General features: G+C 53.7%; 55 protein-coding genes and 1 tRNA gene (2 of these 56 only partly in view). 33 read left to right on the top strand and 23 right to left on the bottom strand.

The features are described from left to right. The 8 genes from M0D42_RS04510 to M0D42_RS04545 form a co-directional block, all read left to right on the top strand. A protein-coding gene (locus tag M0D42_RS04510; RefSeq protein WP_265020413.1) for an NADH-quinone oxidoreductase subunit J crosses the window boundary here: on the top strand, positions 1–145 show its final stretch. The gene continues 464 nt to the left of window position 1, outside the view; the window shows 145 of its 609 coding nt (coding positions 465–609); the start codon falls outside the window, past its left edge; its stop codon occupies positions 143–145. 37 nt (positions 146–182) lie between these two features. Further along, positions 183–488, top strand: a complete 306-nt coding sequence (gene nuoK / locus M0D42_RS04515; protein WP_072794219.1) for an NADH-quinone oxidoreductase subunit NuoK — start codon at positions 183–185, stop codon at positions 486–488. A gap of 6 nt (positions 489–494) precedes the next feature. Next, complete coding sequence (gene nuoL / locus M0D42_RS04520) at positions 495–2,567, top strand: NADH-quinone oxidoreductase subunit L (RefSeq protein WP_265020414.1); 2,073 nt, start codon at positions 495–497, stop codon at positions 2,565–2,567. After that, positions 2,567–4,114: an NADH-quinone oxidoreductase subunit M gene (locus tag M0D42_RS04525; protein ID WP_265020415.1), complete on the top strand. Its 1,548-nt coding sequence runs from the start codon at positions 2,567–2,569 to the stop codon at positions 4,112–4,114. Before nuoL ends, M0D42_RS04525 begins: the two co-directional genes overlap by 1 nt. Before the next feature lie 14 nt (positions 4,115–4,128). Next, complete coding sequence (gene nuoN, locus M0D42_RS04530; protein WP_265020416.1) at positions 4,129–5,577, top strand: NADH-quinone oxidoreductase subunit NuoN; 1,449 nt, start codon at positions 4,129–4,131, stop codon at positions 5,575–5,577. A 100-nt stretch (positions 5,578–5,677) separates the two neighbouring features. Beyond that, entirely contained in the window at positions 5,678–6,430 is a 753-nt protein-coding gene (locus M0D42_RS04535) for a biotin--[acetyl-CoA-carboxylase] ligase (RefSeq protein ID WP_265020417.1), read from the top strand. An 11-nt stretch (positions 6,431–6,441) separates the two neighbouring features. Beyond that, positions 6,442–7,212, top strand: coding sequence for a type III pantothenate kinase (locus M0D42_RS04540; RefSeq protein WP_265020418.1), 771 nt, complete (start codon positions 6,442–6,444; stop codon positions 7,210–7,212). 6 nt (positions 7,213–7,218) lie between these two features. Continuing rightward, complete coding sequence (locus tag M0D42_RS04545; protein WP_265020419.1) at positions 7,219–8,886, top strand: ribonuclease J; 1,668 nt, start codon at positions 7,219–7,221, stop codon at positions 8,884–8,886. Positions 8,887–8,915: 29 nt separating this feature from the next. Here the strand turns inward: M0D42_RS04545 and M0D42_RS04550 are convergent, their stop codons facing one another. The 6 genes from M0D42_RS04550 to M0D42_RS04575 form a co-directional block, all read right to left on the bottom strand. Then, on the bottom strand, positions 8,916–9,368 hold the full coding sequence (locus M0D42_RS04550; RefSeq protein WP_265020420.1) for a hypothetical protein: 453 nt from the start codon (positions 9,366–9,368) through the stop codon (positions 8,916–8,918). Positions 9,369–9,497: 129 nt separating this feature from the next. Then, positions 9,498–10,850, bottom strand: a complete 1,353-nt coding sequence (locus M0D42_RS04555; RefSeq protein WP_265020421.1) for a DEAD/DEAH box helicase — start codon at positions 10,848–10,850, stop codon at positions 9,498–9,500. Positions 10,851–11,034: 184 nt separating this feature from the next. Next, positions 11,035–11,994 carry a glycosyltransferase family 2 protein gene (locus M0D42_RS04560; protein ID WP_265020422.1) on the bottom strand — a complete coding sequence of 320 codons (960 nt, stop codon included), beginning with the start codon at positions 11,992–11,994 and terminating at the stop codon, positions 11,035–11,037. Beyond that, positions 11,991–13,685 carry a glycosyltransferase family 2 protein gene (locus M0D42_RS04565; protein WP_265020423.1) on the bottom strand — a complete coding sequence of 565 codons (1,695 nt, stop codon included), beginning with the start codon at positions 13,683–13,685 and terminating at the stop codon, positions 11,991–11,993. The genes M0D42_RS04560 and M0D42_RS04565 overlap by 4 nt, the downstream gene beginning before the upstream one ends. Before the next feature lie 54 nt (positions 13,686–13,739). Then, positions 13,740–15,347 carry a peptide chain release factor 3 gene (locus tag M0D42_RS04570; protein ID WP_265020424.1) on the bottom strand — a complete coding sequence of 536 codons (1,608 nt, stop codon included), beginning with the start codon at positions 15,345–15,347 and terminating at the stop codon, positions 13,740–13,742. Positions 15,348–15,395: 48 nt separating this feature from the next. Further along, positions 15,396–16,418 (bottom strand): Hint domain-containing protein, encoded by a 1,023-nt coding sequence (locus M0D42_RS04575; protein WP_265020425.1) that lies wholly within the window; start codon positions 16,416–16,418, stop codon positions 15,396–15,398. 143 nt (positions 16,419–16,561) lie between these two features. Here M0D42_RS04575 and M0D42_RS04580 point away from each other — a divergent pair, with 143 nt between their 5' ends. The 4 genes from M0D42_RS04580 (at position 16,562) to M0D42_RS04595 (ending at position 21,168) form a co-directional block, all read left to right on the top strand. Further along, the gene (locus M0D42_RS04580) at positions 16,562–17,341 is read left to right on the top strand and encodes an SDR family oxidoreductase (RefSeq protein ID WP_265020426.1); all 780 of its coding nucleotides are present in this window, start codon (positions 16,562–16,564) and stop codon (positions 17,339–17,341) included. 17 nt (positions 17,342–17,358) lie between these two features. After that, the gene (locus M0D42_RS04585) at positions 17,359–18,483 is read left to right on the top strand and encodes a DNA alkylation repair protein (protein ID WP_265020427.1); all 1,125 of its coding nucleotides are present in this window, start codon (positions 17,359–17,361) and stop codon (positions 18,481–18,483) included. A 144-nt stretch (positions 18,484–18,627) separates the two neighbouring features. Further along, positions 18,628–20,004: a sodium:proline symporter gene (locus M0D42_RS04590; protein WP_265020428.1), complete on the top strand. Its 1,377-nt coding sequence runs from the start codon at positions 18,628–18,630 to the stop codon at positions 20,002–20,004. Positions 20,005–20,064: 60 nt separating this feature from the next. Next, positions 20,065–21,168 (top strand): ABC transporter ATP-binding protein, encoded by a 1,104-nt coding sequence (locus M0D42_RS04595; RefSeq protein ID WP_419195959.1) that lies wholly within the window; start codon positions 20,065–20,067, stop codon positions 21,166–21,168. A gap of 10 nt (positions 21,169–21,178) precedes the next feature. Here the strand turns inward: M0D42_RS04595 and M0D42_RS04600 are convergent, their stop codons facing one another. From M0D42_RS04600 to M0D42_RS04610, 3 genes are read right to left on the bottom strand one after another with little or no spacing between them, the layout of a single operon-like run. Beyond that, positions 21,179–21,682: a flavin reductase family protein gene (locus M0D42_RS04600; protein ID WP_265020430.1), complete on the bottom strand. Its 504-nt coding sequence runs from the start codon at positions 21,680–21,682 to the stop codon at positions 21,179–21,181. Next, on the bottom strand, positions 21,682–22,572 hold the full coding sequence (locus tag M0D42_RS04605) for an aldo/keto reductase (RefSeq protein ID WP_265020431.1): 891 nt from the start codon (positions 22,570–22,572) through the stop codon (positions 21,682–21,684). Before M0D42_RS04605 ends, M0D42_RS04600 begins: the two co-directional genes overlap by 1 nt. After that, a complete protein-coding gene (locus M0D42_RS04610; RefSeq protein ID WP_265020432.1) occupies positions 22,572–23,729 on the bottom strand; it encodes an LLM class flavin-dependent oxidoreductase in 1,158 nt (385 codons plus the stop codon). The genes M0D42_RS04605 and M0D42_RS04610 overlap by 1 nt, the downstream gene beginning before the upstream one ends. Before the next feature lie 112 nt (positions 23,730–23,841). Here M0D42_RS04610 and M0D42_RS04615 point away from each other — a divergent pair, with 112 nt between their 5' ends. Together M0D42_RS04615 and M0D42_RS04620 are read left to right on the top strand one after the other, a co-directional pair. Beyond that, on the top strand, positions 23,842–24,552 hold the full coding sequence (locus M0D42_RS04615) for a GntR family transcriptional regulator (protein WP_265021098.1): 711 nt from the start codon (positions 23,842–23,844) through the stop codon (positions 24,550–24,552). Between the two features lie 11 nt (positions 24,553–24,563). Beyond that, on the top strand, positions 24,564–25,655 hold the full coding sequence (locus tag M0D42_RS04620) for a Gfo/Idh/MocA family protein (RefSeq protein ID WP_265020433.1): 1,092 nt from the start codon (positions 24,564–24,566) through the stop codon (positions 25,653–25,655). Between the two features lie 65 nt (positions 25,656–25,720). Here M0D42_RS04620 and M0D42_RS04625 read toward each other — a convergent pair whose 3' ends face one another. Continuing rightward, entirely contained in the window at positions 25,721–26,938 is a 1,218-nt protein-coding gene (locus M0D42_RS04625) for an MFS transporter (protein WP_265020434.1), read from the bottom strand. Positions 26,939–27,087: 149 nt separating this feature from the next. Here M0D42_RS04625 and M0D42_RS04630 point away from each other — a divergent pair, with 149 nt between their 5' ends. From M0D42_RS04630 to M0D42_RS04650, 5 genes are all read left to right on the top strand, one after another. Further along, positions 27,088–27,717, top strand: coding sequence for a DNA-3-methyladenine glycosylase family protein (locus M0D42_RS04630; RefSeq protein WP_265020435.1), 630 nt, complete (start codon positions 27,088–27,090; stop codon positions 27,715–27,717). Next, positions 27,714–28,379: an alpha/beta hydrolase gene (locus tag M0D42_RS04635; protein ID WP_265020436.1), complete on the top strand. Its 666-nt coding sequence runs from the start codon at positions 27,714–27,716 to the stop codon at positions 28,377–28,379. Before M0D42_RS04630 ends, M0D42_RS04635 begins: the two co-directional genes overlap by 4 nt. 550 nt (positions 28,380–28,929) lie before the next feature. Continuing rightward, on the top strand, positions 28,930–29,151 hold the full coding sequence (locus M0D42_RS04640) for a hypothetical protein (RefSeq protein WP_265020437.1): 222 nt from the start codon (positions 28,930–28,932) through the stop codon (positions 29,149–29,151). A gap of 253 nt (positions 29,152–29,404) precedes the next feature. Further along, positions 29,405–29,653 (top strand): peptidase, encoded by a 249-nt coding sequence (locus tag M0D42_RS04645; protein WP_265020438.1) that lies wholly within the window; start codon positions 29,405–29,407, stop codon positions 29,651–29,653. A 186-nt stretch (positions 29,654–29,839) separates the two neighbouring features. Further along, positions 29,840–30,424 (top strand): HNH endonuclease, encoded by a 585-nt coding sequence (locus M0D42_RS04650; RefSeq protein WP_265021099.1) that lies wholly within the window; start codon positions 29,840–29,842, stop codon positions 30,422–30,424. On the opposite strand, the gene M0D42_RS04655 is transcribed toward M0D42_RS04650, so the two are convergent. The 3 genes from M0D42_RS04655 to rocF are packed head-to-tail and all read right to left on the bottom strand — an operon-like array spanning position 30,421 to position 33,328. Then, on the bottom strand, positions 30,421–31,473 hold the full coding sequence (locus tag M0D42_RS04655; protein WP_265020439.1) for an ornithine cyclodeaminase: 1,053 nt from the start codon (positions 31,471–31,473) through the stop codon (positions 30,421–30,423). The two genes, M0D42_RS04650 and M0D42_RS04655, sit on opposite strands and share 4 nt — an antisense overlap. Before the next feature lie 11 nt (positions 31,474–31,484). Then, entirely contained in the window at positions 31,485–32,405 is a 921-nt protein-coding gene (gene ctlX, locus M0D42_RS04660; protein WP_265020440.1) for a citrulline utilization hydrolase CtlX, read from the bottom strand. Then, positions 32,402–33,328: an arginase gene (rocF, locus tag M0D42_RS04665; protein ID WP_265020441.1), complete on the bottom strand. Its 927-nt coding sequence runs from the start codon at positions 33,326–33,328 to the stop codon at positions 32,402–32,404. Before rocF ends, ctlX begins: the two co-directional genes overlap by 4 nt. A 123-nt stretch (positions 33,329–33,451) precedes the next feature. On the opposite strand from rocF, the gene M0D42_RS04670 reads away from it, so the two are divergent. Continuing rightward, positions 33,452–33,877, top strand: coding sequence for an Lrp/AsnC family transcriptional regulator (locus M0D42_RS04670; protein WP_265020442.1), 426 nt, complete (start codon positions 33,452–33,454; stop codon positions 33,875–33,877). Here the strand turns inward: M0D42_RS04670 and M0D42_RS04675 are convergent. Beyond that, positions 33,874–34,335: a disulfide bond formation protein B gene (locus M0D42_RS04675; RefSeq protein WP_265020443.1), complete on the bottom strand. Its 462-nt coding sequence runs from the start codon at positions 34,333–34,335 to the stop codon at positions 33,874–33,876. The two genes, M0D42_RS04670 and M0D42_RS04675, sit on opposite strands and share 4 nt — an antisense overlap. Then, the gene (locus M0D42_RS04680; protein ID WP_265020444.1) at positions 34,335–34,913 is read right to left on the bottom strand and encodes a YqaA family protein; all 579 of its coding nucleotides are present in this window, start codon (positions 34,911–34,913) and stop codon (positions 34,335–34,337) included. Before M0D42_RS04680 ends, M0D42_RS04675 begins: the two co-directional genes overlap by 1 nt. A 471-nt stretch (positions 34,914–35,384) precedes the next feature. Between M0D42_RS04680 and M0D42_RS04685 the strand changes: the two genes are divergently transcribed. Both M0D42_RS04685 and M0D42_RS04690 read left to right on the top strand, forming a co-directional pair. After that, a tRNA-Leu gene (locus M0D42_RS04685) sits at positions 35,385–35,468 on the top strand. A 385-nt stretch (positions 35,469–35,853) separates the two neighbouring features. Next, complete coding sequence (locus M0D42_RS04690; protein ID WP_265020445.1) at positions 35,854–38,133, top strand: KAP family P-loop NTPase fold protein; 2,280 nt, start codon at positions 35,854–35,856, stop codon at positions 38,131–38,133. 193 nt (positions 38,134–38,326) lie between these two features. Here M0D42_RS04690 and M0D42_RS04695 read toward each other — a convergent pair whose 3' ends face one another. After that, positions 38,327–40,858 carry a Hint domain-containing protein gene (locus M0D42_RS04695; RefSeq protein WP_265020446.1) on the bottom strand — a complete coding sequence of 844 codons (2,532 nt, stop codon included), beginning with the start codon at positions 40,856–40,858 and terminating at the stop codon, positions 38,327–38,329. A 267-nt stretch (positions 40,859–41,125) separates the two neighbouring features. Between M0D42_RS04695 and M0D42_RS04700 the strand changes: the two genes are divergently transcribed. Continuing rightward, positions 41,126–41,908 (top strand): Hint domain-containing protein, encoded by a 783-nt coding sequence (locus tag M0D42_RS04700; RefSeq protein WP_265020447.1) that lies wholly within the window; start codon positions 41,126–41,128, stop codon positions 41,906–41,908. Here the strand turns inward: M0D42_RS04700 and M0D42_RS04705 are convergent, their stop codons facing one another. Further along, positions 41,909–43,231: an HlyC/CorC family transporter gene (locus M0D42_RS04705; protein ID WP_265020448.1), complete on the bottom strand. Its 1,323-nt coding sequence runs from the start codon at positions 43,229–43,231 to the stop codon at positions 41,909–41,911. Positions 43,232–43,299: 68 nt separating this feature from the next. Between M0D42_RS04705 and M0D42_RS04710 the strand changes: the two genes are divergently transcribed. Then, positions 43,300–44,112 (top strand): metallophosphoesterase family protein, encoded by an 813-nt coding sequence (locus M0D42_RS04710; RefSeq protein WP_265020449.1) that lies wholly within the window; start codon positions 43,300–43,302, stop codon positions 44,110–44,112. Here the strand turns inward: M0D42_RS04710 and M0D42_RS04715 are convergent. After that, on the bottom strand, positions 44,109–45,035 hold the full coding sequence (locus M0D42_RS04715) for a site-specific tyrosine recombinase XerD (RefSeq protein ID WP_265020450.1): 927 nt from the start codon (positions 45,033–45,035) through the stop codon (positions 44,109–44,111). The two genes, M0D42_RS04710 and M0D42_RS04715, sit on opposite strands and share 4 nt — an antisense overlap. Continuing rightward, positions 45,035–46,546, bottom strand: coding sequence for a hypothetical protein (locus M0D42_RS04720; protein ID WP_265020451.1), 1,512 nt, complete (start codon positions 46,544–46,546; stop codon positions 45,035–45,037). Before M0D42_RS04720 ends, M0D42_RS04715 begins: the two co-directional genes overlap by 1 nt. A 273-nt stretch (positions 46,547–46,819) precedes the next feature. Here M0D42_RS04720 and M0D42_RS04725 point away from each other — a divergent pair, with 273 nt between their 5' ends. From M0D42_RS04725 to M0D42_RS04735, 3 genes are all read left to right on the top strand, one after another. Continuing rightward, complete coding sequence (locus tag M0D42_RS04725; RefSeq protein ID WP_265020452.1) at positions 46,820–47,356, top strand: shikimate kinase; 537 nt, start codon at positions 46,820–46,822, stop codon at positions 47,354–47,356. A 3-nt stretch (positions 47,357–47,359) separates the two neighbouring features. Then, positions 47,360–48,466, top strand: coding sequence for a 3-dehydroquinate synthase (gene aroB, locus M0D42_RS04730; RefSeq protein WP_265020453.1), 1,107 nt, complete (start codon positions 47,360–47,362; stop codon positions 48,464–48,466). Positions 48,467–48,566: 100 nt separating this feature from the next. Then, positions 48,567–49,484, top strand: a complete 918-nt coding sequence (locus M0D42_RS04735) for a DMT family transporter (RefSeq protein WP_265020454.1) — start codon at positions 48,567–48,569, stop codon at positions 49,482–49,484. Positions 49,485–49,508: 24 nt separating this feature from the next. On the opposite strand, the gene M0D42_RS04740 is transcribed toward M0D42_RS04735, so the two are convergent. Beyond that, positions 49,509–50,027, bottom strand: a complete 519-nt coding sequence (locus tag M0D42_RS04740; protein ID WP_265020455.1) for an AAA family ATPase — start codon at positions 50,025–50,027, stop codon at positions 49,509–49,511. 65 nt (positions 50,028–50,092) lie between these two features. After that, on the bottom strand, positions 50,093–50,614 hold the full coding sequence (locus M0D42_RS04745; RefSeq protein WP_265020456.1) for a single-stranded DNA-binding protein: 522 nt from the start codon (positions 50,612–50,614) through the stop codon (positions 50,093–50,095). Positions 50,615–50,780: 166 nt separating this feature from the next. Between M0D42_RS04745 and M0D42_RS04750 the strand changes: the two genes are divergently transcribed. Beyond that, a complete protein-coding gene (locus tag M0D42_RS04750) occupies positions 50,781–51,368 on the top strand; it encodes a lytic transglycosylase domain-containing protein (RefSeq protein ID WP_265020457.1) in 588 nt (195 codons plus the stop codon). Here the strand turns inward: M0D42_RS04750 and M0D42_RS04755 are convergent. Continuing rightward, on the bottom strand, positions 51,352–52,164 hold the full coding sequence (locus M0D42_RS04755; protein ID WP_265020458.1) for a helix-turn-helix transcriptional regulator: 813 nt from the start codon (positions 52,162–52,164) through the stop codon (positions 51,352–51,354). The two genes, M0D42_RS04750 and M0D42_RS04755, sit on opposite strands and share 17 nt — an antisense overlap. Before the next feature lie 99 nt (positions 52,165–52,263). Beyond that, positions 52,264–53,148, bottom strand: coding sequence for a tRNA (adenosine(37)-N6)-dimethylallyltransferase MiaA (miaA, locus tag M0D42_RS04760; protein ID WP_265020459.1), 885 nt, complete (start codon positions 53,146–53,148; stop codon positions 52,264–52,266). A 120-nt stretch (positions 53,149–53,268) separates the two neighbouring features. Here miaA and pyrH point away from each other — a divergent pair, with 120 nt between their 5' ends. The 5 genes from pyrH to rseP form a co-directional block, all read left to right on the top strand. Next, positions 53,269–54,003, top strand: coding sequence for a UMP kinase (pyrH, locus tag M0D42_RS04765; protein WP_265020460.1), 735 nt, complete (start codon positions 53,269–53,271; stop codon positions 54,001–54,003). Between the two features lie 60 nt (positions 54,004–54,063). Beyond that, positions 54,064–54,627, top strand: coding sequence for a ribosome recycling factor (gene frr / locus M0D42_RS04770; protein WP_265020461.1), 564 nt, complete (start codon positions 54,064–54,066; stop codon positions 54,625–54,627). A 16-nt stretch (positions 54,628–54,643) separates the two neighbouring features. Beyond that, positions 54,644–55,366, top strand: coding sequence for an isoprenyl transferase (locus tag M0D42_RS04775; protein WP_265020462.1), 723 nt, complete (start codon positions 54,644–54,646; stop codon positions 55,364–55,366). Beyond that, complete coding sequence (locus M0D42_RS04780; RefSeq protein ID WP_265020463.1) at positions 55,363–56,130, top strand: phosphatidate cytidylyltransferase; 768 nt, start codon at positions 55,363–55,365, stop codon at positions 56,128–56,130. The genes M0D42_RS04775 and M0D42_RS04780 overlap by 4 nt, the downstream gene beginning before the upstream one ends. Positions 56,131–56,322: 192 nt before the next feature. After that, positions 56,323–56,912, top strand: the beginning of a protein-coding gene (rseP, locus tag M0D42_RS04785; RefSeq protein ID WP_265020464.1) for an RIP metalloprotease RseP. It continues 757 nt past the right edge of the window; 590 of the gene's 1,347 nt are visible here — the first part of the coding sequence; it begins with the start codon at positions 56,323–56,325; its stop codon lies off the right edge, out of view.

Genomic DNA, 56,912 nt, shown 5'->3' on the forward strand with positions numbered 1-56,912 from the left:
CCTGCTGGTCGCGATGATCGGTGCGATTGTCCTAACCATCCGTCACCGCCGCGACGTGAAGCGCCAGAACGTGCTGGAGCAGATGTGGCGTGATCCAGCGGATGCGATGGAACTGAAAGACATTAAACCGGGGCAGGGCCTGTAAGGGCCTCACGGAAGAAGAAAGACCGAGGGACATACTAATGATCGGACTTGAACATTACCTGACGGTGGCGGCGACGCTTTTCGTCATCGGCATTTTCGGGCTTTTCCTGAACCGGAAGAACGTCATCATCCTTTTGATGTCGATCGAACTGATGCTGCTGGCGGTGAACATCAACCTTGTGGCCTTCTCAAGCTTCCTTGGGGATCTGGTGGGGCAGGTTTTCACACTCTTCGTTCTGACCGTGGCCGCCGCTGAGGCCGCCATTGGCCTAGCGATCCTTGTCAGCTTCTTCCGCAACCGTGGCACTATCGCGGTTGAAGACGTCAACGTGATGAAAGGCTAATCGAGCATGGAAACGATCATCCTCTTTGCGCCTCTCGTCGGGGCCATCATTGCAGGCTTCGGGTGGCGCTATATCGGCGAAGCCGCAGCGCAATATGTGACGACGGGGCTTCTGTTCCTTGCTGCACTGCTGTCTTGGATTGTGTTCTTCACACATGGGTCTGAAACGCAGCAGATACATATTCTGGATTTCATCCAATCCGGCACGCTGGACACCAGCTGGTCGATCCGTCTGGATCGCCTGACCTCGACCATGCTGATCGTTGTGACGACTGTGTCTGCACTCGTACACCTCTACAGCTTCGGCTACATGGCGCACGACGAGAATTTCTCGGAAGATCAGCACTATAAGGCGCGTTTCTTCGCCTACTTGAGCTTCTTTACCTTCGCCATGCTGATGCTGGTGACCGCAGATAACCTCGTTCAGATGTTCTTTGGATGGGAAGGCGTGGGCGTCGCGTCCTACTTGCTGATTGGCTTCTACTGGAAGAAACAAAGCGCTGGTGCCGCAGCGATCAAAGCCTTTGTGGTGAACCGGGTTGGTGACTTCGGCTTTGCGCTGGGTATCTTCGGTCTCTTCATGCTGACGGATAGCATTGACTTTGATGTGATCTTTGCCTCCGCGCCGGAACTCGCTGAAACAACCATCCGCTTCCTCTGGACAGACTGGAACGCCGCAAACTTGCTGGCCTTCCTGCTGTTTGTCGGCGCGATGGGGAAATCGGCGCAGCTGATCCTGCACACATGGTTGCCGGACGCGATGGAAGGCCCGACACCGGTGTCGGCCCTGATCCACGCCGCGACAATGGTGACCGCAGGTGTCTTCCTTGTGTGCCGCATGTCTCCACTGATGGAGTTCGCGCCGGAAGCTACCGCTTTCATCACTTTCCTCGGTGCGACCACCGCTTTCTTCGCGGCAACCGTTGGCCTCGTGCAGAACGACATCAAACGCGTGATTGCCTATTCGACCTGTTCTCAACTGGGGTACATGTTCGTAGCAGCTGGCGTCGGTGTTTACTCGGTCGCGATGTTCCACCTTTTCACGCACGCCTTCTTTAAAGCCATGCTCTTCTTGGGCGCTGGTTCCGTGATCCACGGCATGCACCACGAGCAGGACATGCGGAACTACGGCGGGTTGCGTAAGAAACTGCCGTATACTTTCTGGGCCATGATGATCGGTACTTTCGCGATCACCGGCGTGGGTATTCCGCTGTCTGGCTGGATCGGTTTTGCAGGCTTTGCCTCCAAAGATGCGGTGATTGAATCCGCTTTCGCAGCGACCAATGGCGGCTATGCCTTCTGGATGCTTGTAATCGCGGCGCTCTTCACCAGCTTCTACAGCTGGCGCCTGATTTTCCTGACCTTCTACGGTAAACCACGTGGTGACAAACACACCCACGATCATGCGCATGAAAGCCCACGCGTTATGCTGATCCCGCTGGGCGCTTTGGCAGTCGGTGCGGTCTTTGCCGGCGCAATCTGGTATTCAAGCTTCTTTGGCAAAACCAATGAGGTCGTGAAATTCTTCGGCGGCCACTATGAAGAGCCAGCAAAGGAACTGGCAGCATCCGTCGCTGAGGCTAATCCGAAAGCCTCCAAGCTGAAATACGTCATGGCGGGTGAACCGGGTGAGGCGGCGATTTATATGGCGCCAGAAAACACCATCCTGCACGAAGCGCACTATGTGCCAACGTGGGTGAAGCTCTCACCGTTTATCTCGATGCTGCTTGGGTTTGTGGTTGCCCTCTGGTTCTACATCTGGAACCCAGCGATGCCGCGGATTATGGCGGACAACATGCGTCCGCTTTATATGTTCTTGCTGAACAAATGGTACTTTGACGAGATCTACGATTTCCTTTTCGTCCGTCCTGCCAATGCACTCGGCCGTTTCCTGTGGAAACGTGGCGATGGCAATGTGATTGACGGGTCTCTGAACGGGATCGCCATGGGCATCGTGCCTTTCTTCACTAGGCTCGCCGGCCGGGCGCAGTCTGGCTATATCTTCACCTATGCCTTTGCGATGGTGATCGGGATTGTGGTTCTGATCACTTGGATGACGCTCGCGGGAGGAGCGCACTGATGGATAACCTTCTTTCCATTGTCACGTTTATCCCCGCGATTGCGGCGGCGATCCTGCTGATCTTTTTACCGGGCGGAGAAAGCGAAACCTCTGCGCGCAACGCCAAATGGGTGGCGTTGATTGCGACAGTCATCACATTCCTGGTGTCGCTGTTTATCCTAGCGGAATTTGATCCCAACGACACAGGCATGCAGTTCGTTGAAGAGCGCGACTGGCTGCTGGGTCTGAAATACAAACTGGGTGTCGACGGTATTTCGGTACTCTTCGTGATGCTGACAACCTTCATGATGCCGCTGACGATTGCAGCATCCTGGGACGTCAAGGTCCGCGTCAAAGAATATCTGATCGCCTTCCTACTGCTGGAAACGCTGATGCTCGGCGTCTTCATGGCGCTGGATCTGGTGCTGTTTTATTTGTTCTTCGAAGCAGGCCTCATTCCGATGTTCCTGATCATCGGTATCTGGGGGGGCGCAAACCGCATCTATGCGAGCTTTAAGTTCTTCCTCTACACCTTCCTTGGCTCTGTCCTGATGCTGGTGGCGATGGTCGCGATGTTTGCGGATGCGGGCACAACCGATATCCCGACGCTGATGAACCACACCTTCAGCTTTGAGAGCTTTGATATTCTGGGCATTCACATCGTGGGCGGTTTACAGACATTGCTGTTCCTTGCGTTCTTCGCAAGCTTCGCCGTGAAGATGCCGATGTGGCCGGTGCACACATGGTTGCCAGACGCGCACGTTCAGGCGCCAACTGCGGGCTCCGTGGTTCTGGCGGCAATCTTGCTGAAAATGGGCGGCTACGGCTTCCTGCGCTTCAGCCTGCCGATGTTCCCGGTGGGCGCAGAAGTGCTGACTGATCTGGTCCTCTGGATGTCCGCGATTGCGATTGTCTACACATCGCTGGTGGCGCTGGTACAGGAAGACATGAAGAAGCTCATTGCTTATTCCTCGGTCGCACACATGGGTTACGTGACCATGGGTATCTTTGCAGCGAACCAACAGGGCATCGACGGTGCGATCTTCCAGATGCTGAGCCACGGCTTCATCTCTGGCGCGCTCTTCCTGTGTGTGGGCGTGATTTACGACCGGATGCACACGCGTGAGATCGACGCCTACGGTGGTCTTGTGAATCGCATGCCAGCTTATGCGCTGATCTTCATGTTCTTCACCATGGCGAACGTCGGCCTGCCGGGCACCTCTGGGTTTGTCGGTGAATTCCTGACCCTGATGGGGGCATTTAAAGCCAACACATGGGTGGCGGCGATTGCTACATCCGGCGTGATCTTGTCAGCGGCTTATGCGCTGTGGCTCTATCGTCGCGTCGTGATGGGCGACCTCATCAAAGAGAGCCTGAAGACCATCAAAGACATGACCGCGCGCGAGAAGTGGATCTTTGCACCGCTTGTCGCCATGACACTCTTGCTGGGTGTCTACCCGGCGCTGGTCACGGACATCATTGGCCCTTCGGTTGAAGCGCTGATCAACAATTACGAAACCGCCTTGGCGCAGTCCCCGACTGCGACCCAAGTTGCAGCGGCACACTGAGGGAGCGTTCCACGATGATCTCTGCTGATCTGAATATCATCCTGCCGGAAATCCTTTTGGCTGTGTATGCGATGATCGCTCTTGTCGGGGCGGTCTACACCGGCAAGGACGCGCTTGCGCCTTTACTGACATGGGTAACCGCTGCGTTTCTTGCGGCCATCGGCGTCTGGATTGGCCTGAATGGAGAGGGTACAAACATCGCCTTCAACGGCATGTTCCAGGACGACGGTTTTGCACGGTTTGCCAAGGTGACGATCCTGCTCTCCGCAGCCGCTGTGCTGGTCATGAGTCAGGAGTATATGCAGCGCCGTGGCCTGTTGCGTTTTGAGTACCCTTTGCTTGTCGTGCTGGCGGTTGTCGGCATGATGATGATGGTCTCCGCAGGCGACCTGATGGCGCTTTACATGGGTCTTGAGCTGCAATCGCTGTCGCTTTACGTGATTGCCTCTTTGCGTCGGGATTCAGTGAAATCCACTGAGGCCGGCATGAAGTACTTTGTGCTTGGCGCGCTGTCCTCGGGTCTGCTGCTCTACGGTTCCTCGCTGGTTTACGGCTTTGCAGGCACCACAAATTTCGCAGGCATTATTCAGGCAGCGGGTGAGGGACATACCTCTTTGGGGCTTCTGTTTGGTCTCACGTTCATCGTGTCTGGTCTGGCGTTCAAAGTCTCTGCGGTTCCATTCCACATGTGGACTCCTGATGTTTACGAAGGTGCGCCAACACCGATCACAGCATTCTTTGCGACGGCACCTAAGATGGCGGCGATGGCGCTCTTTGCACGGGTTGTCCATGATGCCTTTGGCGGCGTTGTCGGCGACTGGCAGCAGATCGTAGCGGCGCTTTCTGTGCTCTCCATGTTCCTTGGTGCCGTGGCCGCGATTGGCCAGAAAGACATCAAACGTCTGATGGCTTATTCGTCCATTGCGCATATGGGCTACGCGTTGATGGGCCTCGCGGCTGGCACAGCCTTTGGCGTGCAGGCGATGCTGATCTACATGGCGATCTACGTCACCATGAATGTCGGCACCTTTGCCTTCATCCTTTCCATGTCACGTGACGGTCAGCCTGTCACAAATATTGACGCGCTGAATATGTATTCCAGACGCGAGCCAGGCAAAGCGCTGGCAGTTCTGGTGCTGATGTTCTCGTTGGCAGGGGTTCCGCCACTGGTGGGTTTCTTTGGCAAATTCTACGCGTTGCGTGCCGCCTATGATGCGGGTCTCGCCTGGCTGGCCATTGCCGGTGTGATTGCGTCTGTGATCGGCGCCTTCTACTACCTGCGCATCGTCTTCTACATGTATTTTGGCGATGAAGGTGAAGCTTTGGACAAGGACCGTAGCCCAGTGCTTTATGCCATGCTTATGGGCTCTGCTGCGGTGATTGGTTTGGCTTGGCTGCCGGGCTTAAATCTTCTGGGTGTCGAAAGCATTGCAGAGACAGCCGCAGCGGCGCTTTTGAACTAAGCCTGCAGAATTGGACGAATTGGCGCGCCTTTTAGGCGCGTCTTTTTGTTAAGATGCCTTCGGCAAGAGTATTTATAGCAAAGAAGAAGCAGGGAAATTGATGACAGACTGGCCAGTGGGATATGGGCGTCGGGTTTTGGCGGAAGTGGATAGCACCAATGCTGAAGCCGCACGGATTGCGCCGACTTTGGCCGGGCCTGAATGGATTTTGGGGCTGCGTCAGACCTCTGGCCGGGGGCGCCGGGGCCGCGATTGGCGTTCCCAAGATGGGAATTTCGCCGCAACCTTGGTGATGCAGCCAAAAGAGGCACCTGACGTAATTGCGCTGCGCAGTTTCGTTGCTTCTCTGGCGCTCTTCGATGCGTTTGTGGCGGTGACAGCTCGGCCAGAGGCCTTTTCATTGAAATGGCCCAATGATGTCCTGCTGAATGGGGGGAAGGTTGCGGGCATTCTGCTTGAGAGCGCTGGCTTTGCCGGCGGTATGCCCAGCCATATCGCGATTGGGATTGGAGTGAACCTGGCACACGCCCCTGATGCATCTCAACTTGAAGCCACGGCCACGCGGCCTGTGTCACTGCTCTCTGAATGTGGTGCGCCAGTGTCTCCGGAGGAGTTTCTGGAGGTGCTCGCGCCTGCCTATGCGCATTGGGAACATCAATTTGTGACCTATGGATTTGAACCCATTCGCACGGCTTGGATTGCCCGTGCGGCGCGTATTGGCGAGGTGATCACCGCGCGCACCATGCGAGAGGAGTTTGTGGGTACCTTTGACACAGTGGACAAATCCGGCAATCTGGTGTTGAAGACCGCCCAAGGCCCCGTGTCGATCCCGGCGGCAGATATCTTTTTCTAAGGCAGGTGCCCATGCTTCTGGCGATTGACTGCGGTAACACCAATACGGTTTTTTCGATCTGGGACGGGGAGAAATTTCTCTGCACCCTGCGCACATCTACGCATCATGCGCGCACAGCGGATGCCTATTTCACCTGGTTCTCGACGCTGATCAATCACTACGGGATCAAGCTTGATATTCAGGATGTGATTATCTCCTCGACTGTGCCGCGGGTGGTGTTTAATCTGCGAGTCTTTGCGGATCGCTTTTTTGGCTGCCGTCCGCTGGTTGTGGGCAAGCCTGATTGTTTGCTGCCTGTGGATGTCCGCGTCGATGAGGGCACGCAGGTTGGGCCAGACCGCCTGGTGAATACGGTTGCTGGTTTTGATCGCCATGGCGGCGATTTGATCCTTGTTGATTTCGGGACAGCCACCACATTTGACGTTGTGGCCAAAGACGGGGCTTACATTGGCGGCGTGATTGCGCCCGGTGTGAACCTTAGCCTTGAGGCGTTGCACCAAGCCGCGGCGGCCTTGCCGCATATCGATATTGCCAAGCCGCAAAAGGTCATTGGCACCAATACCGTTGAATGTATGCAATCAGGCGTTTTCTGGGGCTATGTGGGCCTTGTGCGCGAGATTTGCGACCGGATCAAAGCCGAACGTGACCGGCCAATGAAAGTGATTTCTACGGGGGGGCTCGCCCCGTTGTTCCAACAGAGCTACGCGTTGTTTGACGCGTTTGAAGATGACTTAACGATGCACGGTCTGACCGTGATTCATCAACATAATAAGGACAACTGACGTAAAATGAGCAGTGACCGTTTGATCTACCTGCCTCTTGGAGGGGCGGGTGAAATTGGTATGAACGCCTATGTCTATGGCTTTGGGCCGCAGGGCGAAGAACGCCTGATCCTGGTTGATCTGGGTGTGACGTTTTCTGATATGGAGACGACTCCTGGCGTAGACCTGATTTTCCCAGACATGACCTGGCTGATTGAGAACAAAGAGCGCCTTGAAGCGATATATATTACTCACGGCCATGAAGACCACATCGGAGCCATAGGACAGTTCTGGGAAAAGCTTGGCGCCCCTGTCTATGCGCGTGCCTTCACAGCCAACCTTGCGCGCCACAAAATGCGCGATCAGGGCCAACCTGAAGAGGCCATTCGCACCGTATCGGCTTGGCCGGAAACCACAGATGCAGGTCCGTTCAAAGTGGGTTTCCTGCCGATTTCGCATTCCATCCCGGAAAGCGCGGCTTTGGTGATCGATAGCCCAGACGGGCGTGTCATTCACACAGGTGATTTCAAGCTGGACGAAACACCGATTGTTGGCGAGCCATTTGATCCGGAGCTTTGGTCTTCTGTCGCAAAACAAGGCGTGAAGGCGCTGGTATGTGATTCAACCAATGTGTTCTCACGCCATGCCGGGCGCTCTGAAGCAGACGTTGGACCAGAGATCGAAAAGCTCGTCGCCGCGGCTCCGCAGATGGTTGTCGCCACAACCTTCGCCTCTAACGTCGCACGCGTCAAAACTTTGGCAGAAGCTGGCGAACGGGCAGGGCGCTCCATTTGCCTTATGGGTCGTGCGATGCGCCGCATGGTGGAAGCCGCCATTGAAACCGGTGTGTTGAGCGATTTCCCCAAAGTGGTCAGCCCGGAAGATGCGAACAACATTCCGCGCGAAAACCTGATGTTGCTTGCGACTGGCTCTCAAGGCGAACGCCGCGCTGCGTCGGCGCAACTCGCACGCGGCAAACATAATGGGATCACGCTGAAAGAAGGCGATCTGTTCCTCTTCAGTTCAAAAACCATTCCGGGTAACGAAAAAGGTGTAATCCGCATCATCAACCAATTCTCCGAACGCGGTGTGGATGTTGTGGATGACAGTTCTGGTCTTTATCACGTCTCTGGCCACGCAAACCGCCCAGATCTGGAGCGTATGCATGACATTGTGAACCCGCAAATGGTGATCCCAATGCATGGTGAACACCGCCATTTGCGCGAACATGCGAAGCTTGCCGAAAGCAAAGGTCGCCAGAGCGCTGTGGCTGTGAATGGCACCATGCTCGATCTGTCAGGCAATGAGCCGAAAGTGACCGAGTTTGTGGAAACAGGGCGCACCTATCTGGATGGTTCTGTGAAAATCGGCGCGCTGGATGGGGTTGTTCGCGATCGCATCCGTATGGCGCTGAATGGCCATGTGATTGTGAATGTCATTCTTGATGAAGATGACGAGCCACTGGGAGAGCCATGGGTCGAACTGATGGGCCTGCCTGAGCAGGGCAGCAGCTTTGCGCCGCTGGTCGATGTGCTGGAGGAAGACCTGAGCCAGTTCCTTGGTCGCGCGGGTCAAAAGACGCTGGCCGATGACGACAAGCTGGAAGAAGGTTTGCGGCGTGTTGCTCGTAATTCTGCACGTGATGAGATCGGCAAAAAGCCGGAAGCGACGGTGATTATTAGTCGGTTGAGTTGATTGCAGGGCGGGGTTTCACCCATCCAATATCACTTAACCACTCGCGCATCTGTCAGCCGAAAAAGCTGCGATGTGTATTTGTCGCCAACGTATTCCAATTGCCCCTCAACCGTGATCTGCGCGAACTCCCCGGTTTCGGGGATTTTGCGTTTCAGGATTACCTCTAAGACAGGCCCATAGCCCTCACCATTGCCGCAAAACGGACAGTCTTGAGGATCGTTCACTAATAGGAATGTATCGAAATAGGCCTGTGCCTGAGTAGGGACAACAAATCCCCTTACCGTCAGGGGCATGCCATCTTCGAGTGATGCAGGATATGTCTTTTTCCAAGTAAAATCAGACTGTTCCAGAGACATGGCCTGAGAGAACTCGTTCCAGATCATCTCTGGGGACTCGGCGTGGCCATGCGTTGACACGCCAAGGATAAGCGCGAAAAAACCGACAAAGATTTGCCAATTTAAATCTCGTTTGACCGACTGCACCAGATCCTATTCCTCTCAGAGCTTTGGTGTGATTTTCTCAGATGTACCGTTACATGCAAGTGCGCATGCAAAAACGCGCCGGAATGGCCGGCGCGTTGCGTTGTGTTGAAAAGGTCGAAACCGCTGCGCTTAGCTCGCGCGACGCTCTTCAAAGCTAAGGGCAATAAAGCTCGGCAGGTGATCACCCATGCCAATCACTGGCGCGTCATTGTCGCGACCACGTCCACCCCGTCCGCGAGAGCGGCTACGGTTGGATTTAGTGTCAGATTTCTCCGGCGTCGGCGCTGCTTCAGGCTTGTCTTCAACCTTGCTGCGGGCTTTGCGCTCCGCGGGCTTTACTGGGTTTTCGATCCGCGGGATTTCTTTCTGGATCAGTGATTCCACCGCGGCAAATTGCTTTTCATCACGCGGGGAGCAGATCATTACGGCCTTGCCGCTGCGCCCTGCGCGGCCCGTCCGGCCAATGCGGTGAACGTAGTCTTCGGCATGGCCCGGCACGTCGAAGTTGAAGACATGCGTCACATCAGGGATATCCAGACCACGCGCCGCAACATCGGAGGCGACAAGGAATTGCAGCTCACCATTGCGGAAGGCATCGAGGGTCTTCATGCGCTGGGACTGATCGAGATCGCCGTGAATTGGCGCTGCGTTCAGACCATATTTCTTCATCGACTTCGCACAGATATCGACATCGGTCTTACGGTTACAGAAGATGATCGCGTTGGTGCAGGCATCGCCTTCCAGTTTGATCAGCTCGCGCAGAACCTTGCGCTTTTCGCTGCCTTCGCGGTCACGGCGGGAGGCTTTGAACATGACAACACCTTGCTCGATGTTCTCAGAAGCTGTTGCTTGACGCGCAACTTCCACCCGAACAGGGGCGGAGAGGAAGGTGTTTGTGATGCGCTCAATCTCTGGCGCCATTGTGGCCGAGAAGAAAAGCGTTTGGCGTGTGAAAGGTGTGAGGCCGAAAATGCGTTCAATATCAGGGATAAAGCCCATATCGAGCATACGGTCGGCTTCATCGACAACCATGACTTTCACGTCAGACAGGATCAGTTTGCCACGCTCAAAATGGTCCAGAAGGCGACCCGGAGTGGCTATTAAGACGTCAACACCCTTGTCGATGATGGCTTCCTGTTCCTTGAAACTGACGCCGCCGATCAATAGCGCTTTGGTCAGTTTCAGGTGTTTGGTGTAAGCGTCGAAGTTTTCTGCCACCTGGGCTGCCAATTCACGCGTTGGGCACAAAACCAAGCTGCGCGGCATCCGGGCGCGGGCGCGGCCGCGGGCCAAAAGCGATATCATTGGTAGAGTGAAGCTAGCGGTTTTACCGGTGCCAGTTTGTGCGATCCCCAAAACGTCTTTGCCTTCTAGGGCCGGGGGGATTGCGCCTGCTTGAATGGGTGTTGGGCTTTCATAGCCCGCTTCTTCAACGGCTTTGAGAACTTTTTTGTTCAGATTCAGGTCTGCGAACTTTGTCATGTGTGTCCGTGGTTTACGGACAATTCGCGCCCGTAGCATCTGGGTGGATCGAGCCCGTATGGCCCCGCGTTACAACGCTGTTTTGATCCTTGGATGCCCCCATAAAGCATTCAGTATGATGCGTCAACGAAAGGTGATTTCAACTCGCGCGATGGGAGAAATTGTTCACAAATTAGAAACAAATTCAGGAAAAGTCAGGAAAGTGTTTTTCACATTTCGCTGTAAGATCAAGCTGATACTCGCGCAGATAGCCATGATCTGCCAGCACTTCGCGCAATCGAGGCGTTGCCCAACAGACTTCTTCATAGAAGGCACGCAGGTTTTCATTGCCTCCTTCGGTCAAGGCTGTGAACAACTGGTGGCGCTGCACGCGGCCAGAAGCTGGGTTCAAAGACTGTTCCAATTCAGCTCTGTAAGAGCCTCTCGACAATCGAAACTCCATGATCTTCAGCCATTTCTCCCAGCTCTGGATATGGGTGTGGCATAGTTCGATCGCCTCACTGGTCACATCCTCGACCTGCTGTTCTTTGTTTTCAAAGATGCGGTGAATGCCGAACTTAGCCTCCTGCATTCCAGTCCGGGCAAAGATTTTCCCAACGACGTGGCTGACAAAACCGCTTTTCAGAACGCCGCCAAACTGCGGATAGAACAGATGTTCCAGCTGTTTGCCCTTTGGCCCACCCGGCAGTTTGGCTTTGCAGTAGGTGACAGAAGGATCAAGGTCGTCCCGATCATCAGTGCCCAGCGATTCACAAGGCAACATGCGCAGCACTCGGGTGTCTGGGGCTGCATCGGCTAAAATGTCCGAGATCGATTCTTTCGCGCAGATGAATTCATCCACATCGATATGCGCCACCCAGTCCAGATGTTGAGCGCGGCGGTAGTAATAAGAGGCGTTGCGCACCTGACGTACCTGATGTTTGACCGGTCGACGCCCAATGGTTTTCTCCCAGTGGGCTTGGTCTGTCAGGATGCATTTGATTTTGGGATGCTTAGACAACACTTCAGCGGTCGCTTCGTTACAATCATCCAGAAAGATGGTGATGTCATCAGCGCCGAGATCGAGGTGATAGGCCGCAAACTCCAATACATCTTTTGTCGGCGCTTTGATGGTTGCGACAATCCCCCAGGTTGGACGGCTCACTTTGCGATCTCCTGAATAAGATCTTCAATCTTTTCATCTAGCTTTAAATCGATGCGTCGCAAATCGCCGGCGTCTTCCAGAGCGGCCAGAACTTCCGGTCGTGCTTTTGCGATCTCATTGAAGAAATCTTCGAGTTCCGTGCTTTCCCCATCCATATCAAGGGTTTCAAGGGTCGCACGGATATCAACATTGCCATCGGAACGTCGCGCATACCCCTGATCAAGGCGGCGTGGCATCTGGTTCAGGAAACTTGAAAGACTGTCCGCGTGGTCATGCGCCACAACAAGATCTTCGGGCGTAAAGCCGTTGGTGGCGGCGCGTTTTTCGTATTTGATCCCGAAATTTACGACGCGGACATTTGGAATTTTCGCGCGAATGAACAATCTGGGATCAGCTGGGCCGAGCATCAGGTTTGCCACGTAAGGGCTGTAGACTGGATAGAGGCGGTTTTTCTCTGCTTTTGAAAGGGTCCATTCCTTTGCCGGTGGGCGAAAGGCGTCCATACTGCCAGCAAATTTTTCAACCACAGACAGATTCAGAAACGCCGCATCCGCCGGTATTTCAGCGAGGATTTCTGGAATAGGGCGATCTGGGACCAAAAACTCATCTGTGTCGAGCATCGCGAGCCAATCCAGAGAGACTTTCCTGCGAGCGCGATTGAAATAGAATGCCTTTCGGGCATTGCGTCCGGGCAGGCGTTCCTTTTGGTCCTGGGAGATCACGCTTTCATCAGCTACAATTACCAAAATCTTAGGATGGTGGGAAAGTTCAATCGGCAGTGCCTCTGCATCCTCTCCGAAAAGCACAACCTGATCCGCCCCAAGATCGATGTGATGAGCTGCAAAGGCCACAGCTTTATCTAAGTCTTCATTGACGGTCGCGACCACACCCCAAGTGATTTTGCTCGGGTCACGTTTGACATTCCCGGGCGGTACGGGAATGGGGTGCTGGTTCTTGTTTTCAAGGGTCTGGATGCGCTCACCTGACATGATGCGCAGGCGTCGAAAGAGCGTGCCTGGGTCCGTGTTGATTGCGTCCAAGAGATGCTTGGCCAGAGGTTCAATCACCGGGTCTTCGCCGCTTTCTTTCCAGATGCGACTGAGAATGGCAGCATCCAGGCCACCGCCTTTGAGCGAGTAAGCTGGAATTCCCAACGGCAAGTCAGCGCCATATTTGTGCTCGGTTGAGTAGGCTTCCTGAGGTGGTTTGCCAGAATAAAGCCTCTCGAATTCATAGAGTTTCATCATGGAAAACAGGAGAGATAGCGAACGCCCTGTCTGTCGTTGGGCTTCATTTGCGCCGTGATCGCCAAACGTCATAACTGCAGAGACAAGCCAGCGGAGGGGAAGTCGCCTTAAGAAGAAGTCGCCATGTTCGGCCCAGAGTTTTTGGAAGAGCGCAGGCGTGTGATCGGGAAAGCCATCTTTACGCAAGTTGGCGATGACCAGACCATGAAGGGCGAGAAGCTCAGGCTGGCCCTCAAACTCGCTTTGCAGGCGCCAGCGTTTGACCGCATAGGTGCTGCCATTGTCGGGCTTATCAGGAATTGTGACCTGCGTGCGCAGCGGCGTCAGATCTTCGTCCAGAGAAGGCAGTGCCTCTCCTGCAGCGAATTCCAGGGGCGCGGTACGTCCTTGAATGCGCTTTAGAAGCGCATCGTAACCGCCTTGATATGTTTCACTTTTTACCATCTGCTCGCGTGGGCTGCTGTTATGCCAGCCCACGTTGCACTGCGGTGGGACTGGTTAGACCATCATCTCCTTTGTAGCGGTCAATTTGACGTCTGGGTAGTTCCTACCAACACGGTCAATATCCCACTGCAAACGGGTCAGATAAACGATGTCACCATCATGGTCATAAGAGATGTGCTGCTTGTTGGCGTCAGCAAACTTTTCCACTGCCGCCTTGTCACCGCTGACCCAGCGGGCAGAGGTGAACTGGCTGGCTTCAAAGCGCACTGGCAGGCCGTATTCCAGTTCAATCCGGCTGGCGAGCACTTCAAACTGAAGCGCACCAACAACGCCCACGATGAAACCAGAACCGATCGACGGTTTGAAGACCTTCGCAGCCCCTTCTTCAGCGAACTGCATCAGCGCCTTTTCAAGGTGCTTTGCTTTCATCGGGTCGCCTGCGCGCACGCCTTGCAAGAGTTCCGGCGCGAAGGACGGAATACCTGTGACGCGGATCGCTTCGCCCTCGGTCAACGTATCGCCGATACGCAGCTGGCCGTGGTTTGGAATACCAATGATATCGCCTGCCCAGGCCTCTTCGGCGAGTTCCCGGTCAGAGGCCAGGAAGAGCACTGGATTGGAGATTGCCATTGGCTTTTTGGTGCGGACATGTGTGAGCTTCATACCGCGTTTGAAGTGGCCCGACGCCATGCGCACAAAAGCCACACGGTCGCGGTGTTTCGGGTCCATATTCGCTTGAACCTTAAAGACAAAGCCCGCGACCTTCTTTTCTTCCGGTGAAATTTTACGCGGAGAAGCGGTTTGGACTTGCGGTTCAGGACCGTAGTTCGCGATGCCGTGCATCAGCTCCTGCACACCAAATGAATTGATCGCAGAGCCGAACCAAATCGGCGTCATGTGACCTTCAAGAACTGATTGCGGATCAAGCTGCGGCAGCAGTTCTTTCGCCATCTCTACTTCTTCGAGGAACTTCTCAAGTAGATCAGCTGGCACGTGCTCGGCCAATTTCGGATCATCGAGCCCGGAAATTTCGACCGTTTCCGCAACCTTGTTTCGATCTGCGCGGTCCATCAGTTCCAGCCGGTCGCGCAAAAGGTCGTAACAGCCGATGAAATCACGGCCCACACCGATGGGCCAAGAAGCAGGGGTTACGTCAATCGCGAGGTTTTCCTGAATCTCATCAATGATGTCAAAAGTATCGCGGCTTTCACGGTCCATCTTGTTACAGAAGGTCAGGATTGGCAGATCACGTAGACGGCAGACTTCAAAGAGTTTCTGCGTCTGGCTTTCAACACCTTTCGCACCGTCAATTACCATGACCGCCGCGTCCACTGCTGTCAGCGTTCGATAGGTGTCTTCCGAGAAGTCAGAGTGACCCGGTGTATCCACCAGATTGAAGCGGAAGTTGTTGAAATCAAAGGACATCGCGGAGGCAGAAACCGAAATCCCGCGGTCCTGTTCCATTTTCATAAAGTCCGACCGCGTCCGGCGGGCTTCACCTTTCGCGCGCACCTGACCCGCCATCTGAATCGCGCCACCATAAAGGAGGAACTTTTCAGTCAGAGTGGTTTTACCAGCGTCCGGGTGCGAGATGATCGCAAAGGTGCGACGGCGCGCAATTTCGGGCGGCAATTCTGGGCGGTTTGATGCGGTATTCGACATGAGCGCGCATATAGCGCTCAGGTGCTATTGGCGCAATGGGGGATGGTGTTACCGAGATGAAGCGCGGCGCAGAAGATTGGCGGCGTTCTTATTCAGCAACAGGCGTTCGTTGAGCTCAACTGCCAGAGATTCCGGGTTTGAAAGGCCCGGTTGGCTGTTCCTGAACTTTTCACCCAAGGCCTTTGGCAAAACGGATTCTGTCTTGTCATCGACCAGCATGGTTTCTGCTGCGATACCCTCGGCAAAAATGATGTGATGATCATCAAACAACAGCTGAAAATACTCTACAAAGCCACCGTTTTGCACGTAAACGCTATCGCCATTCAGCAGATAGCGCGCCTTGATCATCACCTCGGCGCGTCCAGCGTTCAGCTTGTCCTCGCGTTGGTACACAAAGAGGCGGTGGTCGGGGTTTACCAACAGGTCGTTGAGATTGTTCAAGGCGCCTGCCTTGATCACAATCGGAGCAAATGGGCCCATAGCGCGCACTGTGGAACGCCCAATCCAGCGCACTTCCTGCGCGCCAGCATCACGTGTCAAAACCTTATCGCCAACAGAAAGCTGTTCAACCGGCTTTTGAATACCATTGGCCATCGTGACATGCGTGCCACGTGTGAACGAAACGCAATTCGTCAGCGCCAAGCGGCGATGCGCATTTTCACGGTCAATGCCGACCAGCGTGTAGGCCATCTTTGGATTGATCGGGGCAAAAGCGTGCAGATAGATGTCAGCAACATTGCCGCCTTCGTCGACTTCCACCAAAATGAGTGCTTCGACGGTGTCGCCCGAAGACTGCATCAATGTGATGCTGCAATCGAGGTATAACGTTGCAAACGGGCGACCGACGGATGAGGTTTCACTAATGGCAAATGAGCCGTCGTCACTTGGCCGCATGGCCAATACAGTCGGGTAGGCACCTTGGCGCAGCTCATAAAGATCATCCAGCATCAGCTCTGCCGCAAATGACAGCGCGTCACCTTCGTTGGCGCCATTCACCACGCGGAAATCAGCTGCCCGAAAAACCGGAAGCTGTTGTCCTTTGCGATCCTGTTGCGGCACTGCTTGTGTCATGCCCGATCCTCTGTCTTGAGCTTTTGCCTTGCTTTCCATCAGTTCTGCTGACCAATTATGGCAACAAGAGGGATCGGCCTCGGCAATTTGCTGGCGGTTACGTGAAAATCCGGCGAAGTTAATCAGAAATAGGGGAGCCAGAGATGGATCTTGGAATCGCAGGGAAAAAGGCGCTGGTTTGCGCAAGCTCAAAAGGTCTGGGACTGGGCTGTGCAGAGGCTTTGGCAGAAGCGGGCGTTGATCTGGTCATGAATGCGCGCGGTGCAGAGGCTTTAGAAGCTGCCGCCGCTGATATCCGCTCGCGATTTGGCGTTTCTGTTCAAACGGTTGCAGCTGATGTCTCCACCGAAGACGGCCAGAAGGCAGTGCTAGATGCATCTGAGGGCGTCGATATTCTGGTGACCAACGCTGGTGGCCCGCCTCCGGGCATGTGGACGGATTGGGACCGCGAGGATTTCATCAAGGCGCTTGATGCCAATATGCTGGCACCGATTGCTCTGATGAAGACGCTGCTGCCAGGTATGATCGACAAAGGCTGGGGGCGAGTGGTGAATATCACTTCTGTCTCTGTGAAAGCGCCCATTCCTGTGCTGGGTCTGTCCAACTCCGCACGAGCCGGTCTTACAGGCTATGTGGCAGGGACAGCGCGTCAGGTCGCAGGAAAAGGCGTGACCATTAACAACCTGCAGCCGGGTATTCACGCGACGGATCGTGCTGTGTCTCTGGATACCGGCGCAAGTCAGGCGCAGGGTATTTCCTATGAAGAGGCGCAGTCACAGCGTTATGCCAGCATACCGGCAGGCCGCTATGGCACGCGGCAAGAGTTTGGCGCGACCTGTGCATTCCTCTGTTCGCAGCACGCGGGTTTTATCGTCGGGCAGAACGTTCTGCTGGATGGCGGCGCAACAAACACAACAATGTAATGGCAAGGGGTACGGGTGTGACACAGGGGTTTTCGCTGGCAGATCAGCTGTTTAACGAAAGCAGTATTGGTGATTTGGCGGCTGAGTTTGCTGCTGGTGTGGATGGGTTTGATGCCGAAGGTTTTACGAAAGAGGTACTCAGCCGCTTTCCAGATCAAGCGCTTCTTGAGCGGCTGGAGTGGATTGTAGATTGCCTTGAAACGCGTCTTTCAGACGATTTCACCATCATGGCGGATCAGCTCGAGGCTGCGATGATCCCCGAACTTGATCCCACCCGTACTGATGATGATTTTGGTCGTTTCATCCACGCACCACCGGGCTATCTGGCAGTGCGCCATGGGCTGGAAAACCACCGTGATCGCGCCCTTGATCTGATCTATGAGAACACCAAGCGGTTTTCGATGGAATGGCCCATTCGGCCTTTCCTGAACCGTTGGCCAGAAGAGACCATGGCGCGGTTGAAGGACTGGGCGACGGATGACAACTACCATGTGCGCAGACTTGTGTCTGAGGGTACGCGGCCCAAACTGCCTTGGGCTAAGAAGCTTGACATGGATGTGCCGGAACCGCTGCCGCTCCTTGATGTGCTGCATGCGGACCCCACACGCTATGTGACACGATCAGTCGCTAACCATCTGAATGATATTGCGAAAACTCACCCGGATTTGGTGGTTGATACGCTGAAGGCCTGGAACAAGGCGGGTAAGCAAGACCCGAAAGAACTGGATTGGATGACCCGCCACGCCCTGCGGACGTTAATCAAACAGGGGCATGTTGGGGCGATGGACTTACTGGGGTTCAAAGCAGATGCTCCGGTCACGCTGAAACGGCTTTCGCTAGACAGTGACAAGGTTATCGCGGGCGAGGCACTGCAGTTTGAACTCGACCTGGAGGCCTCCGAAGAAAGCCCGGTTATCATCGACTATGTGATCCATTTCCAGAAAGCTGGTGGAAAGGTCTCTCCCAAGGTGTTCAAGCTGAAACAGGCCGTGTTGAAGGCAGGTAAGGCGCAATCATTTGCCAAGAAACATGTGCTGAAGGCCAATGCGACCACGTTCAAACTCTTTCCCGGCGCGCATAAGATCGTCATTCAAGTAAATGGGCGACACTTGGGCGAGGCGGATTTCGAAGTTTCGATTTGACCTGTCGATGTCGGCACCCTGATGAGAAAAGCCTCGATCTTCACTGACGCGCCTTCACAATCCCGTGGGAAGGCAACACGGTGCTGGTTTGCGCAAATCTGTCCTGTTAGGCCGATCTAAACGACCGAAATACAGGACAAAACCATGCAGGCCACCGCCGTTATCGCCATTTTCGCCTTTATCATATTGGCGAGTCTCTACGTCGCACCACGTCGCGCCAGTATTGAAGGGTTTTTCTCTGGATCAGGCGCAGAAGGCCGGGCACCGGGCCTTTGGACCTTGGTGCTGAGTCAGGTGACAACATGGATTTTTGCGCGCTCCTTAATGAACGCGGCCATCCTTGGTTTCTTCTACGGCATTGCCGGTGTTCTGGCCTATGCGGCTTACTACGGCTCGTTTCTGACAGGTGGTTTCATCATTGGCCGCATGCGTGCCAAAGGTGCTCGGTCGGTTCAAGACTGGCTGACGGACCAATTCGGCTCAGTCGGGACGGGCTGCTACAACCTTGTCATCGCCCTACGTCTTTTGTCCGAGGTCTTTGCGAACCTGATCGTCGTCGGCCTGATTTTCTCGGCTGCTCTGCCCGGGGTTGGTTTTGCCGAAGTCGGCAGCATTCTGATCGTTGGTCTTTTGGCTTTAGCCTATTCTGCTTGGGGTGGGCTGAGTGCAGCTTTGAAAACCGACGTGATGCAGATGTCTCTTTTCTTGGTGGTTTTCGCCGCAGCATTCTTAGCGTTGGTGCTGAGCCCAGGCTTTAGCCTTGGTGCAGTACTCACCGCAGAAGGTGCGTCAGGCCAGTATAATGGTTGGATCCTGCTTCTGGTCGCCTTACTGCAAGTCTTTTCCTATCCAGTGCATGACCCGGTCATGATGGATCGAGGTTTCATTGCAGATGAAGATACTACGCGTAAAAGCTTCATTCACGCCTTCTGGATTTCTGCGCTCTGCATAATCGCCTTTGGTTTCTTTGGCATTCAGGCCGCCTTGGAGGGCGCTGACTACGAAGGCGAGCTGATCGGCACTTGGGCGACCATCTTGCCGGCATGGGTCTTTGTTCTGCTCTTGGTATCTTTGCTGGTCTCTGCACTTTCAACGCTGGACAGCGCTTTGTCCTCTGCAGCACGACTGGTGGTTGAAGAACTACGCCTTGCGCCCAAAACCTTGAATGGTGGCCGTATGGCGATGGTTGTCTTTGCTGTGGCAGGCGGTGCGTTGACGCTTTGGGGCAACCAATCGCTCTTTGATGCTGTTGCTGTTTCCGGCACTGCAAGCATGTTCCTGACGCCAGTGATTGTCGCGGCTCTGCTTGGCAATCGTATAGTGCCGCAATGGGCTTATCTCGTAAGCTTCGCGGTTGCGATGCTGGGCGCTGTTGCTTACTTCCTGCGTGGCAATGAACTTGTTGCTGCGATCCTGGTGGAGGGTCACAAATACGAACAGCTCCTGCAGATCTGTGTTGTCGTTCTGGTGATCGGTTTTGGCGCGGTTCTTCTAGGATCTCGCAGGGTTGATGCCCAATAAGGGGACTGCTACACCCATGCAAAACCCGATGATTTTCATCGGGCAATGCATGAGGCCCACGTGAGCGCAGACCCCGTTTTAAAAACGCCCCCTCGGCTGGAAGTCCGAAATCTATTTCGCAGCTTTGGCGCTCGAAACGTTGTGGATGGGGTCTCGCTTAGCATCGAACCGGGACAGGTGACCTGCCTTTTGGGGCCATCAGGCTGCGGAAAATCTACAACTTTGCGCATGATTGCTGGCGTGGATATGCAAAGCCGTGGCGAAATTTACGTTGATGGCAACCTCATCTGCGACACTGTTTTTCGCATCCCTCCTGAGCGTCGCCAAATTGGTCTGATGTTCCAAGACTTCGCGCTTTTCCCGCACATGAGTGTTGCAGACAATGTGGCATTCGGTTTGAAAGATGGTGCTGAAAACAAACGAAAGCGTGTGGAAGAACTGCTTGAAAAGGTGGGGCTTTCTTGGGCGATCGACGAGTCGTCGCATCACCTTTCGGGCGGTGAACAGCAGCGTGTTGCACTTGCCAGAGCCTTGGCTCCAAGGCCGCGTATCATGCTGATGGATGAGCCGTTCTCGGGGCTTGATAACCGATTGCGCGATGGCATTCGCGATGAGACTTTGGCGCTGCTCAAAGAGGAGGACACTGCTGTTCTTCTTGTGACTCACGAGCCAGAAGAAGCGTTGCGTATGGCAGATGAAATTGCATTGATGCGCAACGGTAAGATCGTGCAGCAGGGGTCGCCTTACAATATCTACCATGCTCCGGTTGACCGTGATGCGATGGCATTTTTCAGCGACATCAATATTATCTGTGGGCGCAGTAATGGGGCGATGACGCAGACCCTGTTTGGCGAATTTCTGACACCGGGAATCGCTGAGGGAACTGACGTTGAAATCGCCATTCGCCCACAGCATTTGCACTTGGATTTCTATCGCGATGGGTCCGGAATGAATCCGACAGAAGCCTTTGGTCAGGCTGCCGTTGGTAAAGTAGAACGGGCCCGTTTTATGGGAACCGAGAGCTTGCTAGAAATGCGCATGGAAGCAGATGGCACCTTGCTGAAAGCGACGGTGCCAAATGTGCTCCTGCCGCCGATTGGTACGCGATTCATGCTCTCATTCAGGCGCAATCGATGTTTTGTATTCCCAGTGAAATCACAGTAGCGGAAGCCAATTAGGCCTGCGTGAACACGCCGTGTTTGCCGCCGAAGAAAGCCAGCCCATCACCTTCGCGCATCTCTGCGCGAATGACTTCACCAAGAATGATGCGGTGATCGCCGCCTTCAAATTTGGCTGACTGTTTACACTCAAAACGTGCCAGTGTGTTGCGTAGCAAAGGCACGCCTTCAGCGCTGATATCGTGCTCGATATCTTTCAGCGCAAATGCATCTTTTGCAAAGCCCCAGCAGAGCGCTTCCTGATCAGCACCCAGCACATGAATGGCGTAGTGCTGAGCCGTATCAAAATAGGGGAAGCGACGAGAGGTTTTGCTGGGCGACCAGAGCACCATCGGCGGATCAAGCGACACAGAGGTAAAGCTATTGGCCGTGATGCCAACAGGGCCGTCCTCGGACATCGCTGTAACAACGGTCACGCCGGTAGCGAAACGCCCGAAGGCGTCGCGCAGAAGGCGGGTGTTGTCTGCGTCAGGTGCGAAACTGGTCACAGGTGCATTCATCACGGAACTTCCTTACCCAATGCTGCCTCGTAGAGCCGGTACCAGCTCTCGCGGTCAAGTTGCACTTTCAATGCGTCAGAAATACGACCGATCCGGTCCAAGTTATTGGTGCCCATCACAGGTAGTATTTTTGCTGGATGAGCCAAGAGGAAAGCGACAGCAACAGCCGCGCGATCTACGCCAAAGGCATTGGCGATCTCATCCATAACAGTACCAGCCTGTCCTGTGTCAGACATCAAACTACCGCCACCCAGAGGGGACCAAGCCATAATCGCATTGTCCTGACGCTGGTGGAAGGCCAGATCACCATTGGTGAATGGGCTGATTTCTCCCAGAGAGATTTCAATCTGGTTGGTGACCAGTTTGGTCTTCATCGCAGACTGCAGCAGCTCCCAATCCCAAGGGCGGAAGTTTGAGACACCCACGTTGCGCACCTTGCCTGAGGCCACCATATCATCCAGCGCAGCGCCGGTTTCATTATGGTCCATCAGCGGGTCAGGGCGGTGGATCAGCAACAGATCGATGTGATCAATACCCATGTCCTGAAGGGAATGATCCACGGACTTCTCGATATGCGCACGAGAGGTGTCGTAGTATTTCACCTTTGCATCGGAATAGCGGCCCATCGGAGCGACAATGTCGCATTTGGTGACGATTTCCATTTGATCCCGTAGTGCAGGATTTGCCTTAAGCGCGCCACCTAGGACCGCTTCGGCAACGTAACCGCCATAGATGTCAGCTTGATCAAAGGTGGTGATGCCCTGTTCCAGACAAGACTGGATTTTCGCCTCAACATGAGCCGGTGACGTGTCGGTGTCATCACCCAGACGCCACATGCCATAGACAATGCGGCTCATTTCGAGGGATGGGGATAGTTTGACGCGATCCATTAGCGGCGCACTCCGTTACCAAGTGGTGTTGCTGGGGTTCCGGCAGGCACGCGGCCATACTCATGCGGCAAAGAGCATGTCTTGAGATTTGGCAATACGCGCGCGCCGAAGTGTTTCGCTTCGTCGATATGCGGATAGCCCGAGAAGATAAAGGCGCGAATGCCCATCTTTTGATATTCTTCGATCTTGCTCATGACCTGATCGGTGGAACCCACGAGGGCTGCGCCACAGCCAGAACGCGCACGGCCTACGCCTGTCCAGAGGTTCGGTTCGATATAGCCGAACTTATCTGCCAGCTCGCGGTTCTTGGCTTGGTGGCTGACGCCCAAAGAGGTGCTGTCGAGCGCGCGTTCGCGGATCATGCGGCCATATTCGTCGTCCAGCTTGGACACGATGTAATCCGCGTATTCGCGTGCTTCCGCTTCGGTGTCACGCACAATCATGTGCACGCGTAGGCCATAGTCGAGCGTGCGGTCGTATTTCTCAGCAACAGAATGCACCGCTTTCATACGACCAGCCAACTCGTCCATTTTTTCTGGCCACATCAGGTAGACGTCGCAGTGCTGGCCGCAAAGCTCCAGCGCCGCAGGGGAGTAGCCACCGAAATACAACAGCGGACCGCCGTTTTGCTGGTAAGGGCGCACCGGATCGGTTGTCAGGCCTTTGAAGTTATAAACTTCGCCTTCGTAGTTGATCTCATCCTGTGTCCAGGCCTGTTTCAGGATTTCCACCACTTCACGGGACCGCTGATAGCGGTAGTTGCTGTCTTCTTTCTGCCCCGGGAAGTCAGAGCTGATGATATTGATTGTCAGGCGACCCTGCAGCATGTGATCCAGCGTCGCCACAGTACGGGCGAGCATGATTGGCTGCATCTCACCACAGCGTACAGCCGCGAGGAGGTTGATTTTGTCGGTGATCGGCGCGCAGCCTGCGACAAAGGAGAGGGTGTCTTGGCCAACCTGATAAGACGATGGGCATAGAATATTCCGGAAACCCTGTTCCTCAGCGACTTTCACGATGTCCGAGCAGTGCTCCCAAGAGCTGCGCAACTCACCTTCTGGCACACCCAAAAACTGGTAATCGTCTGAGCACAAAGCCGAAAACCAAGAGACTTCCGCCGCCTGTAGATCAGGGGATGTAATCGGAACCACTGTCATTTTTATTCCTTTGGGTTGCCATCGCTTTCGTCTTAGTTAAACATCCAAATAAAGGTGCATCAATGGTGTATCAATTTTTTCTACCGCTCCTCTGACTCAGCGAAAGGGCTGTATCAATTTGTCCAACCAGAAGCGCAACGCACTGCCGGTCTATGTGCAGATCGCCGAGCTGATCATCCGTGATGTCAGTTCTGGTCGGCTCAGCCATGGCGACCGGCTCCCGCCGGAGCGAGAGATGGCAGCAGAGTTTAACACCTCTGTCGGCACGCTGCGCAAGGCGCTGGCTGAGCTGACAAATAAAGGACTTTTGGAGCGAATTCAGGGCTCTGGGAATTACATCAAAACAGGGCAGGTGCGGGACAGCGTCTATGGCATGTTCCGACTGGAATTGCCGGAAGGCGGTGGTCTGCCAAGGGCTGATTTGCTGTCCGTTGAGACCCTGCCAAAGCCGGATCATCTGCCGGTATTTGGCTATGCTGAACGGGGGGCTCGCATCCGCCGTCTACGCTACCTGAATGATACAATTATCGCTGTTGAGGAAATCTGGCTCGACGAATCGGCGGGGCAGGTCACGAAAGATGCTCTGTCTGATTCCCTTTATCGCTACTATCAGAAGCAGCTTGGCTTCTGGATCACGCGCGCCGAAGACCGCGTCAGCATCAATGAAGTGCCCCGCTGGGCACCCGAAACTTTCACGAAAACTCCGGGCACTCCGGTCGGCTATATTGAGCGTTTCAGCTGGGCTGATCGCGATTTACCGATCGAGTTTTCCCGAACTTGGTTTGATACAGACCAGGCCCTGTATGTGCAGCGCCTGAAGTAATGGAGACATCAATGGACCGTATCATCAATTACGGCATCATCGGTTGCGGCATGATGGGGCAGGAACACATGCGCAATATCGCGTTGCTGGAAGGCGCGCGCGTGGCGGCGATCTTCGAACCCAATGAGATCATGGCCAACGCCGCTAAGGCGATTGAGCCCAATGCCGCGCTGTGCGCGAGCCTTGAAGAGCTTCTGGATCGTGATGATCTGGACTGTCTTTTGGTGGTTTCCCCAAACCACATGCACGTGCCTCAGCTGGAAGTGATTGCTGCGCGCAACCCATTGCCGTTGTTGATGGAAAAGCCGTTGTTCACGGATCCAGCGGATGAGGAAAAGCTGCTTGCTTTCAAAGAATCCTATCCGGCCCCAATCTGGGTTGCGATGGAATATCGTTATATGCCAGCGATCCAGTCTTTCCTTGAGGAAGCGCAAAAGGCGACTGGTGGCGTCAAGATGCTGACCATACGCGAGCACCGTTTCCCATTCTTGCAAAAGGTTGGCAACTGGAACCGCTTCAATCGCAATTCCGGCGGGACGTTGGTGGAAAAGTGCTGCCATTTCTTTGATCTGATGCGTCTGATCGTTGGCTCTGATCCGGTGCGGATCATGGCAAGCGCCGGCCAGGAGGTGAACCATCTGGATGAAAATTACGATGGAGAGGTATCAGATATTTGGGATAGCGCCTATGTCATCGTAGATTTCGAAAACGGCGCCCGCGGGATGCTGGAGCTTTGCATGTACGCGGAAGGCAGTAAGTTTCAGGAAGAAATCAGCGCCGTTGGACCTGAGGGTAAAATCGAAGCGTTTGTCCCCGGGCCGGGGCGTTTCTGGCCAACACATCTGGGCGAACCACCCGTGTCTCAGGTGATCATCAGCCCCCGCAGCCCGAAAGGGCCTCAGATGGTTGAGGTTCCCGTGGATCCAACGCTTCTGGAGGCTGGAGATCACAACGGATCGACCTTCTATCAGCACGTGAAATTCCTTGAGGTTGTGCGCGGTGAAGGCGTGCCAGAGGTCTCATTGATGGATGGCGTGCATGCCGTGAAAATGGGGCTCTTGGCGCAGGAATCCGCAACAGACGGTACAACAAAATCGTTCTAGTCTGAGCCTGGAGTTGAAATGAAGAAGCTCGTGCAAGTGATTGCGCGGGCTTTCTTTTCTTTGGTTTAATGTGTGAGTTCTTCAGTTGGCCGTAGCACCAGCCAAATCAGCGCGCCACCTGCGAGCACCAAGAACGGTGCCATAGCAAGGTTCACAGCCGTCCAGCCCTGTACCGCGTCACCGCCAGAGCAGTTCATCAGACCTCCTGAGGCCAGCGAAGCCACCGTGACACCACCAAAGACAATCAGATCGTTCATACCCTGCATCTTACCCCGCTCATGTGGTTCATGAGACATAGTGAGCATCGTGGTCGCGCCGATGAAGCCAAAGTTCCAACCGACCCCCAGCAGGATCAAAGCGATAAAGAAGTTTTCCAGCGCCACGTCTTGCAGCGCGACAGCTCCGGCGCCTGCAAGAATTAAAAGACCCGCGGCGACGATTTTCTCAACACCAAATCGCGCGATCAGGTGCCCCGTGAAGAACGACGGTGCAAACATCGCCAGAACGTGGCCGCTGACCACATCGGCAGCATTGTCTTGTGAATAGCCACAGCCCACGACCGCCAATGGTGTGGAGGTCATCATCAGGTTCATCAGAGCGTAAGAAACTGTTGCGCAGATCACGGCCACTGCAATGCGTGGGGTAGTGATCAGCTCCCAACGGCTGCGAGACGGGCGGTCGCCTTCTTTGGGTTGCTCGGGAAGGGGGATGTCTAGGAAGGCAAAGAGGCCCATACCGACCAGGTTCAGAACCAAGACAGCTGCATAGGTGCCCATGAAGGGGATCACGAATGCATCTGCGGTCACTTTCACCAGCTGTGGGCCAAAGACCGCAGCAGCAAGTCCGCCAGCCATAACGTATGAGATCGCTTTCGGGCGGAAGGCGTCAGAGGCGCTATCTGCAGCAGCAAAACGATAAAAACCGTGTGCGCTCATATAGATACCGGTGAACAGGCTGCCGACGAGAAAGAGTGCAAAGCTGCTTGTGTAAAGCGCATAGGCGCCAACGGCGGCGCCAATAATGCCACCCGTCGCGCCCACAAAGAAGCCAGCGCGCCGGCCGTGTTTCTGCATAAAATTCGACATCGGCGTGGCCGAAAACATCGAGCCCAACACGATCAGAGAAATCGGCAATGTCGCAAAGCAGACGTTAGACGCCAAAGACTGTCCGGCAAGGCCGCCAATGGTGAAGATCATTGGCATCTGAGCCCCGATAATGGCCTGCGCCAATACCAGAATGAATACGGTGCGCTTAGCGCGGCGATCATCAATCATTTGGGTCATGCGCAATGGCTAGTCCCGTTCAGAGACTTTGAAAAGGGGATTGGTACAATAAAGTGAACCAATTCGTTCACATTTCACTTTCCGCATGAAACGGATTTGACAGGGGAACATAGATCAGACCAGATGCGACCAGAAAGTTAGGGGTGAGTATGGTTGGACGCATCATCAAAACGGAAGCCTGCGTTGCAGAGGGCGCGGCATGGTTGGCAGGCCAGGATGAACGTTTCCGACAGGCGCTGGAAATCACAGGCCCATTGCCCACACGTCTTCGAAAAGACGGATTTGATCAACTTTTAAGCGCCATTGTCTCTCAACAGGTCAGCGTAGCCGCCGCGCGTGCGATCTGGAAGCGGATGCGCGATGCGAAACTGACTGGTCCACGGAAGGTGATGTGGGCCACGGAAGAAGAATTGCGCACTGTCGGATTAAGTCGCCAGAAAGTGCGTTATGCCAAGGCCCTGGCTGAAGCACGTATCAATTACAAAGACTTGCGCGACGCTCCAAACGCGGAAATCATTAAGACTCTGACCGAAGTCAGTGGCATCGGCATCTGGACCGCCGAGATCTATGCCATGTTCTCTCTAGGCCGCGCTGATGTCTTTGCACCCGGCGATCTGGCGCTTCAGGAAAGCGCGCGATTGCTATTTGATCTGCCCAAACGCCCAACCGAAAAACAACTACGCGTCATGGCGGAAGACTGGTCGCCATGGAGATCAGTTGCAGCGCGGCTCTTGTGGGCCTACTACCATGTGGCAAAAGACAGGGAAGGCATCGCATGACTCGCGTTCTAAACACACTCCGCAAAGAACCGCTTTCGGGCGAAACCCGATCCGTTGTGGTGTTTCTGCATGGCTACGGTGCCAATGGGCAGGATTTAATCGGTCTGGCGGACCCACTGGCGGAACATCTGCCTGATACGCTTTTCCTGGCACCCGATGCGCCAGAAACCATTCCTGGCATGCCAATGGGGCTGCAATGGTTCCCGATCCCTTGGATTGATGGTTCGTCCGAGGAAGAAAGCGAACGCGGCATGATGGCAGCGGTCGAAGATCTGAACGCCTTCCTGGATGCGATGATGGTGGACGAGGATGTGCTGCCGGAACAGGTGGTGCTCTTTGGCTTTTCCCAAGGTACAATGATGTCGCTGCACGTGGCGCCACGTCGCGAAGATGAGGTTGCTGGCGTTGTGGCCTTCTCAGGTCGCTTGCTGCGTCCAGAGCTGTTGGCCGATGAAACCGTCAGCCGTCCTGCAGTGTTGCTGGTGCATGGCGATCAGGATGACGTTGTGCCGGTGCAATCCCTGCCGCAGGCGGCCGAAGCATTGCAGGAAGCCGGTTTCAAAGATGTCTTCGCGCACATCATGAAGGGCACAGCTCATGGCATCGCGCCAGATGGGCTGAGCGTTTCTCTGGCCTTTATGAGGGATAAGTTGGGGCTTTAACGTCTACTGGTCTCAACTTGATTAGGCCCAATGCGCGTTTGCCACAATTGGTCGCTTTGGGTGAACAATGATAATCACTGTAACGTGACTTCCTCTGTTTGCGGGTGTTCTTTCATCCGTGTAGAAATATCTTTTTCGTTGTTGAGCGCTTCATGGATTAGATTAAGTTTCACATTGAAACTTAACGCCAACACACCAGAGAAAACAGATAATGAACATCCGAACCGGCGGTGCTCTTTAGCACATATTGGGGGCGAGTGCTAAAAAATCATGTCAATCCACTATATATGGTGTCTATTGGTTTTTTTAAGGGCGCCAGACACAAAATGTGCGTTCTCGGTGTTTGAACCGAAAAAAGGATTCGACTCAATTTTAGCCGTGTGATATCGAAAAAAAACACCGACGCAGCTGCAACTGCGTCGGTGTTAACCAAAACCGGATAAACCGGATCGTTTTAGAAGCTTCTGTCTCACCTCATACGGTGACACGGGGCGTGAGGCAAGAAAAATCTGTAGCGGTCCGGTTTGTCCAAATACAAAGGACAAACACTATGTTTGATGAAGACGGCTTGCCGCAAAATCCGAAGAAACCCAGTAAAACAGTGACTCTTGAGATGGCCAAAGAGATTTGGCGTTTGAAAAAAGAGGGACACTTGCAGAGCCGTATTGCTGCGGTTGTCGACGTGAACCCTGGGCGCGTTTCTGAAGTTCTAACGGGGAAAAAATTCCCCGAGGCTGGGCCTAACGGCAATCCGCAAGGGTCGCTGTTCTGATCATCTTTTTGGGCGGTTTGCGCCGCCCAAAATCACCTCGAAATGGTGAGCTTTGTGCAAGTAATCATTACGAGGTGTGGTTCACTGGCGCGCGGCTTTCAGCAAATTCGCCCTACAGAGCGGAATTTGGGTGAGGTGATACCATGCTCAGCCCAGCTTACATCTCAATTATTGCGCGAACAAATCCTTCCTGCTATTTCTAGCCCCAGCAGAACGCCGGGTCCACGGCGCTGTTTACCCGTGAGTATAAGGAATGAACTACCTGAAGTTCGCTGCCTATGAGCAGCAGCTGAAGTGGCTAGCGCTGGCATTAGGCCTCGCGAGCACGATCTCTATTGTCCAAGGCTGGCAATTGGCCGCGATGCTTTTTAGCCTGCCGTTCTGTCTGATTTGGATATTTTGCGCATGGCTCAGGAACGAGCCGCAGCTGAAATACATAAACGTGATTTTTGCCGTTTTGTATGTTTATGGGATTGGTCGCTACTTTATCGTGACCACCTGAACAAACAGTCTGCCTGAAATCTAAGCTGTCACGCTATCGTTACGGAATCGCCTTAGCCAATCTGCAAAGACATATATCGTGGGGGTTGCCAAGGCGTTGCCGCGATATATAGTAGAGGTAGAGCTGGGCGGGACGTCCCGCCCGAATGCTGGAAAATCAGGCAGTTGGGCGGAGGTTGAGTCCCAAATGGATGGCGATTTCAGGACAGAGTTTGTACATCAGCCCGGTGGGTTGAAACAGCATCCTGCATTGGTGTTGAATGCGGATTATCGGCCGCTTTCCTATTATCCGCTATCACTCTGGCCTTGGCAGGATGCGATCAAAGCGGTCTACATGGATCGGGTGGATATCGTCGCTGAATATGACACCTATGTGCACAGTCCGAGTACGCAGATCAAAATCCCCTCTGTTGTTGTTCTCAGAGATTACGTCAAACCAGTAAAGCGCGTGGCCTTCACGCGCTTTAATCTTTTTTTGCGGGATGAATTTCAATGTCAGTACTGTGGCGCCAAGGGTGACCTCACCTTTGACCATGTGGTGCCGCGTGCGGCCGGGGGTGTGACCAGTTGGGAAAATGTGGTGGCGGCGTGTAGCCCGTGCAATCTGAAGAAAGGCTCAAAGAGCTTGCAAAACACGCATTTGCAACTGCGCAAACCGCCGCGTCAGCCCCATGCAGAAGAATTGCGCAATATGGGGCGGAAATTCCCACCCAACTACCTGCACGATAGCTGGGTGGACTTCCTTTATTGGGATGCGGAGCTCGACGCTTAAGCGTCCACTTTAGACCGCTGCAACATACCAAACAGATCGCGCGGATCATCCGGGTCTGCCAGCATGTCCAGCATATCCGCAAACTCAGTGCTCTTCACACGGTCGCGCACGTAACGCAGGGCTGAAAAGTCCTCGATCGCAAAGCCAACGCCATCAAAGAGGGTGATTTGCTTGTCATCCCGTCGACCAACTTTGGCGCCGGTGATAACTTCCCACATCTCGGTGACTGGGAAGTCGTCTGCCATCTGCTGAATTTCACCTTCGATGCGAGTTTGTTCCGGGAATTCTACAAAAACATCGGCACGGTTCAGAATACCTGCCGCAAGTTCTGTCTTGCCCGGGCAGTCGCCGCCAATCGCGTTGATGTGCACACCTTCGCCAACCATGTTGTCGGTCAGAATGGTCGCGTTTTTCTTATCCGCTGTGCAGGTGGTCAGAATTTGAGCACCCTGCATGGCTTCTTCCGGTGTTGCGCATTTTACAACGGAGACACCCATGCCTTCCAAATTACGCGCACATTTTTCAGTTGCGGCTTTGTCGGTGTCGTAGAGGCGGACTTCTTCGATGCCGACAATGGCTTTCATCGCCAAGGTCTGGAATTCAGACTGCGCGCCGTTACCGATCATGGCCATGGTTTTCGAACCCTTTGGCGCAAGGTGTTTTGCGACCATCGCAGAAGTTGCGGCGGTCCGAAGGGCGGTCAACAAAGTCATTTCGGTCAGAAGAACCGGGTAGCCCGTGTAAACATCTGCCAAAAGGCCGAAGGCCGTAACGGTTTGCAAACCCTCGGAGGTGTTTTTTGGGTGACCGTTTACATATTTGAATCCGTAAGCCTCACCATCAGAGGTCGGCATCAATTCGATCACACCCACATCAGAGTGGCTCGCCACACGCGGGGTTTTGTCAAACAGCTCCCAGCGTTTGAAATCGTCTTCGATGTAGCCGGCAATCTCGGTCAGCATGGTTTCAATGCCGATATGGTGCACAAGGCGCATCATATTGTCGACGCTGACGAATGGGACGAGGGCTTTGTCAGAAGGTTGGGTCATTTACGTATCCTTCAGGAAGAACGGCGTGTCAGGTGAATGCCTGCAATCATGCAGCGCACGGACCCGCCGGCAGTTTCGATGGTGGGGACGGAAAGGGGCAGGGGGTCTGCCGATTTTTCGATGATGGCAAGTTGATCCGAGCGCAAAGATTTCAAGGCGCGTGAGGACAGAGCCAACCTGCGTTTATGACCCGTAAGCTCAATCGCATTGCCAGCGAATTCGCCAATCTGTTCATGGGTTAAGTCAATGACTTCGCAGCCAGATTCCTCAAGTCGGGTCGCCACCGTTCGGCGGCGTTCGGCGTCCACAATCATATCCAGACAGATCAAAGCGTAGTTGGTGCCAATGCCCATCAAAACATTGGTGTGATAGACATCGCGGCCCTGCGCATCCTTGGCTTCAAAAGCGATCGGTTCGAAATTGAAATGCGTGCAGAAGCGTTCCAGGATTACTGGATCAGCGCGGTTGGATTTCACAGTGTAAGCAATGCGCCCCATGTGATCGAGCACCATGGCACCAGTGCCTTCCAGCGCAAGGTTGTCGGCTTCCAGACCAGAATAATCGATCACATCCTGAACACGGTATTCTGCCTTCAGCATTTCAATGACGTCGATCCGGCGCTCTAGGCGGCGGTTCTGTGCGAACATCGGATAGATCGCCACATGGCCACCGGCGTGGGTTGAGAACCAGTTGTTTGGAAACACGCTGTCTGGTGTTTCTGTTCCCGTGTCGTCAAAGACGTGCACGCGAATGCCGGCATCACCTAGATCAGCAACTGCTTGGTCAAATTCAGCCAGAGCCGCTTCGGACGTTGCATCCATCGACCGATTGCTCAGCGTTTGAAATGCATTGTCATCCCGCGTTTCCGGGTTGCTGCAAAAATGGTGCGGGCGGATCATGACCACGGACTGTGGTGCTTGGATCGACTTCATAGGTGGCTCCGGGTTGGGCGATCAAAGATTTTTCGTCCGAGAGAAGAGGCGGCGAGATCGACCATTAAAGTCGCCGTGCGGCCACGCTCATCAAGGAAGGGGTTGAGTTCGACAAGATCAAGCGACGTCATCAAGCCACTGTCATGCAGCATCTCCATGACCAAATGGGCCTCGCGGACTGTCGCGCCTCCGGGTACGGTGGTGCCGACGGCCGGGGCGACGCTTGGGTCCAGAAAGTCGACGTCCAGAGAAACGTGCAACATGCCATTCGCGTCTGAGACCCGTTTCAAGAATGCAGCGAGGGGCTTGGCTATTCCGCTTTCATCGATTTCCCGCATGTCATGGCGAAAGATTTCGCTGGCCATCAAGGCGTCGTGTTCTGCCTGATCGACAGAGCGCAAACCGATGATGCAGACATTTTCTTGTGGGACTGGGTTTTCGACCTTTGGAAATCCGTCAAAGCCATCACGACCCGTGAAATAGGCTACAGGTGTCCCATGAAGGTTGCCGGAATCTGTGGACGTCGGTGTGTGGTAGTCGCTGTGAGCATCCAGCCAAAGAACAAATTGTGGGCGGTTTTGTTTCTTAGCAAAGCGAGTTACGCCGGTGACCGTTCCGGCCGCCAAGCTGTGGTCTCCGCCCAGGAAAATGGGCAGCCCGTGTGGCATCGCTGCTTCTGCCGCGTCTGCTAACGCCTCTGTCCAGGCGATGGTTTCAGACCAAAAATGAACTTTCGCATCTGGCGGAGTTAGATTTCGTTCAGGACGAACCACATTGCCTTCATCGATCACTTTGTGGCCGAGCTCTTCCAGACTTTCGACCAAACCTGCTGTTCGATAAGCATCGGGACCCATAAGGCAACCGCGTCGCTGTTTTCCTGAATCGACCGGAGCACCGATCAAGATACATGTGTGATGTGTCATGTCTGAAGAAACCCCAAGATTCTTGAACTTCTCAATGATTGCAACCAATTCGGGTTGATTTTAAGATGGCAAAGTGGTCAAAATGGAAATAGTTATGCCAAAACGGAGATTGTTGGTGCCAAAATGGACGATACGGATCGTGCTTTAATTTCTGCTCTGCGCCATGACGCAAGGGCGTCTTTGTCAGACCTTGCAGCGACGCTTGGCGTGTCACGTGCAACAGTGCGCGGGCGTATAGAAAAGTTGAAAACCAGCGGCGATATCGTTGGCTTTAGTGTTGTCTTAAAAGAGGACGTTCAGACTGATCCAATCCGCGGGCTTATGATGATACGGATCGAAGGGCGTGGGGCGGATCGTATTAAACGACAGTTACACGGCATGCCCGCGGTGCGCGCTGTGCATTCAACAAATGGCAAATGGGATTTGATTGCAGAGCTGGGGACGGACACACTCGCCAGTTTTGACAGCGTGCTCAATCAGATCAGACGTTTGGAAGGCGTGTCCAACAGCGAGACCAACTTGCTGCTGGCCACGCGTAAACAGTCTTAATCAGACTTAATCGCGACCCAGAGCCAGCCCACAGCAAATGCGAATGACCCAAGAGCGTTTAGGTTCGCCATTGTGACGCCGAACATCTCCCAAGGGATTTCGTCGCAGCGGACAAGTGGCGCGTTCATGATCTGATCAAACAGCTCATCTGTGTTCAATCCACCAATGGAGGTCGACGTACAGGATGATGGGCCTTCCCATAGACCGCGCTCAACACCGGAATGAAAAATGCCGATACCCCCCGTGGTGAGCATGGCCGCTGCTCCGAGCCACGCCAAAAGTCGGGCCTTCATCGCCAAAGCTAATCCGCCAATCGCAATGGCTGCGAAATGCGGGTAGCGCTGCCAATAGCACATTTTGCAGGGTGGGTAGCCGCCAATATATTGAAAGCCCCAGGCCGAAAGGATCATTGCCGCTGAGGCGAGGGTCAGCAGTAACGTCGCACTTTTACGGGTCATTACAGGAACCTCACAGCCATAAATCCACCAAACAGCAGCGCAAGGAAAACGGTGAACATCAATCCAAGGCGCTTCTCAATAAAAGTGCGGATCGGGGCGCCAAATTTCCAGAGCAATGCAGCAACAATGAAGAACCGCAGTCCTCGTGCCAGGATGGATGTCGCGATGAAGGTCGCGATCGGCATGCCGGTCCACCCCGACATGATGGTGATCACTTTATACGGGAATGGAGTGATGCCAGCTCCGAGCACGGCCCAGAACCCAAAGTCATTGAAGCGAGTATTGAACTCAGACATCGCATCCGCTTTGCCGAGACTCGCAAGAATGGGCTGACCGATTTGCTCAAATGCGAATGAGCCGATCATGTAGCCCAAGACGCCACCGGCCACCGAGGAGACCATCGCAACCAAAGCGATTAGCCATGCGCGATGAGGCGCGGCCAAGATCATCGGGATCATCATGATGTCCGGCGGAATGGGAAACACCGAGCTCTCAATAAAGCTCACAAAGGCCAGGGCCCAGAGGGCGCGCGGATGGTCCGCAAGTCGCATGGTCCAGTCGTAAAGGTTCTTGATCATGGCTTCCTCAATCTGTCTTCGCCTGCGTGCGCCAGTTCAGAAAAGAGTGCAAGCGAAAACTCAAAAAACCAGGTCGATACCCTGATCGAGATCATTCATACACTTGATCGGTAATATTTAACATTAGGAGGAAAATATAATGGTTATAAAACAAATATTTATGATTGGTAGTTCATTTATAAAGTTAGAATTCGATTCATCAATATTGGTCTCTAAATATAGGTAATTAAAGGATCTGATACCCAAATCACCTCTGGTTACAAATCACTGCTAATGTGATCAATATAGTCCTCATTATAATGGATATTTAGAGTTGTTCACAGGATGCTTGTGGATGAAGCTTATAATGTGAGTTTGAGCAATAGAAATTTCTTACTATGAATTAGGTCCAAAATTATTTTTGGAAATTTCTGAATTTTGGCGTTTTGCCTCTGGACGCCCATGGGCCGCTTCGTTATCTCAACCGAACGTGCCCAAGTGGCGGAATGGTAGACGCAGGGGATTCAAAATCCCCCGCCGCGAGGCGTGCCGGTTCGAGTCCGGCCTTGGGTACCACCTTGTTTTTGCAGGGTTTTTCGTCAGAATCGAAACTGATTTTTCTCCTGAAATTGTAGTTGTAACTCGTCCGTAACTCATTGGTATGAGTTACGAGGCCGATTTTCTGTTTTCTACTACACGTCTTGTGTTTGAGTGAATATTGACAACTATATGAAAAGAAATGATTAAACCCAGTTGGTTGCTCCTAATTTTTTTGTTCGATTGATTGACGCGGGGGATTGTTCCTCCTTAGAAAAGGTAACAAACTTTGCGGATTGTTGTGATTTTAGTACCGCCCTCAACTTTGGTTTTGTTGATTTAAGAAAAGATCTGGTACCCGCCCAGCGGCACGTTATTCAAAAAATAAGGTTTCAAAGCATTGAAAATTACGCAAGCAGCCGAGATGGATCAAGAAGCCCAAGCTCTTGAGCTTTCTCGCCTGATCAAATCCGAAGGTCCAATTTCTAACTCTTCTGAAGATGAGCTGCGACGGCTGAGATTTGCGAAACATATAGCTGATGCGCTTTCGCAAAAGAGTACCAACAGCGGTAGAGTTTTTGCGATAAGAGGTCGTTGGGGGGATGGTAAAACGTCTCTTATGAACCTTGTCACGGAAAACTTGGAACGTGACGAATGGTTGCTATTTAATCCTTGGAGTTGGGGTGACAGCGACGCTATTGCTAAGGCCCTCTTTCAGGAAATTGCAAACAAACTGAATACCGGGCATTCAGAAAATGCTAAAAGGCGTGCGAAAGCGTTTCGGAGATATGGGCAAATCTTGACCCAAACGGGAGGCCCTCTGAAAGCCGTTGCTGAATCCAATACAATTCTGAGTTTGGTACTTGGAAGCGTAGCATTGGCTTCGTTGACGGGGGCGTTCGGGTTAGACGTTCCGAAACTTGAGACTGCGGCAGTCGGATTTACCATTGCTGCCTTAACGGTTCCGATCTTAGGTGGACTACTAAGTTACATGGGAGCGGACAAATGGTCCGAGCCGGTAGAAGAAATCAAAGCTTCATTAAACGAAAGTCTGAAAAATCTTGACCGGCCGTTGATAGTATTTGTTGACGACATTGATCGGCTAGAAGAGGAGGAGATCAGATCGCTAATTCGGCAAGTAAAAGCGAATGCGAATTTCCCAAATCTAGTCTTTGTGTTGCTTCACCAGCAAAGCATTGTGGAAGCTGCGCTTGATCCAATTGCAAATGGCAAGGGCCGGGATTTTCTCGAGAAAATTGTTCAAATGAGCTTTGATCTTCCAGCCGTTCCAAAGAGCACCGTCCACAGGATTTTTACTCGAGAGCTTTCGAAGTTGGCAAACCAATTTGCTAAGCAAGAAAATGGTTTCGAGGATGTTCGATGGGGCAATATGTTGATTGATTGCGTTCAGCCTTTCGTCAACAATCTACGTGATGCCAGAAGGTTAACATCCTCTTTGGCTATTCATTTGCCTCTTCATACAGAGGGTGAGTTTTTCGAAGTCAACATCATTGATTTACTGGTTCTTGAAACGTTGAGGGTGTTCGAACCGGATTTTCACACTGAGCTGTTCGCCAATCAGGATTTGATTCTGGGATCGAACCGGTCTTCGAATGACGGGCGACGTGCTGAAATACGGGAGCAATTGGAAGATATTGTGGGATTGGTTAGGGATGAACTTCAACCTACTGCCCAAAGAGCTTTGAAACAGTTGTTTCCGCAAACGGAAAGCATTTTGGGCGGAAATATCTATGGGCCGGAATGGCACCAAGAATGGAATGCCTCAAAACGTGTTTGCAGCCCACGATATTTTCCAAAGTATTTTGAGCTTCAAACGCCTCTCGGCGAGATCTCCCTTTCCGATTTTGAATTTTTTGTTTCCGTAAGCGGAGATGAAGAGAAACTGAAAGAGTTCATCGGAAGCATACGTAGCAAAGGTATGCTTGGTTCGCTTATTTCGATGATAGATGAATCGGTAGAGAGGCTGCCCGTCGGTAATGCTGCGGTACTTCTGCCTATGTTGTTCAAGATGGCAGAGGATAGCGTCGAAGAAGAGGGGCCGAGTATGTTCAATTCTAGCTACACGCAGGGTTGGCGAGCGGCGAGCTGGTACTTACGATCCCTACCCGCAGAGGAACGAAGCCAACATGCGATTGACGCCCTGAGAAAAACAGGGGCGTTGCAAGTGGCATCGACGTTAATTCACTTAAACGATCCAGCCAGCCAAAGCGAAAATTCTTCCAACCGACTTGAACCAGCGTTGACAGCCGAGGAGTTGGATGGGTTAAAGCAAGAATGGCTGCATTTGGTTCGGCAATTATCTGGAGACAGGGATAAGTTGCTGGAGCGAGACGACTTGATTTCCCTTCTTTTTAGATGGCGAGACTATTCTGGCGGTCTTACTGAACCGAAAACATGGGTCGATTCAGTCATAGATTCTGATGAGGGATTTTGCATGTTTCTCCGCAAGGCGACGTCAGTTGGATGGACCACCACAGTTGGCGACCGCGTTAGTAGAAAAACAGAAGGATTTGAAAAATCGACAATTTCTAACTTCATCGGGATTCATGAAGCGCTAGAACGCGCCGAACGACTGGCAGGAACTTCGATAGAAAAGCGGTTTTCTAGTGAGTTGGGGAACCTTCGTACCCATTTGGATCTTTGGTTACAGGAAGAGGAAAGCGAGGAAGATAGGCAACTGTAGTCAGTTTTGTGAGATGTCTCTCTTCGCGAATTTGACAACGATGAATTCAATCCATGAGTTACAACTACGTTGAAAAATAATGCTTTTCTCTGGTTTCAAAATCCCCCGTCCTAGCGGACGTGCCGGTTCGAGTCCGGCCTTGGGTACCATAAAAAACGGGTGGCTTTGGCCACCCGTTTTTTTGTTTTCCCGGTCACTTATAGAGTATCGCTGCTTCGTGTTTCTGAGCCACACGACGAGCGGTTTGAAAGACCTCTGAAGGTCGGATCTGAAGCTCTGGGAAGAGTTCATAAATCTCCTCCCGCTGCGCGATATCCAGCCCTTCAAGCGCCTGTTCTCCTGGCTGAAAACTCTCGGACCAAAGCTGATCGGACAGCACAATCTCATGGCGATCAAAGAGGACGTGAATGTAGGTCTGTGTCGTCGCATCAGATTTTGAAACACCTGAGAAGCCTAGAAGATGTTTGGCCGAAACCAGAACTTCGCGCTCGCCAAAGCAGAGTTCCACTTTCGGGTCGCTCACCAGAACGCGGTGGTTCGGGCTGACCGTCATATCGCGATCTGGCATGTTTTCACCCAGCGCATCTTTTTGGATAGTGATGCCGCGCAGATGGGGCAGGCGCGTCAGTTCATCTTCTGACAGCGCGCGTTTGCCGATCCAGCGGATTTCCTGCATGCCGTGATCGCGAGTACAAACCAGGTCGCCAATTTCGAGATCAGCAACGTCGACCAACCCGCGAATGGTTGCGATCTGAGTCCCTGGCGTGAAGCAAGGCACGATTTTCTCGATGCCTTTGAAACTTGCAGAACCCGTTACGTTACCGTCGCCATCTAAAAACTCGATGGTGCCAGCTTGGGGATCACTACCTGAGTGCACAACATTGTAGGGACCAAGGCCCGACATATTCACCGTATCTATGCCATCGCCGCCAGAAATATCATCCCCATCGGTGATGCCAAAGAATGTGTCGTCACCAATACCCCCGTGCATGTGATTGGCACCCGCACCAGAGTGGAAGACATCATCACCGTCTTCGCCGTAGAGTTCATTGTTACCGCTGCCTGCGTAGAGGGTGTCGTCTCCAATGGAGGCGAAAACGGTGTCGTTCCCGTCACCTGCCTCTACGATATCGTTTCCGGCACCAGCAAAGACCAGATCATTGCCACCCATGGCAAGAATATGGTCGTCATCCCCGCTGGCGCCGGGAAGGGCGGCATCGCCGCCATCGATCACGTCTCCGTCTGCGTCAGTCGCTCCAACAATCAGGACGTCATCATTATCTGTTCCGCTGAAATAACCGTCAGGCGCAGCGGGTATGCCAATGGCCTCCAGGGCCAATGGGTCATCAAAGGCGGATGCGGGCACGCCTTGAAGGGTCAGGTTTTCTCCGCCTGGGAAAGTCAGAACGGCGTTGCCATCTGCGTCTTCAGTCACGGTAACGTCGCGCGTGGTGACGGTGGTTGCACCGAAATCCGAAGTCAGGGAAGTGACGTCTAGCATATCCTGACCCGTGAATGTGCCATCTCCGTTGTCGATAGGGGATGAGAAACCCGAAACTGTATCCGAGCCGGACCCATCCGCCAGAACCAATGTGTCTTGGCCTGCAGAAAGCTGGATATGCTCGATGGCGTCAAAGGTCGCAGTATCTGTCCCGTTGCTGAAACTACCTTGACCTTGAAGCCCGTTGGTGAGGTCGATGGTCAAATCCTCGGTGACATTGCTCAGATCCAATGTGTCACCCAAGGTCTCCTCTTCGTTTTCAGCATCGATCGTATCGTTGCCAAATCCGTTTTGGATGACGAAGGTATCGTCGCCATAACCACCCCAAAGATAGTCATCGCCTTCACCTGCGCCGCCGGAGTGAATGGTATCATTACCAAAACTGCCGCGCAGAAAGTCGTTGCCAGTGCCGCCGTGCAGCTCGTCATTGCCACGGTCACCATTGACCGAGTCATCTCCTTCACCACCAAAGAATTGGTCGTTGCCAAAGCCAAGTTCCGAGAGGTCGGCACCGTCGCCGCCATAAACAATATCATTGCCTTCACCGGAATTGATGGTGTCGTTACCGTCACCCGCTTCAATGACGTCATCACCGGAGGTAACCATGTCACCTTCTGGATCATTCAAGTAAAGGCCATCGATGAGGTCAGCTGTCGCCGTTCCCTCGACCACGCCATCCAGGGCGTGGATGAGGGTGATGTCCGAAAGACCAATTGCGCCGGTTTCATTAGCGCTTTCGCCGGGTTCAAAAATGATTTCCAGCGATGTGATCGGGCCTGCGATTGAGACCGATATGGAATCAGCAGCACCCGTCGTATCCGTTGTTAAGTCATTGCTTCCCGAGGTATCGATGGTAGCTCCAGAAGCGCTGTGTGTGGCCGCAAGATCGTTAAAGCTCACCGGGTAGACATTGCCCTCGGCGTCGGTTGCCAAGATCGTGACGCGCTCATCCCAGTCGGTTCCGTTCTGGTCAACATCAAAAAGCTCAAAAGAGAGATCTTGCACCGGCTGATCAAAGGTCAACGTGGTGGTCACTGCATCGGTTAAGCCATTCACCCACAACCCATTTGCGGTTGGCATGCCCTGATCTCCGATGGCGCCAGTCTGACCATCGCCATTTGTTGTGGTTTCTATGGAAACCCCTATTTCAGAAGTGCCAGAGCCAAGGGTGAAATCGCCATTTTCGCTGATGGCGGACCAATCAATCGTACTATTCGTCGGCATAAAATCTGCTCTCGTGAAATGCTTTAGGGCTTTGAGGCCTCTTGTTCACGCTCTGATATGCCGAAGAATTTAGGTTCGAGTGTGAAAGGAATGAGGCAAAGTTTAAGCAAGTCTCGAAGCGACACTAATTTCGAATTCTTGTTGCAATGAATTCGCCAAATCTCGCCAATTGCGCCCCATTCCAGCCTTCTTCGCTTCCTAGAACAGTCCCATTGTTGAGCGAGCCAGCAGAAGCGGCCTCAAGATGACTAATTGATAAGGCCCCGAATGCGAGTTCGACTGATTAACCGACGCGACACTGAAGTGCGGTCGTTTTCATCTTCCCACGATAATATCTTCTCGGATGTCAGCGAGCTCTCTGCGCCGCGGGGTATTCCTGCACAGCTGAAACAACCTGAGACCGCGCAGATATTGCGACCGGATGCGTTTTCCGTCGCTCAGCAAATGCCGATCAACAAGGCTTCACCGGATCAGATGAAAGGTGTGTCTTGTTTTCATGGAGCGGCGCAAATCATCACGCAGTGTGGTTCAAAACAAGCGAAGAACCTGACAACGCAGGATAAAGTCCTGACACGCGACAACGGGTTCCAGCCGGTGCTGTGGGTTGGCGTGATTGAGGCGAATGATGCAAAGCCAATGACGGTTGAACTGGCACCAGATGCGGTGATGGCGGGTAAGCCTGATCAAGCGGTTCGTGTCTCTGGTCGTCAGTGCGTTTTACTATCTTGCCCTGAGGTCCAATCACAGTTCGGATCAGCGGAGGTTCTGGCGCGGGCAGGAGACCTGCTACATTTGGATGGCATATCGCAGGTTGAGTGCGATGCGCCTTTTGTGGCCGTTCTGACCGAACAGCATGAATTGTTAAATGTCAGCGGTCTTTGGATGGATAGTCTTTTGCCTGACAGCGAGGCGCAAAGACATATTTCCAAAAATGACAAACGAACAATCGCAGATTTGCTACCTGAGCTTGGTACTTTGCCGATTAACCGCAGTTACCCATCCGCCCGCACGTTGCTGCGCGAGGAGTTTGCAAGGCAGTTCACACGCTGATTATTGACGTAAAGCGGGGCTTTCCAACGGCCGCACTTTGAGGCGGGTGATGCGGTTATCTGCACGTGCCACCACTTCAAAACGGAAGCCATGGAAGGCAAAAACCTGACCAACCACCGGAATGGTTTGCGCCTCGTGAATCACCAGACCCGCGATAGTATTGGCCTCATCATCCGGTAGGTTCCAATCGCTTGCACGGTTGAGGTCGCGAATGGTCATCGCGCCATCAATCAGGAACTGCCCGTCTTCGCTTTTGCTGATCTGGATATCAGACGCGGGATCAAACTCGTCTGTGATCTCACCCACAATTTCTTCCAGAATGTCCTCAAGGGTGATCAAACCACGCAAAGCACCGTATTCATCAACAACCAGCGCGAAGTGACTGCGGCGCTTTAGGAATTGCCGCATCTGGTCATCCAGCGATGTCGTGTCAGGCACAAAGTAAGGTTTCTTGGCAACCGCACCCAGATTCAGGCGGCCTGATGCATTTGAGGCAAAGCCTTCACTGGCAGAGTGCATCTCGCGCAGCAGGTCTTTCGCGTGAATGACGCCGATGATGTTTTCAGGATCGTCTTTGTAGACCGGCAGGCGCGTGTGGTTGCTTTCCAGACATTGGCTCACAATGTCGGCAGGCGCATCATCGGCGTTGATCATCTCAATGCCAGAGCGGTGCAGCATGATTTCTTCCACCGTGCGCTCGGAAAGGTCAAGCGCGCCAAGAATGCGGTCACGGTCCTCTTTTTCGACGATTCCTTCGCTATGGCCCAACTGGATGGCACCAGCGATTTCTTCACGTACAGCGAGGATGTGACTGTCAGGGTCAGCTTTCACGCCAAAGATGCGCAGCACGACACGTACGAGAAGACGCACGGCAGACACGACCGGCGCAAAGAGCGTGACCACAAGCTGAATGATCCCTGCCACGCGGGAGGCAGCGGTTTCGGGGGCGGTGATGGCGTAGGTCTTTGGCAGAACCTCAGCAAAGATCAGGACCAGCAGGGTCATGACCAAAGTTGCAAGCGCAACACCGCTTTCACCGAAGAGACGGGTGAAGAGGGCAGTGGCCAGCGATGTCGCGAGGATGTTCACCAGATTGTTGCCCAGCAAAACAGAACCGATCAGACGTTCATTGTCTTCGGTGATATTCAGGGCGCGCTGTGCGCCTTTGTTGCCTTTGTCCGCCTGGCTGCGCAGCTTGCCGCGGCTTGCGGCTGTCAACGCGGTTTCACTGCCTGAGAAAAAGGCAGAGAGCATCAGCAGCACGGCGATCGATCCGGCTGTGATCCAAAAGGCGGTGTCTAATGTCAGACTTGTGACTTCCATCAGGTGTTTTATCCTCTTATCTGATGGCGTTATGGGGCGCAGCGCGCGTGCATTCAAGGAAAAGCGATATGAAGATTCTGGACCTTGGCGTGTTAGACACACCGCTTTTGCTGTTTGGCGGGCCGTATTCAAACCTGCAAGCCAGCGAAGCGCTGCTGGAATTCGCGCGTCAAGAGGGTTTTGCGCCGACAAATGTGATCTGCACCGGCGACCTCGTGGCCTATTGCGCACAGCCGGCTGAAACAATCAAACTGTTTCGTGATTTTGGTGGGCCCATCTTGGCTGGCAATTGCGAAAAGCAACTTGCGGCAAACGCTTTGGATTGTGGTTGTGGTTTTGAGGACGGAACGGCCTGCGATCTTTTGTCAGCGGGGTGGTATGCGCACGCGAACCAGCAGGTTGGGGCAGAAGATCGGCGATGGATGGCTGAACTGCCTGATCTGATGCGATTTGAGCATGTGGGTAAAACCTACGGCGTCGTGCATGGCGGTGCGACGGCGATCAATCGATTTCTGTGGCAGATGTCACCTGATTCCGAATTTCAGGAAGAATTTGAGCTGCTGAGCGAACTTTTAGGGGACGTCGATACTGTGGTCTCAGGACATTCCGGCATCGCTTTCGAGCGCCAAGTGGCTGGAAAGACATGGATAAATGCGGGTGCCATTGGGCTGCCACGCAATGATGGGCAACGAAGCACAGAGTTTGTGACGCTGACAGACGGTGCCGTGAACTTTCATTGTCTGCAGTACAACTCTGCAGAGGCGTACACACAAATGAATGCAGCCGGGCTCACACAGGGTTATCACCAGACATTAAAGACCGGCTACTGGCCTTCAGAAGATGTGCTGCCACCTGAAATGCGTCGGAACGCGATCCCTTAAGCCTTGCTCAAGGGGTGGTTCTCCAAGACCAGCTCTTTCAAGCGTTCATCCAATACGTGAGTATAGATTTCCGTCGTCGCGACATCTGCGTGGCCCAGCAAAGTCTGGATAGATCGCAGATCTGCGCCATTGGCCAGCAAATGGGTTGCGAAAGCGTGCCGCAGCGTGTGTGGTGTGACTTTGTCTGGGTCCACACCGCCCGACGTGGCAAATTCTTTGATCAGAGCGTAAAACCGGTGGCGCGTGAGGTGCCCCAATTTTCCCCGGCTTGGGAAGAGGTATTGCGAAGCAGATTTCCCGCTGGCTACGGCCTCTTCTTCTAAAGAATCTCTGAGCTTCAACCAGGCCGCCAAAGCCGTGCGAGCGGGGGAACTCAAAGGGACCATACGTTCCTTCCCGCCTTTGCCTTTGATCAGCAGCATCCGGGGGTCACCCCGTGTGGCGGAAACAGGCATCGATACAAGTTCGGACACACGCATACCGGTCGCATATAGCAGTTCCATAAGGCAGATATTGCGGGTTCTGTCCTTGCGATTGCGCCCAGAAAGGCGCGCTGCTTCAATCAGCTTATCGACTTCGGCAGTATCCAAAGTTTTTGGTAAGCGCTTATCGAGCCCCGGTCCTTTGACCTGGATGGCTGGATTGGTCTCGCGCCAGCCTTCTTCAAAGGCGAACCGGAAGAGCTGTTTGATGGCTGAGAGGCGACGCGCACGGGTGGATTTCGCCAATCCCTGTGAATCGCAATAAACCATATAATCTTCGACATCTTCGCGCGTGACTTCCTCAAAGGTCAGCTCACGCTGGTCCACCCAATCTGCAAACCCTTTCAGGTCGCGCGCATAGGCCATTTGGGTGTTGTTTGATGCGCCAAATTCGGCTGCTTGAGCCTCAAGATAAGTGGCAATCCACTGTGTATTACTCATTAATAACCACGCTCCAAAAGAAGAACTTGTAATGCCGCCTGTCGCGCTGTGTCTTCCAGCCCGATGGCTCTAAATGTTGCCAAAGCGTTTGTTAAGGCGGGCAAATCCCCCGCGGCACCTTGTTGAAATGACTTCATGGCTAGAAGGATTACTTCACCTAGCTGGCCACGTGCAAGTCGGTTTGACCAAACTTGTGGCACGCCGGCGCCATGAAAAGCATTTGCAATCGCCAAATCTGTTGGATTGGCTGGCCGACGTGGGGGCTGTCCTTCGGCAACGCCTGCCAGGAAGTCTTTTGTGCCTTGGCGTGCAGCGGTTTCATAAGACGGGGACAGCAGGCGGATTTCACGCGCCAAAGTGCCAGCCACTGACTTGGCTGGAACGTCTTTCAATGCATCGCTGTAGTATTGTGCAAAAACCACTTCAAGCCGCGCATCTTTCATTGCCGTCCAAGCCGAAGGGAGCGTGGACGCAATTTTGGCCGTGTCTTCAGATGCGATTGCAGTTTCGAATGATTGGATCGCGGCAACCCGATCCCAAATTGTGCCGGAAGCAGCGGGCTTTTTGCCAAGATAATGACCAAAGAGTCGATTGGCTGGAAGGGCACCCACACGCGCGAGGCGCTCGGCAGCTTCTAGTTGTGTCTTCCAGCCGATATTGTCACGCAAATCCGCATGCGCGTAAGCGCGCGGAAGCGAGCGCGTAGGGAAGGATTCCCCAATTGATTCCATTAGGCGGAATTGCAGTGGGTCGGGCTCAGTCACCGGGATCAGAAGCGGTTCACCTTCAAAGAGTTCAGGATCCAAGAAGCGCACTAGCAACTGATCTTCTGCCTCGCTCACGAGGTTAAGCAGGTTTGCCGAGTTCAATGTGATGACCGCATCATCCCAATCGCCATTGCGGGCCTGACAGAAGACACGCGCCGCATAGTTCGGAGCCAGCCGGGCTGAGGCGCGCAGCATATCGCAGGCGCGCTGTTCCTGTCCGATCAACAGCGACACATCAAACCAGCGCTGAAACAGATCCGCGCGATCAGGATTGGCGCGTTCAATCAACGCATAAGCCTGCTCAATCGCGCCCAGCGCCATCAGTTTGTCGATCCGCGCCAAAAGCAGTTTATCGTTTCCCTGGGCATCCTTTGGAGGGTTCGCTTCTGCGAGCAGAAGCGTATACATCAACGCTTGGATCGCAGGCAGGCTTTCTTCCGGCATGTCCGTGACCAGGTCAGCCAAGTCCATAGATCGGCTGTTTTCCCAAAGAGAATTTGGCAGGCCCGTGACCTTGCCTGGCAACAGCCCAACAGCGTCGCGCCCACTGCTGCCCAGTTGTGAAACGCTGACATCAGGTGTGCCACCTTCGTTGGCCACAGGAGGCTCCTGGGCAATGTCGATGGTGACCGTCGGTGTCTGGGTCAGCCAGTTGATGGCAGACAAAGGCTCCGCATCCTGCGCCACTGCAGGAGCTGTGGTACAGGTCAATACGAATAGGACTGCGGTGAGCCTATTGGACATCCAGCGGTACCGACTCGCGAATCTCTGTTTGTGGAGCAGAAAAATCCGCACCAAAAATTGGCCCCAAATACGCGAAGCCCACAAGGCCAATGGCCAAGAGTACAATAAGGAAAAACAGTGCTCTGATGAGCTTGCCCATATGCTTCCCCAGTTTTTGCCTGTCGTTTTCTACTTTATAACTGGCCTTTTCGTTAATATCACGTCATTCAATGCCAAATGGCGGATTTTGGCCGGAAAATCGGCCCGACGCCCCGAATACTTGGGCAGTTGGATATGAAACTTAAGAAAACAGTCGTCATGGTAGGGATGATGGGCGCCGGCAAAACTGCCGTTGGTCGTGCTCTTGCCGCGAAAATTGGGGCTCCGTTTCTGGATTCTGATGCGGAAATCGTGAAAGCCGCCAATATGTCGATCGCTGAAATCTTTGAGCGTGATGGTGAGGCTTTCTTCCGCACCAAAGAAACTCAAGTCATCGATCGGCTGCTGGATGAGGAACGGGGCATTCTTTCCACCGGCGGCGGGGCGTTTCTTGCAGCTGGAAATCGCGCATTGATTGCTGAAAAGGGTGTTGCGGTTTGGCTGGACGCTGATCTGGAACTGCTTTGGCAACGCGTGAAACATAAAGATACGCGCCCCTTGTTGCGCACGTCCAACCCGCGTCAAACCTTGGGCGACATCTATGACGCGCGCGTTCCGGTCTATTCAAAAGCCGAGCTGTCGGTGAAAGCGGATGCAAAATACTCAATCGAAGACATGGCGGATCGCGTCCTTGAGGCGCTTTTGACCCGTCCTGACGTGCTGGAGGCTTAAGGCATGGAAACCGTTCATGTTGGCTTGGGCGATCGTGCCTATGATATTCACATTGGTCAGGCGCTGCTCGCGCGTGCCGGAGAGCTGATCAGGCAGATTTCAGATCGCAAGCGCATGATGATCGTGACCGAGGCAAACGTCGCGAAATTGCATTTGCAGGCGTTGCAAGATGGTCTGGCGGCGGAAGGCATTGAAAGCGATGCTTTGATCCTGCCTGCAGGTGAAGGTACCAAAAGCTGGCCCTATTATGAGCAAACCGTTGAATGGTTGCTGGCCCAAAAGGTCGAGCGCAAGGACTTTGTGATCGCCTTGGGTGGCGGCGTGATCGGTGATCTCACAGGTTTTGCTGCGGCCACCATGCGCCGCGGTGTTGGTTTCGTGCAAATCCCAACCTCACTGTTGGCGCAGGTTGATAGCTCTGTCGGCGGCAAAACGGGTATCAACGCGCCACAGGGTAAAAACCTGATCGGCGCTTTTCATCAGCCTTCCCTCGTACTCGCTGACGTCGATGTTCTGGGTACCATGACATCGCGTGATTTCCTGTCTGGCTATGGTGAGGTTGTGAAATATGGTCTGCTTGGGGATGCAAACTTCTTTGAGTGGCTTGAGGTCAACGGCCCCAAGCTTGCTGCCGGCGACATAGATGCGCGCATTGCAGCAGTGAAACGTTCCTGTGAGATGAAAGCCGATATCGTTGAGCGGGACGAGACAGAGCAGGGGGATCGCGCTTTGTTGAACCTCGGCCATACGTTCTGCCACGCGCTGGAAGCCGCCACTGGCTACGGAGATCGATTGCTGCACGGAGAAGGCGTGGCCATTGGCTGTGCTCTGGCGTTTGAGCTTTCTTCTCGACTAGGCCTCTGCAGTCAGGAAGACCCTAGCCGGGTGCGTGCGCATCTCAAGGCAATGGGTATGAAGGTTGATCTTGCTGACATCGATGGTGATTTGCCATCTGCGGAACAGCTGGTGGATTTGATGGGGCAGGATAAAAAAGTCGTGGACGGACAGCTGCGCTTTATTCTCGCGCGTGGCATCGGCAATGCCTTTGTGACAGCTGATGTGCCGCGTGAAGCGGTTTTGACTGTACTTAAGGACGGTCTTCCTCAATAGATTTTGAAAGCGTCGTGCATCGGTGACAAATCGTCGTTTACACCGATGCTCGCAGGCTGATCATCTGGCGTTATAAACCCGTAACGTTTGAGGAGTTCGCGTGAATACAGAGGCCCTCTCTCAAAACATTTGGCGTGGCGTGATCCTAATCATCGCCACCGCTTTGCTGATTTCTTTGCAGGACGTCACCTTCAAGCTGTTCAGCGGAAATATGTCACTGTGGCAGGTGTTTGCGCTGCGCGGAATCCTCGCATTGCCGCTTCTGATGTTCCTAGCGCGCACTCGCGGACAGTTGCTGCGTGTTTTGACAGAGGCCTATTCAGGATGGGCGTTGGTGCGCACGCTCTGCATGACTTGCGCCTTTGTGTCTTACTATGCCGCTCTTCCATTTATCAGCCTGTCAACGGCCGGGGCGGGTATTTACCTTGCACCAATTTTTGTCGCGGTCCTGTCAGCCTTTGTCATCGGTGAACGTGTGCATCGCTGGGGTTGGCTTGGCGTCGTCCTGGGTTTTGTAGGGGTGATCGTCCTATTACGCCCGGGCTCAGACGCCTTCACGTCATTTGCTTTAATCCCGGTTGCGAGCGCGGTGTTTTACGCTTTGGCGATCATCGTCACCCGGACGCGCTGCGAAGGGGTCTCTGCGGAAGCCCTTGCGCTTTCATTCAACGCATCTCTAATGATGGCTGGGTTTTTGGGAAGTATCATCCTGCTTGTCTGGGCGCCGACTGGCGGTATCTTTGAAGAATTCCCTTTCCTTTTTGGATCCTGGTCTTCAGTCGAACTCTCTGACTGGGCGGTCTTGCTGGGGCTGGCGGGGTTTGCTGCCATGATTGGCGTCATGTTGGCGAAAGCCTATCAAAGCGCACCACCGGCCACGATTGCCACGTTCGAATACAGCTACATCGTCTTTGTCGCGATCTGGGACATTGTCTTTTTTGGCGTGGCTCCGACAGCGATGTCAGTCGCGGGCATTGCGATGATCATCGGGGCAGGGGTTCTGGTGATGCGACGCTAGGGTATGCTGGTTCTTCGGCCCTATTCAATCACTCTGCTTGGGCAGATTGGACAGAAGTTCTGAGACATCCTGATCAGTGATCAGATGGAGCGCTGTTTTCTGAGCTTTCGCCAGTTCATAGAATTTCTGGCATCCGTGGCGGGCTGATTTGCGCGTGTCCCATATCCATTTCATGAATTCAAAACTGAATTGCTCTGGGCAGCCTTCGGGCAAGTCTGGTCGGGTCTTCCCATAGTCGGACATCGTGCGCCAGATCACGCGGCGAAACCGTTTGCCAAGTGGAACATCGAGCCAGATCAATGTGTCACAGCGCGTGAGGCGATCAGGCCAAGTGGTCGAATGGCCGCCTTCAAATATCCACGCGTCTTTGGCATGGACCTCCAGACATAGTCGGGTCTTTTCTTCTAGCGAGCGTTCCTGCCAGCCGGACATCCAATGTATCATGTCGATATGATAGACAGGTAGGCCGGTTCGCTCGCCCAGCGCACGGGCGAGGGTTGACTTGCCAGATCCCGGTTGTCCGATGATCATTACGCGCTTCATGAAACAAACTACAGCTTGAAAAGAAAACCCCGCCGAAGCGGAGTTTGTTGAATAATTTTAGTGTCTTAGAACGGGATTTCGTCGTCCAGATCGCGGCTGCCACCGCCGCCACCTTGCTGGCCGCCGCCGCCAAAGCCACCGCCTTGGCCACCACCGCTGTCATAACCACCGCCATAGCCGCCACCTTGGCCGCCGCCAGCGCCACCACCGTAGCCGCCGCCACCGCCGCCTTCACCGCGGCCGTCAAGCATTGTCAGCGTAGAGCCAAAGCCCTGCAGCACAACTTCGGTACTGTAACGATCCTGGCCGGATTGGTCCTGCCATTTGCGGGTTTGCAGCTGGCCTTCGATGTAAACTTTGGAGCCTTTGCGCAGATATTGCTCGCAAACACGCACCAGCCCTTCGCTAAATACAGCAACCGAATGCCATTCCGTTTTTTCGCGGCGTTCGCCGGTGTTGCGGTCTTTCCATGTCTCGGATGTCGCAATACGCAGGTTGCAGACTTTGCCGCCGTTTTGGAAGCTGCGCACCTCTGGGTCGCGCCCCAAATTGCCAATCAACATGACTTTGTTCAATGATCCGGCCATCGACCTACCCCCTGAATCAGATATTCATTTCGGGCCAACATACACCACCCTGAGGGCGGGAAGGGAAGCGATAATTTGCCCGCTGCCACAACCCAGAAAACCCGCAAGCCTTTAAAACTTTCTGAACATTGTTATATTTCGCCGGAACGAACGTGGGATGAGGGCAATGAATAAGTTAATCGCAGCCGTGACGGCTGGTCTTATCGCGCTTCCTGCGGGAGGCTTTGCTGGCGAAATCATTGGCAGCAAATCACGCACAAAACTTTTCAAAAGCCAGACCAGTATCCTCGATACCCGTGCAAAGGAGCAATACAACAGCGCTGTTCGCCTAGAGCCACAGCGCGTGATCACTCCGACGAAATGGGGCGATGGCCAATACAAAGGCAAGTATCGCGGTCCATACCTTGATATGGCGCGCAATGCGGCTGTGAAATACGGGGTGCCGGTTGATCTATTCCTAAAGCTTGTTCAGCAGGAAAGCGGCTGGAACGCCTCCGCGCGGTCTCACAAAGGTGCGATGGGGCTGGCGCAGCTTATGCCTGGAACCGCCCGGTATTTGGGAGTGAACCCAAATGTGCCACAGGAAAATCTGGAAGGTGGCGCGAAATATCTGGCTGAACAGTATCGTGAGTTCCGGTCTTGGCGTTTGGCCTTGGCGGCTTATAATGCAGGGCCAGAGGCTGTGAAGAAATACGGCGGCGTGCCGCCCTACAAAGAAACCCAGAACTACGTTCGCATTATCTGGGGAAGCTGACCCCAATTTTACTTGCCTTCTGCGCAGCGTCACGCAAACGGCTTGGCGTCATGCCGCAATGCTGCTGAATGAAGCGGGTGAAATAAGCTGCACTGCCAAATCCCAACTGTTCTGAGATTGCTTTGAAAGATGCATCACTGTTCGCAAGACGCATCCGCGCCTCATGTACTAATGATTGAACGAGAATATCGGCCGCTGTGATCCCTGCAGTTTGCTTGCAAACGCGGGTGAGATGCGTGGGTGTCACGCCAAGCAGGTCTGCGAGGTCTGCCATTGACTGGCCGCTTCCGACATTCCGTGCCGCAAGATCACAGAACCGACGGACGAGTTTTTGGGCGGCTTTGGGTTTCGCCGGGGTTTCCTGATTTTCGATCTGTCGCCTCAACCAGATGCCCAGCAAAGCAGATTGCGCGGCCAGGGCGTCCTGTAGAAAAGGGCGGTCCTGTTGGATTTCGCGGCGCATGTCTTCTATCAGACCAGTGAGCTCACTTTGGCTCAATCCGTCCTGAATGCGCAGAAGCTGTTCGGTTTTTGGGAAGGCAAAGGCGAGATCGACGGGCACAGATACTGCCTGTCCTAGGGTTTGTCGCCCAAATTCGACCGCCCAGAGGTGCGTGGGCGGAATATAAACTGCATTATTGGCACTAAATCCGCGGCGTTGCCCATGCATATGAATGACGCCTTGGCCTCGCGTCACCCAAAGGAGCAACCCGCCTTGTTGCACATGCACAAGACCTCTGAGCCACGGCTCATTCTGCCCAAACTGGGCCAGTGTCATGACATCGACAGCCTGCATGGTGACTGTGGTCGCGCTCCCGGTTGCGTTATTTCTGCTAGGTGTTAGCGCTTGATTTGCGGCGAGTCACCATAAAATGTCCGAATAGTATCATTCTGATCATTTCGAGACAGGGAGGCTGACCTTCTGCCAGTCCTTCATGCGGGACCGGAACCATGTGCGCTGGCGTTTCGCGTATTGACGGGTCGAAATAGTCGCCAATTCGCGTGCCTCATCCAATGTGGTTTCGCCCTTGAGATAGGCGATCAATTCAGGCGCACCGATGGCTTTAGAGCTTGGTAATGCCGGGTCCCAATCTGGTAGATTTGCCTCAGCTTCCTCCAAGGCACCTTGTTCAAGCATCAAATCAAACCGTCGCGCGATACGCTCGTTCAGCCAGTCTTTGTCGGCATCCATGACGAAGGCCGCGGAATTTTCCAAAGGCAGAATTGGCGGAGGCGTTTGATCCTGCCAGTGCCAGATCGGTTTTCCAGTCGCCGTCATCACTTCCCAAGCGCGCTGCACTCGCATAGGGTTTAAAACATCGATGCGGCGTAAAGTTTCTTCGTCAAGTTCATCGCGCAGTGCCTCAAACCCTTCTTGAGCAACGCGGACATTTGCAGCTTCGCGCAGATCAGCAGGCGTAGCTGGAATGTTAGCCAGACCCTCTGTAAGGGCAGTGAAATAAAGCCCCGTGCCACCTACGATGATTGGGCGTTCATCACTTTCGAGGAAGGGGGCAACATCCTTCAGCCAATGCCCAACAGAATACTCTTGTTTACGGCTGATATGGCCATAGAACACGTGTTTTGCTTGGGCTTCGTCTTCAGCTGGAGGGCGTGCTGAGAGCACACGCCAGTTTTCATACACCTGTAAAGCATCGGCATTCACAATCACGCCGCCCTGCGCTGCGACAATGTCCAACGCGAGCGCACTTTTGCCGCTGGCGGTTGGTCCCGCGATCAGCACAGGTTGATCTGGTAAAAGGGCGTTTAGGTCGATCATTCACAATATTCCGCGTTTTTTCGGCCAAGTCGCCCCAAGATGTGACTTCTCGGATTGAACATGTCCGCAAATTCAGACATCTTGCGCGCAATTTACATGCCAGCGTAGACGGAGTGCAACATGGCCGATTCATCCCCCGAAACGGACACCAAATATAACCGCGTCATGTTGAAAATATCGGGGGAGGCGCTGATGGGAGATCAGGGCTTTGGTCTACACCCGCCGACAGTTCAACGCATCGCACAGGAAATCAAATCCGTGCACGATCTGGGTGTTGAGATTTGTCTGGTGATTGGCGGTGGGAATATATTCCGCGGTCTTTCTGGTTCTGCACAGGGTATGGAACGCACCACTGCGGACTATATGGGGATGCTGGCAACCGTCATGAACGCGCTTGGTATGCAGTCCGCACTAGAAGAAGTCGGTGTCTTCACCCGGGTGATTTCTGCGATCCGTATGGACGAGGTTGCTGAGCCATACATTCGTCGCCGCGCTGTGCGTCACCTTGAGAAGAAACGGGTTTGTATCTTTGCTGCCGGTACAGGTAACCCCTATTTTACAACCGACACAGCCGCGACTTTGCGCGCGAACGAGATGGCTTGTGAGGCGATCTTTATGGGGAAAAATGGTGTGGACGGAGTCTACGACAAAGATCCTAAGGAACACGCAGATGCAGTGCGCTATGACGAAGTCAGCTACGACGACGTACTGGCCAAACGCCTGAAGGTGATGGATGCCTCTGCAATTGCCTTGGCGCGCGACAATAACCTGCCTCTGATTGTCTTCGGTCTTGATGAACCGGGCGGCTTCAAAGGTATCCTAGCGGGCGAGGGGACCTATACAAAGGTCCAGTAACCCCGTTAAGGTAATAAAAACAAACGCGGGTTAAGCCCGACTAAAGTAGAGCAAAACGCCATGTCCGAAGATTTTGAACTTGATACCGATGACCTGACCCGCCGCATGGAAGGCGCAATGGGCAATCTGAGAACGGAATTTGCATCCCTGCGAACTGGCCGGGCGTCCGCTTCAATGCTGGAGCCTGTGCAGGTTGAAGCCTACGGCTCCATGACACCCATCAATCAGGTCGGCACCGTGAACGTGCCAGAGCCACGCATGGTGACAATCAACGTCTGGGATAAAGCGCTGGTTGGCAAAGTTGAAAAAGCCATCCGAGAGTCTGGTCTGGGCATCAACCCACAGCTCAACGGCACAATCATCATGCTGCCGATTCCTGAGCTGAACGAAGAGCGTCGCCGCGAACTCGGCAAAGTCGCGGGTCAATACGCGGAAAGCGCGCGGGTTTCGATCCGCAACGTGCGTCGCGATGGCATGGACCAGATCAAGAAAGCAAAAAACGACGGCATGTCTGAAGATGACCAGAAACTCTGGGAATCCGAGATGCAGGAAATGACCGACGACTACATCAAGAAAGTTGATGAGGCGCTGGAAGTGAAACAAGCTGAGATCATGCAGGTCTGAGGCAAAGGGTACGAGTATGGCCACTGAAGAACCCCACGCGGGCCCACGTCACGTGGCCATTATCATGGACGGTAATGGTCGTTGGGCACAGGCCAAAGGGCGGCCACGTTTGTTTGGCCACCACGCCGGTGCAAAGCGAGTGAAAGAGATCGTTCGGGCGTGTAAACCACTGGGCGTGAAGTACCTGACCATTTTTGCTTTCTCGACTGAGAATTGGAAACGCACGCAAAGTGAAGTGTCAGGCCTGATGAGCCTCTTTCGTCAATATATCCGCCGTGAAACTCGCGGGTTGATTGATGAGGGCGTGTGCGTGCGCTTTATTGGCGACCGTGTGCGGCTGGACCCAAAACTCGTCAAGCTGATGGATGAGCTCGAAGAATCCACTGCAGGCAACGATGTGGTGAACCTTACTATCGCGATTAACTACGGTGGTCGGGATGAGGTCGCACGGGCGACCAGACGGCTGGCCAAGGATGTGGCCGACGGTAAGCTCTCGCCTGATGAGGTGAATGAAGAAACACTGCCAAAGTACTTGGATACAAGAGTTTTGCCAGATCCTGATCTGGTCATTCGCACAAGCGGTGAAGCACGAATTTCGAACTTCCTGCTGTGGCAGTCAGCCTACGCTGAATATGAATTTGTGAACACGCTCTGGCCAGATTTCTCAGATGAAGAGTTCCAGAAAGTTGTAGGTTCCTTTGGTAAACGCAAGCGTCGTTTCGGGGCCGTGCCTGCATGAGTTCAGGCGGGAAATGGGCCGATCTTCAGGCGCGGGTTCTGTCGGCAGTCGTGATGCTGGCGGTCGGATTGTTCGGGCTCTGGCAAGGCGGACCGATCTTTCACTTTCTCGTGGCAGCAGTTTTGGCTGGCATGATTTGGGAATTGACTCGAATGGCGCCCACAAAGAGCGCCTCTTGGCCTGCACAAATGGGCTTTCTGGTCTTTGCGGCCTTCATGGCCCTCCTGTTTGTCCCGCCCGCTTTCTTTATGCCACTTGTTCTGGCTCCGGCCCTTGTAGGTATCAGCGGGCTAACGACTGACAGCTTAAGATACGCCCTTTATTCCGGGGGGCTTCTGCTTGCCTGTTTCGGACTCATTGTGTTGCGAGAGTTTCATGGGGTGGAATGGGTGCTTTGGCTCATATTCCTAGTCGTGGCTACGGATGTCGCTGGCTACTTTGCAGGCAAGCTCATTGGCGGCCCCAAGTTCTGGCCTTCGCTGAGCCCTAAAAAAACATGGGCGGGCACCTCTGCCGGTTGGGTCGCTGCATTCTTCGTGGGATTGATCTTTGGCGGCGTGATGCTTGGAGTGATCAGTATGATCATCTCTTTCGCAAGCCAGCTAGGGGACATTTCCGAAAGCGCGATCAAACGCCGAGCGGGGGTCAAGGACAGTAGCAATCTCATCCCTGGTCATGGGGGGCTACTGGATCGTTTTGATGGTTTGATGGCGGCAGCGCTTGTGGTTCTTATGATCTCGGCCACGATCGGTCTGCCGCATTAAGGTTCCGAAGCCAATCCAGCCCAGATTTCTTGAAATCGCCACAGTTATCCACAAAAGACTAAGCCTAACGGACGCCACGATTGGGTGAGCCCCGTTGCGATGACCGCAATAGCGCCTTAAATGATTGGCAAATGATAATACGCGTCTTTGGCGCAATCGAGCATACAACAGGACCATAAAGGGTACGCGACTTTGGATCTTTCATCTCTTCTTCCAAGCTTTCAGAGCGGTGCTCTGACCATCGTAGCCTTTATCGTTGCGCTTTCTGTGATCGTCGCGATCCATGAATATGGCCACTGTATCGTTGGCCGCTGGTCAGGCATCCATGCCGAGGTGTTCTCTCTGGGGTTCGGGCCGGTGCTGTACTCGCGGTACGACAAGCGCGGAACCAAATGGCAGATCGCTGCCATCCCAATGGGTGGCTATGTGCGCTTCAAGGGGGATGCAAACGCAGCCTCCGGCAAAGACGGCGAGACGATGTCGACCCTCAGCGAGAAAGAACTGCGATCCACCATGCATGGAGCCCCTCTTTGGGCGCGGTCAGCAACCGTCGCGGCAGGGCCCCTGTTTAACTTCGCGCTCTCGATCCTGATTTTCACCGCTGTCATCCTGTCCCAAGGGGTCGTCGGCGATAAGCTGATCGTGGGCGAGCTGCGTAATCTGCCTAACCAAAACTATACGCTGCAAGAAGGTGATGTGGTCTTGGAAATTCATGGCGCGGCCTTCCCAATCGATGCTGACAGCGCGACTTCCGATGCCTTTGTTGATGGTCTGCCAACCCA

This window comes from Cognatishimia activa (genome assembly GCF_026016445.1).
Taxonomy (GTDB): domain Bacteria; phylum Pseudomonadota; class Alphaproteobacteria; order Rhodobacterales; family Rhodobacteraceae; genus Cognatishimia; species Cognatishimia activa_B.

Bases quoted from the DNA above. Each gene is read 5' to 3' on its own strand.
- nuoK (WP_072794219.1), top strand. From the start codon at position 183: ATGATCGGACTTGAACATTACCTGACGGTGGCGGCGACGCTTTTCGTC.
- nuoL (WP_265020414.1), top strand. From the start codon at position 495: ATGGAAACGATCATCCTCTTTGCGCCTCTCGTCGGGGCCATCATTGCA.
- M0D42_RS04525 (WP_265020415.1), top strand. From the start codon at position 2,567: ATGGATAACCTTCTTTCCATTGTCACGTTTATCCCCGCGATTGCGGCG.
- nuoN (WP_265020416.1), top strand. From the start codon at position 4,129: ATGATCTCTGCTGATCTGAATATCATCCTGCCGGAAATCCTTTTGGCT.
- M0D42_RS04535 (WP_265020417.1), top strand. From the start codon at position 5,678: ATGACAGACTGGCCAGTGGGATATGGGCGTCGGGTTTTGGCGGAAGTG.
- M0D42_RS04540 (WP_265020418.1), top strand. From the start codon at position 6,442: ATGCTTCTGGCGATTGACTGCGGTAACACCAATACGGTTTTTTCGATC.
- M0D42_RS04545 (WP_265020419.1), top strand. From the start codon at position 7,219: ATGAGCAGTGACCGTTTGATCTACCTGCCTCTTGGAGGGGCGGGTGAA.
- M0D42_RS04555 (WP_265020421.1), bottom strand. From the start codon at position 10,850: ATGACAAAGTTCGCAGACCTGAATCTGAACAAAAAAGTTCTCAAAGCC.
- M0D42_RS04565 (WP_265020423.1), bottom strand. From the start codon at position 13,685: ATGGTAAAAAGTGAAACATATCAAGGCGGTTACGATGCGCTTCTAAAG.
- M0D42_RS04570 (WP_265020424.1), bottom strand. From the start codon at position 15,347: ATGTCGAATACCGCATCAAACCGCCCAGAATTGCCGCCCGAAATTGCG.
- M0D42_RS04575 (WP_265020425.1), bottom strand. From the start codon at position 16,418: ATGACACAAGCAGTGCCGCAACAGGATCGCAAAGGACAACAGCTTCCG.
- M0D42_RS04580 (WP_265020426.1), top strand. From the start codon at position 16,562: ATGGATCTTGGAATCGCAGGGAAAAAGGCGCTGGTTTGCGCAAGCTCA.
- M0D42_RS04590 (WP_265020428.1), top strand. From the start codon at position 18,628: ATGCAGGCCACCGCCGTTATCGCCATTTTCGCCTTTATCATATTGGCG.
- M0D42_RS04600 (WP_265020430.1), bottom strand. From the start codon at position 21,682: ATGAATGCACCTGTGACCAGTTTCGCACCTGACGCAGACAACACCCGC.
- M0D42_RS04605 (WP_265020431.1), bottom strand. From the start codon at position 22,572: ATGGATCGCGTCAAACTATCCCCATCCCTCGAAATGAGCCGCATTGTC.
- M0D42_RS04610 (WP_265020432.1), bottom strand. From the start codon at position 23,729: ATGACAGTGGTTCCGATTACATCCCCTGATCTACAGGCGGCGGAAGTC.
- M0D42_RS04620 (WP_265020433.1), top strand. From the start codon at position 24,564: ATGGACCGTATCATCAATTACGGCATCATCGGTTGCGGCATGATGGGG.
- M0D42_RS04625 (WP_265020434.1), bottom strand. From the start codon at position 26,938: ATGACCCAAATGATTGATGATCGCCGCGCTAAGCGCACCGTATTCATT.
- M0D42_RS04630 (WP_265020435.1), top strand. From the start codon at position 27,088: ATGGTTGGACGCATCATCAAAACGGAAGCCTGCGTTGCAGAGGGCGCG.
- M0D42_RS04635 (WP_265020436.1), top strand. From the start codon at position 27,714: ATGACTCGCGTTCTAAACACACTCCGCAAAGAACCGCTTTCGGGCGAA.
- M0D42_RS04640 (WP_265020437.1), top strand. From the start codon at position 28,930: ATGTTTGATGAAGACGGCTTGCCGCAAAATCCGAAGAAACCCAGTAAA.
- M0D42_RS04645 (WP_265020438.1), top strand. From the start codon at position 29,405: ATGAACTACCTGAAGTTCGCTGCCTATGAGCAGCAGCTGAAGTGGCTA.
- M0D42_RS04650 (WP_265021099.1), top strand. From the start codon at position 29,840: ATGGATGGCGATTTCAGGACAGAGTTTGTACATCAGCCCGGTGGGTTG.
- M0D42_RS04655 (WP_265020439.1), bottom strand. From the start codon at position 31,473: ATGACCCAACCTTCTGACAAAGCCCTCGTCCCATTCGTCAGCGTCGAC.
- ctlX (WP_265020440.1), bottom strand. From the start codon at position 32,405: ATGAAGTCGATCCAAGCACCACAGTCCGTGGTCATGATCCGCCCGCAC.
- rocF (WP_265020441.1), bottom strand. From the start codon at position 33,328: ATGACACATCACACATGTATCTTGATCGGTGCTCCGGTCGATTCAGGA.
- M0D42_RS04670 (WP_265020442.1), top strand. From the start codon at position 33,452: ATGGACGATACGGATCGTGCTTTAATTTCTGCTCTGCGCCATGACGCA.
- M0D42_RS04675 (WP_265020443.1), bottom strand. From the start codon at position 34,335: ATGACCCGTAAAAGTGCGACGTTACTGCTGACCCTCGCCTCAGCGGCA.
- M0D42_RS04680 (WP_265020444.1), bottom strand. From the start codon at position 34,913: ATGATCAAGAACCTTTACGACTGGACCATGCGACTTGCGGACCATCCG.
- M0D42_RS04690 (WP_265020445.1), top strand. From the start codon at position 35,854: ATGGATCAAGAAGCCCAAGCTCTTGAGCTTTCTCGCCTGATCAAATCC.
- M0D42_RS04695 (WP_265020446.1), bottom strand. From the start codon at position 40,858: ATGCCGACGAATAGTACGATTGATTGGTCCGCCATCAGCGAAAATGGC.
- M0D42_RS04700 (WP_265020447.1), top strand. From the start codon at position 41,126: ATGCGAGTTCGACTGATTAACCGACGCGACACTGAAGTGCGGTCGTTT.
- M0D42_RS04705 (WP_265020448.1), bottom strand. From the start codon at position 43,231: ATGGAAGTCACAAGTCTGACATTAGACACCGCCTTTTGGATCACAGCC.
- M0D42_RS04710 (WP_265020449.1), top strand. From the start codon at position 43,300: ATGAAGATTCTGGACCTTGGCGTGTTAGACACACCGCTTTTGCTGTTT.
- M0D42_RS04715 (WP_265020450.1), bottom strand. From the start codon at position 45,035: ATGAGTAATACACAGTGGATTGCCACTTATCTTGAGGCTCAAGCAGCC.
- M0D42_RS04720 (WP_265020451.1), bottom strand. From the start codon at position 46,546: ATGTCCAATAGGCTCACCGCAGTCCTATTCGTATTGACCTGTACCACA.
- M0D42_RS04725 (WP_265020452.1), top strand. From the start codon at position 46,820: ATGAAACTTAAGAAAACAGTCGTCATGGTAGGGATGATGGGCGCCGGC.
- aroB (WP_265020453.1), top strand. From the start codon at position 47,360: ATGGAAACCGTTCATGTTGGCTTGGGCGATCGTGCCTATGATATTCAC.
- M0D42_RS04740 (WP_265020455.1), bottom strand. From the start codon at position 50,027: ATGAAGCGCGTAATGATCATCGGACAACCGGGATCTGGCAAGTCAACC.
- M0D42_RS04745 (WP_265020456.1), bottom strand. From the start codon at position 50,614: ATGGCCGGATCATTGAACAAAGTCATGTTGATTGGCAATTTGGGGCGC.
- M0D42_RS04750 (WP_265020457.1), top strand. From the start codon at position 50,781: ATGAATAAGTTAATCGCAGCCGTGACGGCTGGTCTTATCGCGCTTCCT.
- M0D42_RS04755 (WP_265020458.1), bottom strand. From the start codon at position 52,164: ATGCAGGCTGTCGATGTCATGACACTGGCCCAGTTTGGGCAGAATGAG.
- miaA (WP_265020459.1), bottom strand. From the start codon at position 53,148: ATGATCGACCTAAACGCCCTTTTACCAGATCAACCTGTGCTGATCGCG.
- pyrH (WP_265020460.1), top strand. From the start codon at position 53,269: ATGGCCGATTCATCCCCCGAAACGGACACCAAATATAACCGCGTCATG.
- frr (WP_265020461.1), top strand. From the start codon at position 54,064: ATGTCCGAAGATTTTGAACTTGATACCGATGACCTGACCCGCCGCATG.
- M0D42_RS04775 (WP_265020462.1), top strand. From the start codon at position 54,644: ATGGCCACTGAAGAACCCCACGCGGGCCCACGTCACGTGGCCATTATC.
- M0D42_RS04780 (WP_265020463.1), top strand. From the start codon at position 55,363: ATGAGTTCAGGCGGGAAATGGGCCGATCTTCAGGCGCGGGTTCTGTCG.